Raw genomic sequence first — 56,161 nt, 5'->3', positions numbered from 1 at the left:
CGTTCGGCGTGTTCGGGGCCATCGGCGGTGGCGGCGCGGCCGTCGGGCTGCTGCTCGGCGGGGTGCTCACCGAGTACCTCGACTGGCGCTGGTGCATGTTCGTGAACATCGTGTTCGCGGTGATCGCGTTCGTGGGCAGCTCGATCCTGCTGCGCAGCCAGAAGTCCGAAGGCCCGCGCCCGAAGCTCGACCTGCCGGGCACCGTCACCGCGTCGGCCGGTCTGTTCGCGCTGGTCTACGGCTTCGCGAACGCCGAGTCGGACTCGTGGTCGTCGGTCTCGGTGTGGGGCTTCCTGACGGCCGGTGTGGTGCTGCTGGGGGTGTTCGTCTGGCTGCAGCAGCGCGTCTCGCACCCGCTGCTGCCGCTGCGCGTGCTGCTGGACCGCAACCGCGGCGGCTCGTACCTGGCGATGTTCCTGCTGGCCATCGGGATGTTCGCGATCTTCCTGTTCCTGACGTTCTACGTGCAGCAGAACCTGAAGTTCACCCCGATCGAGAGCGGCGTCGGCTTCCTGCCGATGGTGGCGACGCTGATGCTGGCCGCCACGACGGCGACGAGCGTGCTGCTGCCGCGGTTCGGCCCGCGGCCGCTGGTCCCGACCGGCATGGCGATCGCCGCGGTCGGCCTGTTCTGGCTGAGCGGCATCGGCCTGGACAGCACGTACGCGTCCGGTGTCCTCGGCCCGCTGCTGGTGATGGGCTTCGGCATCGGGCTGGCGATGGCGCCGGCGATGAGCGTCGCGACGTTCGGCGTCGAGGCGCACGACGCGGGTGTCGCGTCGGCCGCGGTCAACACGATGCAGCAGGTCGGCGGCTCGATCGGCACGGCGCTGCTCAGCACGCTGGCCGGCAACGCGGCGACGTCGTACCTCGAGGGGAAGGTCCCGACGCCGCAGCTGGCGGCCGAGGCGTCGATCGAGAGCTACACCACGGCGTTCACCTGGGCGGCGGTGATCTTCGTGGCCGGCGCGATCCTCAGCGGCCTGCTGCTGCGCCCGGGCGCCCCGAAGGGTGAAGCCGCTCCCGGCGTTGTGCACATGTGATTGAACCTTCCCGGCCCTCCGCGCACTAGTAAGGGTGAGACTGTGCGAAGGAGGGCCGGGTGGGGGCGTCGTCGAGAGACCTTGATTTCAGCGAATACTTCGCCGCGCGCGTGCAGCGCTTCCGGCGGGTGGCGTTTGCGCTCTGCGGTGACTGGCACGCGGCCGAGGACCTGGTCCAGGCCATGTTCGTGCAGCTGTACCGGCGCTGGCGGCGGGTGCGCCCGGGCACCGTCGACGCCTACGCGCGCCGCATCCTGCTGAACCTCTTCCTCGCGGGCCGCCGGGTTTCGGTCCGCGAATACGTGACTTCTTCCCCGCCCGACCAGGAGTCGCCACCGGGCCGCGACACCCACGTGCGTCTCGACGTCGAGCGCGCGCTGGCCGACCTCACACCGCGCCAGCGCGCGATGGTCGTGTTGCGGTTCCTCGAAGACCTCCCGGTGGCGGAGGTCGCTTCGCTGCTCGGCGTCGCCGAGGGCACGGTCAAGTCCCAGACGGCCCGCGGGGTCGAAGCCCTGCGCGCGGTCCTGCCCGCGCCGACGGCGGAGGAGTGGTGATGGAAGACGTCCGAGCCGCCTTGACGGCGTACGTGACCGAAGACGAGCCCCCGCTGGGTCTCTCCGGAGACGCGGTGCTCGCGGCGGCCCGCCTTTCGCGTCGGCGGCACCTGCTCACCGGGGCGGTGGCTGCGGTGGTGGTCGTGCTGGCGCTGGGCTTGGCCGTGGTCGTGCTGCCGCACCGGGCCGAAGTCGCGAGCCGGCCGTGCCCGACGGCTTCGGACACTCGCGGCGCGCTGGTCGATCGGCTGAGCTGCCTGATCGGCAACGCGGTGCGGTCCATGCTCGACCCGGACGCGCAGATCACCCGCTTGACGATCCCGGGGGAGACCCCGCCGGAGGACCCGTTCCACCTGATCGCCGACCCGGCGGGCGATGCGCCGCGGGAGGCGTTGTTCCACCTGGGCATCCGGGTGACCGACTCGCTCGGCTCGGGCTCGGTGTACGTGCTGATCGTGCCCGGCGGTTATGGTGTCCCGCCTTGCGGTACCCCGGAGGAGATCACCTGCCGCACGGATCAGACGCCCCAGGGCGGACTGTGGCTCTCGACGTTGCACTCCGGCGACGCCGTGACCCACCGCGTGGTGCTGGCCGCACCGGACGCCATCGTGCAGTTCTCGTCGAACAACAGCGGGGTGCTGGAGCAGAAGGACGTCCGGTTGCCGCAGCAGCGTCCGGAACCGGTGTTGACCCTCGCCCAGGTGCGCCAGCTGGCACTGACGCCGGGGCTGGCTCTCTAACGCCCCAATGTGGCGTTGGTTGCGTCAGACGCACCCAATGTGGCGTTCGGTGCGTCAGACGCACCGAACGCCACATTGGGGCGCTTCAGGGGCGGCGGGAGCGGAGCGTCTCGATGACGTCGTCGTCCCAGCGATGCGTCCGGATCAGCCGGTACCGCTCCGCCGCGACCCACATGTACGCCTCGGCGTCGGTCCGATCGCCGACCATCCCTGCCTGCTGCAACATCCCCACCACCGGCACGAACTCCTCGTCGAACCACCGCTGCGCGACGCTCGCCCGGTCGCAGAACTTGCCCTCGTCCTGCATCAGCCGGAAGCCCCACGCCTCCACGTGCTCGCCCAGCTTCGCGTAGTCCCACGGGTCCGACACGATCACCGACGCCCGTGCGTGGCCCGTCAGCGGGACGCGCTCGAGGAACAACCGGCGGTAGTCCTTGACGATCAGGTCGCCGCGGTGGCGGATGCCGCTCGGGTCCAGTTTGGTCCGGACGACCGTCACGAATGCCTCTATTGTGGACAGTCCTTGCGCGAGCGCCACCGACACGCGGTGGTGGCCGTCGATGATGATGTGCAGCTCGCCGACGCGGTAGACCTCGATCGGCGGGATCTCCTCACCGCGGCGGGACGCCAGCGCCAGCCGTTCCCAGCGTTCGCGGACGCGGGCCGACGTCGGGCGGAAGCGGCGGTCGAAGTCGCGGCTGCGGTCGACCGTGCCGACGATCGAGTCCAGTTTGATCACCCGCAGGCCGAGCCGGCTCTCGCCGAGGTAGCCGAGCGCCTCCACCACCTCGTGGAACGGCAGCATGATGTTGACGTCGTCGGGCTCGCGGCGCAGCCACGTCGAAAGCCGCGAGAGCACCTGGCCCCGGCGCGCGCGGAGGAAGTCGTTCTCCGCGTCGGCGCGGGGGAAGCCCGTCTCTTTCATGAGAACTCCATGATCCGGTGGCCCACCACGTTGCGGATCCGCGTTTCACCGACGACCCGGTCCGGCACCGGCTCGCCGTGGGGGTGGATGTGCCCGTGCAGCAACCACTTCGGCCGCAGCACGTCGATCGTCCGGTGCAGGCAGGCGAACCCGCGGTGCGGCGGGTCCGGGCGGTCGCCGAGGTCCAGCGGCGGCGAGTGCGTCAGCAGGATGTCGACGTCACGGCCGTCGCGCCGGCGCCGCCACTTCGCGCGCCGCACCAGCCCGCGGGCCCGCCGCGCCTGCTGGCGCTGCGTCCACTGGTTCGGCCCGTCGTTGTAGCGGATCGAGCCGCCGAGCCCGGCGAACCGGATCCCGGCGACGTCGACGACCCGGCCGTCGGCGTTGACCCCGCCGGCCGGGCCCGGCCAGACCGTGGGGAAACCGTCCTTCATGGACAGCCCGCCGTAGCGCGTGTAGCCGCTCAGGTCCGGGTCGTGGTTGCCCGGCACGAACACGCACGGCGCGTCGAGCGCGCTGGCCAGGAACGCGAGGTAGTCGTAGGGGAGGTCGCCGGCGCCGATGACGAGGTCGACGGCGCAGGTGCGGACCGCGTCGGTCCACAACCGCTCGTCCACCTCGTCGGCGACCACCAGCGCTTTCGGCATGGTCCCAGGGTACGACCCCGGGGCCCTACTTCATCCCGTGCGCGAACCCCGGGTCGGCGACGATGACAAAAGTGATGACGACGATCCACAGCAAGCTGAGCGCGAGCGCCCAGGCCTTCAGGTTGGACAGCATGCGAGGCATCACGCATTCTCCGAATCCGGTGGAAGAAAAAGGGGACCTAGAGCCAGCCGTTCTTCCGGAATATTCGGTACAGCAACAGGCAGATGCCGAGGATGACGGTGATCACCAGCGGGTACCCGAACTTCCAGTGCAGTTCGGGCAGGTAGTCGAAGTTCATCCCGTAGATGCCCGCGATCATCGTCGGGACGGTGATGATCGCCGCCCACGACGTGATCTTGCGCATGTCGGTGTTCTGCTGCAGCGAGATCTTCGCGACCGTCGCGTCGACCAGGGTGGACAGCAGCTCGTCGAACGCCGCCACCCGCTCGGACACGGTCGTGAGGTGGTCGGCGACGTCGCGGAAGTAGGAGCGGACCTCGTCCGGCACCAGCCGCGTGTAGCCCTCGGCCAGCCGCTGGACCGGCGTCGCGAGCGGCATCACCGCCCGGCGCAGCTCGAGGACCTCCCGCTTCATCAGGTAGATCTGCTCGGCGCTGACCTGCGACCGGGGCGCGAAGACCTGCGCCTCCATCACGTCGATGTCGTTCTCGATCCGGCCCGTGACGTCGAGGTAGTGGTCGACGACGTGGTCGGCGATCGCGTGCACGACCGCGGCCGGGCCCAGCTGCAGACGCTCGGGGTCGTCGTCGAGCTCACGGCGCAGGCGCGCCAGCCCCGAGTGGTTCCCGTGCCGGACCGTGATGACGAAGTCGCGGCCGAGGAACACCATCAGCTCGCCGGTCTCGACGATCTCGTTCGCCGTCGTCGGCGACTCGTGCTCGACGTACCGGACCGTCTTGACCACCAGGAACAGCGTGTCGTCGTAACGCTCCAGCTTGGGCCGCTGGTGCGCTTCGAGCGCGTCCTCGACCGCCAGCTCGTGCAGCCCGAACGTCTCCGCGATGCCCTGGATCTGCTGGGAGTCCGGCTCGTGCAGCCCGATCCAGACGAACCCCTCGTGCCGCTTCCGGACCTCTTTGATCGCTTCGATGTGCGTCCAGCGGCCGGACAGCCGCTTGCCGCCGACGTACACCGCGCAGTCGACGACGTACGCGGACAGCGGCACCGCCACCGGGCGCACGGGGACGCCCTTGGTCCGGTTGTTGCCGCGGCCGCGAAGGCCGCCGAGCGAGGGAATGGCAGGCATGGGTTCTCCTGGGCGTCGTGCGTGGTCGTGCGAGACGACTGACCAGGGGCGGAAGGATCCGCCCGGCGACACCAGCGTTCCCGGGGAGAAGGCCTACCAGGAGATGAGCCGGCCGGCGGGTGTGGTGGGAACGCTGGGAGTACTAGGGAGCGGACTATCGCCACTACTCATCGGGGTTCCTCACCTCCTTCGGGCCGGGTCCAGAGTGGTGGGGCTCGCGTTGACGCGCGAACACCAATGGTTGAGGGTACTCCTCACTACGGATGCGTGTCGTACCAGCCTCACGCGGTGTTACGCGGACAGGAGAAGACGAGTGCAGTTCGGTCGGTACTACGAGGAGTTCGAGGTCGGTGCGGTCTACAAGCACTGGCCGGGCAAAACGGTCACCGAATACGACGACCACCTCTTCTGCCTGATCACCATGAACCACCACCCGCTGCACCTGGATTCGCACTACGCCGAAGAGACGACCGACTTCGGCAAGAACGTCGTGGTGGGGAACTACATCTACTCGCTGCTGCTGGGCATGTCCGTGCCCGACGTCTCCGGCAAGGCCATCGCCAACCTCGAGGTCGAGTCGCTCAAGCACGTCAAGCCGACCTTCCACGGCGACACCATCTACGGCGAGACCGAGGTGCTGGACAAGACGCCGTCGAAGTCGAAGGACGACCGCGGTGTCGTGTACGTCGAGACGCGCGGTTACAAGCAGGACGGCCTGATCGTGTGCACCTTCCGGCGGAAGGTGATGGTGCCCAAGCGCTCCTACGGGGAAACTCGGGGCGGGGAGCAGCCGGGCCGGCCGGTGCCGCACGAATGAGGCTCTGATGGACTTGGACCGGATCAAGGACGTACTGCGCACGTTCGCGGAAGTCGAGGCGCGCGGGGTTTCGCCGCTCTACGAGCACCTGGCGCTGCAGGCGGCCGACGATGACGACGTCGCCGGGCTGCTGGCTTCGGCCCGCGACGGCGAGGTGCGCGCGACACTGCTGATGGCGACCGCCCACCGGCTCGTCCAGGCCGACCCGATCCACCCGCTCTCGCGGTACTACCCGTCGCTGGGCGGCTTCGACGGCGTCGACTCCGAGACGTGGCCGCTCTTCCGGTCGTTCCTGCTGGAGCGGGCGGACAAGGCGCGCGCGCTGATCGCGTCGCGGTACACCCAGACGAATGAAGTCCGCCGGGCCGCGCTGCTGTACCCGGGCGTGGCGCGGGCGGCCAAGGAGCTGGGCGGCAAGGTCGCGCTGCTGGAGGTCGGCTGCAGTGCCGGCCTGCTGCTCGGCCTCGACCGGTTCAACTACCGCTACCAGTGCGACGGCGGCGAGCAGCTGGCGGCGGGCCCGGCCAAGGCCGCGGTCGGGCTGCATTGCGCGCTGGACCTCGCCCCGGGCGCGGTGGCGCCGAAGCTGCCGAAGAAGCTCGCCGTGACAGCGCGAGCCGGCCTCGACCGGGCGCCGGTGGACCTGTCGGACGAAGACGAGCTGGCCTGGCTGGAGGCGTGCGTCTGGGCCGACCAGCCGGACCGCATCCGCCTCCTCCGCACCGCGGCGGCCGAGCAGGCGAAGCACCGTCCTTCGCTGATCGCCGGTGACGGGGTGGACGACCTGGCTTCGGCGGCATCGTCGTTGGACGGGCCGTTGGTGGTGCTGACGAGCCATGTCCTGGCGTATTTCACTCCGTCGCGCCGGGAGGATTTTGTTTCGGCGCTGGCGTCGCTGGCGGCTTCCCGGCCGGTGTGGTGGGTGTCGGAGGAGTTCTACGGGGCCGGGTTGGAGCTCGTGCTGCCCGGGCGGTCGGATCTCGCTTCTCCTGATGGGCTCGCGACGCTGGGCGTGGTCCGGTGGGAGGACGGGAAGGCGGAGGCCCACGCGCTGGCTCGGACTGCGCCGCACGGGCAGCGCATGACCTGGCTGCCGCTGTAGGAGCTTGTCCACAGGGCGGCTGTGATGTGGGCAAGTCCGCCTCGCCGGCGGCTTTCAGGCGGTCTTGTCGGCCGGTCCCGATACGCTGGAAGCGGGACCGGCCCCCCAAGGGAAGGGCGGGGCGTGCCGGCCGCGCGCTGTGCCGCCGGGTGCTCCCGAGCCACAGCTCAAGCCTTCGGCAGCGCACCCCACTCACGCAGCGTCACGTACAGGAGATCCACCAGCTCCCCGCCCGCCTCCAGGGCCGAAAGGTCCGCCGCATCGGACCAACGGGCCTCCGACGCGTCGTCACCCGCCGTGAGGATTCCGCCGGTGACCGCGCAGGCGTAGTCGTGGATTTCGTACGGTTCGCGCGTCACGGTCCCGATCACTGTGCCCGGAATCACGTCGAGACCCGTTTCCTCCCGAAGCTCCCGGATCACGGCCGTTTCGTCTGATTCGCCCGGTTCGACACGCCCGCCGGGCAGGGACCACAACCCCGATCCGGGGTCATTGCGGCGCCGGATGAGCAGCAAACGGCCGTGGTCGTCGAACACGATCCCGCCGACACAGCGGATCGTGGTCTCCCCAGGTGCTTCCATGTCCCCAACGGTAGTCGTGACCGACTTGAAAACCGATGTCCTGTACACGGAGAGTAGCCGTACGGTACACTTCCGACCGCGTGCTGACCCAAGCGCGGGACTTCCCTCCCGTGCGCCTGTCCAGTGCGGTACAACGTAAAAAGTCAGGATTGCTCTTGTCCGGTGTCACCGTAAGAGACGGGATTTGATCGCGGTGAACGTGAAGAAGATTGCGGGCCTCGCCGGTATCGCGTTGGTGCTGTTCTTCGTCATTGCGCAGCCGGGTCAGGCCGCAGGCCTGGTCGGCAACATCATCGACTTCCTCCGCAGCTCGGCCGAATCGGTGATCACCTTCGTCAGTAACGTCTTCAGCTGACCGATCGGGGCTAACCTGGACCCATGTTCGCGCCACGCGACCCCGACGAGTACCTCCTCGACACCGAGCGGCGGGTCATCCGGATCCGCCGCCACTGGGCGGTGCTGCTCTGGGACACCTTCGAGGCGGCCGCACTCCTGGCCATCTGCGTCCTGGTGTCCTACCTGCTGCCACCGGCGCTGTACATCGGCCAGAACATCCTCTGGTACGTGGCGCTGATCGTCGTGCTGCGGTTCGCCTACGTGGTGATGGAGTGGTGGGTCGAACGGCTGGTGGTCACCGACAAGCGGTTCGTCATGACCACCGGGGTCTTCACGACCAAGGTGCTGATGATGCCGATCAGCAAGGTCACCGACCTCAGCTACGTGCGCACCGCCACCGGCCGCATGATGGGTTACGGCACGATGGTCGTCGAGTCGGCCGGTCAGATCCAGGCGCTGAACAAGATCGACTTCCTGCCGCGGCCGGAAGAGTTCTACGACACGATCTCCGAGCTGGTCTTCGGCGACAAGCAGAAGCAGGCCGAGCGCTTCTCGATGATCAAGGCCCAGCGGGCCGCCCGGGGCAAGAAGCCGGTCGGCTGAGGCGTCCCGGCTCTCGTGTGATGTAGCGCATCGTCGACAATGGTCACGATGCGCATCGACCTGCACGCCCATTCCACCGCTTCCGACGGCACCGACTCGCCGGCCGGGCTCGTCGCCGCGGCCGCGAGCGCCGGGCTCGACGTCGTCGCGATCACCGATCATGACACCACCGCGGGCTGGGCCCCGGCCACCGCGGCCATTCCCCCCGGCCTGACGCTGGTCCCCGGCGCCGAGCTCTCGACCGTCTCGATCAACCCCGAGACCGGCCGGCAGATCAGCGTCCACCTGCTGGCCTACCTCTTCGACCCCACGGCCGAGGCCGTTGTCACCGAGCAGACCCGGCTGCGGGTCGAGCGCCGGACGCGGCTGCGCCGGATGGCCGAGCGGATGGCCGCCGACGGCCTCCCGATCGACGCCGACGAGATCTTCGGCCTGCTGCCCGAGGACTCGCCGCCCGGGCGCCCGCACCTCGCCCAGGCGCTGGTCCGGGCCGGGCTGGTCAAGAGCGTCGACGAGGCCTTCGCCGACTACCTGAGCCCCCGCCGCGGCTACTACGTCGCCCGTCGCGACACGCCGGTCGAGGAGGCCATCGACATGATCGTCGCGGCCGGCGGCGTCACGGTCATCGCGCACCCCTTCGCCTTCAGCCGCGGCGCCACGATCAGCGAGGACACCCTCGCCGAGCTGGCCGCGCACGGTCTCACCGGTGTCGAGGCCGACCACCCGAACCACGACGCGCCGACGCGCGCCCGCACGCGTGCGCTGGCCGGCGAGCTCGGCCTGCTGGTCACCGGCTCGAGCGACTACCACGGCACGAACAAGACCATCGCGCTCGGGGAATGCACCACCGATCCCGGGCAGCTGGAGGAGCTCGTGGCGCGCGCGACCGGGTTCCAGGTCGTGAAGGGCTGAAATGGCGATCGCCGACTTCTTCGACGCCAAGCTCTTCATGAGCGCGACGATCACCTTGATCGTCATCATGGACCCGCCCGGCACCGTGCCGGTGTTCCTGAGCCTGGTCGGCCGCAAGCCGGTGGCGACGCGGGCGCGTGCCGCCCGGCAGGCCGTCCTGGTGTCCCTGCTGGTCATCAGCCTGTTCGCGGTGGCCGGCCAGGCGATCCTGTCCTACCTCGGCATCGGCATCCCCGCGTTGCAGGGCGCCGGCGGGCTGCTCCTCCTGCTGATCGCGCTGCAGCTGCTCACCGGCAACGGCCACGAGGCCGAAGCGGCCACGGAGGACGTCAACGTCGCGCTCGTCCCGCTCGGCACCCCGCTGCTGGCCGGGCCCGGTGCGATCGCCGCGACCATCGTGTTCGTCCGGCAGGCCGACGGCCACCTCGGCGCGTACATCGCGCTGGCGCTGGCGATCGTCATGACGCACTTCGTGATCTACATCTGCATGCGCTACTCCGGGGTAGTCATCCGGCTGATCAAGGAAAGCGGCATCACGCTGCTGGCCAAGGTGGCCGGCCTGCTGCTCGCGGCCATCGCCGTCGAGCTCGTCGCGAACTCCGTGCGCGGCTTCATCGCCGGTGGCAGCTGACCCCCGCCTTTCGGGTTGTCCTGCCGGACAGGAACCGCCGGCTTCGTTGACATCGTTGGCACGCCTCCCGCAGCCTGAATCCCAGCCCAGCGCTTGAAACGATTCAAACGCCTTGCGGAGGCCTCGATGAAGTGGCTCAGAGCAGTCCTGCCGGTCACGGTCCTGGTGGCGAGCGGCGTGGTCGCGGCCCCCGTGGCGACCGCCCTGCCCGGCCCTGGCTGGCAGAAGTACGTCGTTGCGCCGTCGAGCCGGGACGTCCGGCCGGTGCGGGTGCTGTCCACCAGTGGTGACGTCACCAACCCGGCCGGCCTGCTCGGCCGTGGTGTCGCGACGCTCAAGCGGCAGGCGCCGCCGCCGAAGCCGGCCTGGCCCGGCGGGACGACGGCGGCCGCGTCGTCGTTCCACGCGCCCAACAACGGCGGGAACGGCCAGCCGCGGACGTACGAGCCAGGCAACGCCGTCGACGGCAACACCGACACGTTCTGGAACGACGACACGATCGGCGCCTACCCGGACGTCCTGACGATCACCGCGGCCGCGCCGGTCGCGCTGCCCGGCGTCACCGTGCTGTCCAGTGTGGACGGTGTGCCGCAGGACTTCACCGTCGAGGTGCTGGACGGTGGCGCGTGGCGGGTGGCGGCGACCGTCACCGGCAACACCGCGGTGCAGCGCACGGTGGCGTTCGACCGCGCGGTGACGACCACGCAGGTCCGGATCACCGTGACGAAGGACCAGGCCACGCCGTCGGGCGAGTTCAGCCGGGTCACCGAGGTCTGGCCGGGGCTGGTCGCCGATCCGCCGACGCCCGTCGCCGTGCTCGACTTCGGCAAGGTCGTCGCGGGGTACCCGAAGATCTCCTTCGCCGGCGCGTCGGCGAACCACCCCGGCATCCGGGTGTCGACCTCGGAAACCCAGCAGTACCTGGGTGAACGCTCCGACTTCTCGCGCTCGGACTTCTCCGGCGGGCCGGGCAGCGACCAGATCGCCGTGCCGGCGACGCCGACCGTCTGGCGGGACACGAAGGGCTGCCAGAGCGGCACGCAGGTGTGCGCGGACGGCCTGCGCGGCTTCCGCTACCTGCGGATCAGCCTCGACGCGCTGGCCTCGGACGCGCCGCTCGCGCAGCCGTCCGGTGAGGTGCGGATCAACGGCGTCTCCCTCGACTTCACGCCGTTCCTCGGCACGCCGGACACCTACCGCGGCTGGTTCGAGTCGTCGGACGCGGACCTGAACCGCTACTGGTACAACGCGTCCTACACCAACGAGCTGGGCATGGACACCTTCCGCGAGTCCGATGTGGACCCTCGTGGCGCGTTCTCGCCGTCGCTGGACGGGAAGCTGGTGCTGCACGACGGCGCGAAGCGCGACCGCGACCCGTACGTCGGCGACGTCGCGGTGTCCGGGCTGACCCAGTACCTGACGCACCAGGACGGCACCGCGGCGAAGAACGTGCTCGCCGACCTGGCCGACCACCAGCGGGCCGACGGCTGGATCCCGCCCGCGTCGATCAACAACTACACGTTGCCGCTGTTCGACTATCCGCTCTGGTGGGTGACTTCGAGCTGGGACTACGTCCTCTACTCGGGCGACACCGCGTACGCGGCTTCGTACTACTCGCACCTCGTGAAGACACTCGACGCGTGGTATCCGTCGGTCACCGATTCGCGCGGGTTGCTCGCGAAGGGGCTTAACGGCACAAGCGGCTATGGCGACTACGCGTTCCTCCCGCGTACGGGCGAAGTGACGTACTACAACGCGTTGTACGTCCGGGCTCTTCAGGGCGCGGCAGGCTTGGCGCGGGCGACGGGGCACGCCGCTGACGCGGATCGGTGGCTTTCGCGCGCTTCCGGCGTCGCCGCGGCCGTGAACCAGTACCTGTGGGATCCGGCGGCGGGCGCGTACCTCGACTCGGGGACGGGCGCGGTGCGCCACGGCCAGGACGGCAACAGCCAGGCGATCCTGGCCGGTATCGCCTCGCCGGCGCAGTCGTCTTCGGCGTTGGCGCGGCTCGCGGCCGGGGCGTTGCCGTACGGGAATCCGTTCATGGACAACGACACTCTCGTCTCCGACGGCACGAAGCGCGTGTACGCGTTCACGTCGTTCCCGGAGCTGCAGGCGCGGTTCCGGACCGGGCAGGCGACGTCGGCGATCGACCAGATCAAGCGGATGTACGGCTGGATGGACACGCACGACCCGGGCCTCACGGCGTGGGAAGGCATCGGCGAGGGCGGCTCGCACTACGAGCAGGGTTACACGTCGGCCGCGCACGGCTGGTCGACCGGTGTGGTGCCGGCGTTGACGAACGAGCTGCTGGGCGTCTCGCCGACGTCGCCGGGCTTCGCGACGTGGCAGGTTTCGCCGCACCCGGGCCAGGTCACGTGGGCGCGCGGAGCAGTGCCGACGCCGAAGGGCGCGTTGTCGGCTTCGTGGTCTCAGGTGGGTTCGGTGTTCTCTCTGACGGTGACGGCGCCGCGCGGGACGTCCGGCTCGCTGGTGGTTCCGGCCGGGCGTTTGGTGCTGGTGGACGGCCACGCGGTGCGGAGCGGCTCTGTGTCCGTGGGCGGTGGGACGCACACGGTGCTGGTCGTGCGGTAGGGCATTGCGCGGGTCCGGCGCGGAAAGTGTCGGTGGTGGTGCGTAGCGTGGGGAATCGTGAAGGAGCAGATGGGCTTCGATTTCGGCGTGGCGCAACCGGTGCGGCTCACGAAGGTGTCACCGGCGCGGCTGGCGACCTTCGACGACTGCCCGCGCCGGTACCGGCTGCAGTACCTGCAGCGGCCGACGCCGCAGCGCACCGGGCCGTGGGCGCACAGCACGCTCGGGGCGGTGGTGCACAACGCGCTGCGGGCGCTGTTCGACCTGCCGGTGCTCAAGCGGGTGCCGCAGCGGGCGGTGGCGCTGGTGGCGGAGTACTGGAAGGACGCGGGTTTCGAGGACGCCGACCAGGCGGCGCGGTACCGCGCGCGGGCCAAGGGGTGGGTGGCCGAGTACGTCGAGGACAACGACGTCACGCACGACCCGGTCGGGCTGGAGCGGTGGGTGTCGGCGCCGGTCAGCCTGGCGCCGGGGGAGCGGCCGGCGATGATCGTCGAGGGCCGCGCCGACCGCATCGACGCGCGCGAGGGCGAGCTCGTGATCGTCGACTACAAGACGGGTCGCCGCCCACCGGACGAGTACGAGGCGAGGGCGTCGCAAGCGCTTGCGCTGTACGCGGTGGCGGCGGCGCGGACGTTGCGGATGCCGTGCACGACGGTCGAGCTCCACCACCTCCCGACCGGCACGATCGCGGCGGCGGAGCACACCCCGGAGAGCCTGCGCCGTCAGCTGCAACGCGCCGAGGAGACCGCCGGAGACCTCAGGCTGGCCACGGATACCCTGGACGCGGGCGGCGACGCGGACGAGCTGTTCCCGCCCCGCCCGGACCGCCGTTGCGCCTGGTGCGACTTCAGGCCGAGCTGCGCAGAGGGCCAGGCAACAGCCCCGGCGGCGCAGCCGTGGGACCTGCTCGCGCCCTGAACAGGAGGGTAAGTGGCCTCACCGGACACCGACGAACTGGCGACCGTGCCCGTGCCTTTGCCGGCGGCAGCGCCTGACGCGGAGACGGCGCCGCAGGAGCGGGTCGAGCCGAAACCTGCTTCGGCGGACGAAGCTTCGCCCGAGCCTGCCGCGGAGGCTGCTTCGCCGGCGAAGGAGCGCGGGCGCTGGTGGCGTGGGTTCACGGGCTCACTGGCAGCGGGTCTTGCGGTCCTGGCGGTGGGCGTGCTGGCAGTGGCGGGAATCGACCTGTATACGGGCGCACCCGGCCCGGGTGCGGCGATGCTGATCGGACACCCGGTGGCGGCGGTGCTGGCCCTGCTGGCGCAGCGTGTTGCCGACCGCCGCAACGGGATCGCGGCCGCGGGGGCGGGCATTGCCGTGGTGCTGTTCGTGGTTTCGGCGCTGACCCTTTTCTGGCTCACCTGACCCGAACCTGCCGGTTCCGCCCGGCCGGCCGGCGTGTGGGGCCGGAACTCGCGTGATTGAGGCCGGGAGCGGCGTGGTTCGGGCCGGAACTGGCGTGATTGGGGCCGGAACTGGCGTGATTGGGGCCGGAACTGGCGTGATTCGGGCCGGAACTCGCGTGATTGAGGCCGGGAGCGGCGTGGTTCGGGCCGGGACCGGCGTGATTGGGGCCGGAACTGGCGTGATTCGAGCCGGAACTCGCGTGATTGAGGCCGGAACTCGCGTGATTCGGGCCGGAACTCGTGGTCCGGCGGGCATCACTCGTGATCAGGCGGGCATCTCGCGTGATTGGCGGGGCATCACGAGGCTGAGCGGCTACTTCAAAGCCGTCAGTGTGGTGCCGCGCTCTTCCAGCAGCACCGGGCCGGCCGCACCCAAGCGGACCACGCCCGCATATCCCCGGCGGTCCACACCCACTGTCCGGATCGTTGAACCGTCGTTCTCGTTCAGCACCGCCAGGCCGCCCTTGATCGGGACCACCAGCTGCGAAGCGAAGATGATCCCCGGCCCCGAAGCGCTGCTCAGCGTCCAGCGCGGCGAAAGGTCGTCACGGGACAACGCCAGCATCTTCGACCCGCTGAACCAGTACACGTTCGCCGCAGTCTGGGTCGTCGCCTCGGTGCCGCCCGGGGGGTCGGCCGCCAGGTCGGTGGCCGGCACGTCCAAGGGATATGCCGCGCGCTGGGAACCGTCGCCGTTGAAGATCACCAGGAGCTTCTGGTCCGGCAGTACCACCGCCGTCAGCTCGCCGGACATTGCGATCACGCGGGCGCGCTTGCCCGCCAGCACGCTGCTGAACGAGACCTGGGGCTCGTCGTCCTTCTCCGGGGCTGCCTTGTAGACCGTCAGGCGGTCGGCCGGGTCGCCCGGGCAGCGCTCGATCACGCCGACCTTGCCCGACGCCGCCGCGACCGTGCCGTACGTGCAGCCCGTGCGGGGCTGCTTGCCCGCGTTGACCAGCGCCGGGACCTGGCCGTACTCCGCGCTCTTCACCAGGTCGTCGCGCCAGGTGTCGAGGAGCTTCTTGCCCGTCGCCGTCACGTGCGAGCCGTCGCTGACCAGCTGGGTGCCCAGCTCGGCGTTGCCGTTGCGCTGGGCGGTGATCCGGCCCGTGCCGGGGTCGAGCTGTGTGACTTCGCTGCAGTTCTCGGTCTTGTGGTAGACGGCGTTCAGCCGCCCCCACGTCTCGTTCACCGTGCACAGCGGCAGGTCACGCGTGTAGTGCCAGCGGATCTGTCCGGTCAGCGGGTCACGGGCGGCGACCTCGCCGCCGTCCGCGGTGGCCACCGAGTCGCCGGCCACCAACGGGACCGGCGTCGACGCGCTCGGGGCGCTCCACAGCTCGGCCAGCGAGCCGGGCACCTTGTCCGGCGCCGCGGGCAGCGGTGGGGGCGGGGCCGCTTCGGTCCGGTCGGTGGCCGCGCTGTCGCTCGTCGTGCCGATGACCAGCGCGACCGCGAGCACGACCACCGCGACGACCGCGGCGATCACCCGGTCCCGGCCGCGGTTCCAAGGCGAACGACGCGCCTTGACCCGCGGTGCGGGCGGGGTGGGTTCGACGTCCTCGAGGACGTCTTCAGAGCCGTATTCGGGGGCCTCGGAAGCGACCGCTGGTTCTTCTTCGGCCGCCTTCTCGACGTCGCTCACGTGCCGGGACCCCCACCGCTCAGGTTCAGTCTGCCGACGCAGGTGTATCAGACGTCGCGGCCGGGCGGCGACGGCGGCGGCGCCGAGCCGGACGCTCGGCGTTCTCGCCGGCCTCCTTCTCGACCGCCGGGCCGGTGGTCTCCGGGGCCGTTCCGCGGGTGCGGCGACGCGCGCGGGTGCGACCCTCCGAGGCCGGAGCCTCGCCCGAACCGGACTCCGACGCGGTGGCGTTGTCGGCTGCCTCGACGGCTTCGGCCGACCGCGAGCCGCCGCGGGTCCGCTTGCGCGGGGTGCGGTTGCGCTTGCGCGGCGCGTCTTCCGAGGCCGGCGACTCGGGGCCACCGGCGGCGGTGTTGCCACGGCCCTGGGCCTGGCCGCGGCCACGGCGCTTGCCGCCCAGGTCCTCTTCGACCTCGGCGCCCAGGCCCGCGCGGGTGCGCTTGGCCAGCGGCAGCCGCCCGGTGGTGCCCTCCGGGATGCCCAGGTCCTCGAACAGGTGCTTCGACGACGAGTACGTCTCGACCGGCTCCGGCTTGTCGAGGCCGAGGGTGTCCGAGATCAGCTTCCAGCGCGGCATCTCGTCCCAGTCGACGAGGGTGACCGCAACACCGGTGCGGCCCGCGCGGCCGGTGCGGCCGATGCGGTGGACGTAGGTCTTCTCGTCGTCCGGGCACTGGTAGTTGATGACGTGCGTGACGTCGTCGATGTCAATGCCGCGGGCGGCGACGTCGGTCGCGACCAGGACGTCGACCTTGCCGGAGCGGAACGCGCGCAGGGCCTGCTCACGCGCGCCCTGGCCCAGGTCGCCGTGCACGGCCGCCGCGGCGAAACCGCGCTCGACCAGGTCGTCGGCCACCTTCTGGGCGGTGCGCTTGGTGCGGCTGAAGATCATCGTGAGGCCGCGGTCGGCCGCCTGCAGGATCCGGGCGATGACCTCGGGCTTGTCCATCGAGTGCGCCCGGTAGACGAACTGGGTGGTGCGCTCGTGGATCGCGCTCGCGTCGTTTTCCTCGGCGCGGATGTGCGTCGGCTGGGTGAGGAACGTGCGGGCCAGCGTGATGATCGGCCCCGGCATGGTCGCCGAGAAGAGCATCGTCTGCCGCTTGTCCGGCACCATCCGCAGGATGCGCTCGATGTCGGGCAGGAAGCCCAGGTCGAGCATCTCGTCGGCCTCGTCGAGCACCAGCCCGCGGACCTTCCCGAGCACGAGGTGCTTCTGCTCGGCCAGGTCGAGGAGCCGGCCCGGGGTGCCGATCACGACGTCGATGCCCTTGCGGAGCGCCTCGATCTGCGGCTCGTACGGGCGGCCGCCGTAGATGGCCAGGGTGCGGATGCCGAGGTGCTTGCCGGCGCCCTTGAGGTCGTTGGCGACCTGGATGCACAGCTCGCGGGTCGGCACCACGACGAGCACCTGCGGAGTGCCGTCGCCCGGCACCTCGACGCGGTGCAGCAGCGGCACGCCGAAGCCCAGCGTCTTGCCCATGCCGGTGCGGGCCTGGCCGATGAGGTCGTCGCCGGCCATCGCCAGCGGCAGCGTGAGCTCCTGGATCGCGAAGGTCCGCTCGATGCCGACTTCGGCGAGCGCCTTGATGATCTCCGGCTTGACGCCGAACGACGCGAAGGTGGGGGCCTCCGGCTCGACCTCGACGCCCGCCTGCAGCGGGTGCGACGTGTCGAGCGCGGCGGGGCCGGTCTCGCTGTGTTCCAGCGCGACGGCGGGGGGCTGTTCGGTTGTGGGGATTTCTGCGGTCAGGGTGATCGCCTCTCTCGTGACCAGCGCGCACAACCCTGGGTCCCGTTTCGACACTCGACCGGGAGAAACCCTGGTCCCTGGCGCTGATCTGAAGCGCGGAACCGGTCCGTCCCGGGAATGCCGGAAGAGGCGTGCACGCACATTGCAGTACGTCGGCGGGCCTCGTGGCCTGCCTGTTTCCCGACGCCGGTATGACGTACGGAAGCTTCGGTGTCAAATGGCAGTGTACCTGGTCAGCAGTTTTTCAACAGTACCCGGCACGCCGGAGCCAGTGGGATCGGTCTCGTCCCGACACGCCCGGGTGCTTCGGCGATACCCTGGCCGCCGTGACCGAGCCGAAAGAGATCAGCGAAGGCGTAGTCGACCTTCTGGGTGTGATCGCCTATCTCGAACTGTCCGCCTTCGACCGGCTGGCCGAAGACGCGCGCAGCGCCCCCACGCTGGACGGACGGGCGGCGCTGGCGCAGATGGCCGCCGCGGAAATCGGTCACTACGGCCTGCTCGAGAAGCACCTCGCCGCGCACGACGTCGAGATCGCGGACGCGATGGCGCCGTTCGTGGCCCAGGTGGACGCCTGGCACTCTTCGACGCCGCCGAAGTCGTGGCTGGAGTCGCTGGTCAAGGCCTACGTCGGCGACGGGCTGGCCGCCGACCTCTACCGGGAGATCGCCAGCTGGCTCGACCCCGAGACCAAGGACCTCGTGCTCACCGTGCTCGCCGACACCGGCCACTCCGCGTTCGCCGAACGCGAAGTGGCCGCCGGCATCGAAGCCGACCCCAAGACCCGCGACAAGCTCGCCCTGTGGGGGCGCCGCCTGCTCGGCGAGGCACTGACCCAGGCCCAGTACGTCGTCGCCGAGCGCGACGGCCTGGCCGAGCTGATCATCGGCGGTTCGGGCGACCTCTCCGGAATTGCCGCGCTGTTCCGGCGGTTGCAACAGGGGCACACGAAGCGCATGCAGGCGCTCGGCCTGGGCTGATCCCGATGGAGTACCCGGAAGTGACAACGCGGTCGAGCGCGGACATGCGCCACCGGAACGAGCCCGTTCGGTTAGCCTTGCCGAGCACATCCCTTACGAATTTCCAGCGGAGGTCCCACGTGGAGGTCAAGATCGGCATCAAGGACACGCCGCGCGAGCTGGTGGTGTCCAGTGGCCAGTCTCCCGAAGAGGTGGAGAAGCTGGTCGCCGAGGCCCTGACGGCCGGTGACGGGCTCTTCCGCATCAGCGACGAGAAGGGACGCAAGTACATCGTCCCCTCCGACCGCATCGCCTACGTCGAGATCGCGCCGTCCGACGTGCGCAAGGTCGGCTTCGGCGTCGGCGACTGACCCACTTCGAGTCCGCAAAAGCCACCTCGGGACGTCCTGGGGTGGCTTTTGCGCGCTCCGGGCGTGCCCGATCCGGCGTCGCCCCGGTGAGCGAGTGCGTTCACCGGATCGGTGAGCTTTCCTTGGTGTGTCGCGATTCCGCCGCCTAGCTTCGGCTGGCGATCCGGCGCCACGGGGCCCGGACGGACACCTCCAGGAGATGGTCGATGACCACTGTCGAGCCGACGGCCGGCGTCGTGGCGGACCTCGTGCGCGGCACGCTCGCCGCCCACAAGTCGCTGTTCCTCGCCACTGCGGGCAGCGACGGACCGTGGGTCGGCGGGGTGTACTTCGCCGAGACCGGCGAGTTCACGCTGAACCTCGTGCTCGAGGACCGCGGCCGCACGCTGGCGGCCGTCCGGGAGAACCCGGTGGTGTCGGTGGTGGTGTCGACGGGCTCCCCGATGCAGCCGTTCCTGCAGGCGCAGGCGCTCGCGGAGGTCGTCCCGCCCGAGGACGACGAGCGGGTGCGCGCGCTGCTGGTCGAGAAGGTCCCGGAGGCCGCGCCATTCCTGTCGGCGCCGGTCACCGCGGTGCGCCTGACGGTGCGCACCTGGCGGGCGACGGACATCCCGAACGGCTGGCTGCCCGGTCGCGAGCTGCCGGGCCCGCGGCACCCCTGAACCCGGCCGGGTCGGCCACCGCGCGGGTTGGCCGCACCGGTTCCGAAAGCCCGTGAAGGCCTCTTTCCCGGCCATGAGCGCCGGTAAGGGGGCCTTCACGGCTTTGGTCAGGCGTTGAGTTCTTCCAATGTCGTCGGCACGTGGAACGGCGGGGTGCTCGTGCCCATGATGCGGTACCGGCCCCACGGGTCCGGGTCCGACAGCTCGCCCGTCGCCGTGTGCTCGCCGGCCTGGATCGAAACCGGCTTCTTCTTGCCGCCCGCCAGGCGGGTCAGCTCGTCGTTCACGGCCACGCGGCCGTACCAGCGGTAGTAGCCGTCGATCGGCTGGAAGTAGCCGCGCAGCTCGACCGTCGTGGTCAGCGAGACGCCGTCGACCACCAAGGTCGCTTCGCCGCTGTAGCCGTCTTCGTCGTGCTCGCTCATGACGTCTCCTCCAAAGGCTCGGCGCGGCCCAGCTGGACCACCTTGTTGGCTTCCAGGGGCTGGTTCGGGTCGATGACCACGCCGTTCTGGCGGGTCAGGCCGTCGATGGCCGCCCAGATGATCTGCGTCAGGTATTCGACAACCGCGTCGCGGCTCATCGAGTGGCGGTCGAGCCACCACTCGCCGGTGTTCTGGACCATGCCGACGATGCCGTGCGCCCACGGCTCGGCCGCGCCGGAGTCCATGTTGAACATCCGCATGTAGTCGCCGAGCAGCGCGGTGAGCGCCGACGCGATCAGCTCCTTGTCCTCGGCCACGACGTCGGACGAGACCGGCTTCTCCGGCCGGCCGTGCGCGAGCAGCCGGTACAGGTTCGGGTGCTCCTCGATGACCGTGAAGAACGCGTCGAGGGCCATCCGGATCCGCGGCACCGGCGCGAGCTCGGCGTTGATCGCCGGGATCAGCCGCTCGAAGAGGATCTCCGTGCCGCGCTGCCCGAGCGCGACGTAGAGGTCGGCCTTGTCGTCGAAGTGCCGGTACAGCACGGGTTTCGTGACGCCGGCCTCCGCGGCGACGTCCTCCATGCCGAGGTCGGGGCCGTGCGTGTCGAGCGCCCGGAGTGCGGCTTCGACGAACTCCTTGCGCCGCGCGATCCGGTGCTTGCGCCAGCGGTCGCGCCGGGCGTCGCCGGTCGCCTCCTCGTCGCGCGACGAGTGCTTGGACGGCTTGCCGGAGCGCTTGACACGTTCGATCACGAGAGGGATGCTACCAGAGGTAACTGTTACCTCAAGTTACATGTTTCGGAAGGGTGGGTCGGCAATGACGCGGACGCTGAAGGAACCGGATCGCGACAAGACCGCGGAGCGGCTGCTCAAGTCGTCGGCGAACAAGTTCTACGACCCCGACGTCGACATCGACTGGACCGCGCCGCTGGTCGAGGGCAAGCGGTTCATCCCGGACGAGCGCTCCTCGCTGTACGGCACCGAACTCTGGGACAAGCTGACGACCGAGCAGCGCATCGAGCTCGGCAAGCACGAGGTGGCCAGCGTCGCCACCACCGGGCTCTGGTTCGAAATCCTCCTGATGCAGATGCTGCTCAAGGAGGTCTACGAGCAGGACCCGACGTCCGCGCACGCGCAGTTCGCGCTCACCGAGATCGCCGACGAATGCCGGCACTCGACGATGTTCGCGCGGATGGCGTCGCGGATCGGCTGCCCCGCCTACGGCCCGGTGCCGTGGCTGCGGAAGCTCGCGAAGCTGATGCCGACGATCTCCTACGGCCCGGCGCGCTACGGCGCGATCCTGGTCGCCGAGGAGGTGCTCGACCGGCTGCAGCGCGAGCAGATGAACGACGACGGCATCCAGCCGCTGGTCCGGATGGTCAACCGGATCCACGTGCTCGAAGAGGCCCGGCACGTCACCTTCGCCCGCGAAGAGGTCACGCGCGGCATGGCGAAGCTGTCGAAGGCCGAGATCGGCTACCAGCAGTTCATCATCGCGCTCATCTCGTACTTCGTGACGCGGGCGTTCATCAACCCGAACGTCTACAAGGCGGTCGGCATCCGGCCGCGTGACGGCGTCGAAGCGGCGCTGAACAACCCGAACTGGCAGGGGACGATCGCCTGGGCGGGGGAGAAGATCATGCCGTTCCTCGAGGAGTCCGGCCTGGTCGGGCTGCCCGGTAAGTACTTCTGGCGCAAGTCCTTCCTGCTCCCGGCGGGCCGATGACCACCGCGTCGCGGCTCCGGAACCCGGCCAGGGTGCACCGGTTCGTCGCGAGTGACGGCGCCGCGCTGCACGTTGCGCAGTCGGGGCCGGCCGATTCGGCGGTGACGCTGGTGCTCGTCCACGGCTGGACGCAGGACCACCGGACGTGGGACTTCGTGCTGCCGCACCTCGACCCCGGCGTGCGAGTGCTGCGCTACGACCTGCGCGGCCACGGTGGTTCGGCGCACGCGCGCCCGGGTTCGGCGTCGATCGCCCGGCTCGCCGACGACCTCGCCGAGCTGATCGCCGACCGCGTCCCGGACGGCCCGCTCGTGCTGGCGGGGCACTCCATGGGCGGCATGACGCTCATGGTGCTCGCCGAACGGCACCCGCAGCTGGTCGCTTCGCGGCTCGCCGGCGCGGCGTTCGTCGCGACGTCGTCGGGGGACATGGACAAGCTCACGCTCGGGTTCCCGGGCCTGGTCGGCCGGGGCGTGACGCGCTTCGAGCCGCAGGTGGCCCGGCTGCTCGCCCGGCTGCGGTCCGACACGCTGCGGCTGCGGCCGGGAATGGTCCGCTCCGGCGCCCGGCGGCTCGTCTTCGGCCACCGGCCGGGGCGGGCGCAGGTGGACAGCGTCGTCGAGCAGTTGTTGTGCGCCCACCCGGCGAGCGCGGGCCTGTTCCTGGACGCCATTGCGTCCCACCGCGGCGTCGGCGGCCTGGGCGCGCTCTGCGACGTCCCGTCGGTGGTGCTGGCGGGAGAGCAGGACCGGCTTTGCCCGCTGGCGCACGCGAAGGTGATCGCGGACGAGCTGCCGCACGCCGAATTCGTCCGCTACCCCGGCGCGGGTCACATGCTCCCGCAGGAACGCCCCTTCGAGGTTGCTCGCCGCATCAGCGCGCTGGTCCGCACGGCCGTCACCGCCCGCTGACCCAGACCCAAGCGCCCCAAGGCGGCCTTGGTTGCGTCTGACGCACCGAAGGCCGCCTTGGGTGCGTCTGACGCACCGAAGGCCACATTGGGGCGTTACGAGTCCTTGAGGGGGAAGCCGCCGCCGATGCCGCGCCAGGCCAGGTTGGCCGTCAGGGCCACTGCTTCCTCGCGGCTCATCGACTGGTGGTGCTGCAGCCAGAACCGGGCGCTGACCTGGCTCATCCCGACCAGCCCGACGGCCAGCAGCCGCGCCTTGTCCTCGTCGAGACCGGCGTCCGCGGTGATCGTCTCCGTGATCGCGTCCACGCTCGCCGACGTCGCGCGGTCGACCGCTTCCTGGACCGCCGGCTCGCCGCGCAGGTCGGACTCGAAGACCATCCGGAACGCGCCCGCGTCGTTGCTGACGAAGTCGAAGAACGCGCCGACCGTGGCCGGGACGCGCTGCTTGTTCTCCGTCGTCGAGTTCAGGGCGTTCTGCACGCGCTTGACCAGCTCGTCGACGTGGCTTTCCAGCAGCGCGATGTACAGATCGAGCTTGCCGGGGAAGTGCTGGTAGAGCACCGGCTTGCTGACACCGGCCACTTCGGCGATCTCGTCCATCGCGGCGGCGTGGTAGCCGTTCTCGGCGAAGACCCGCTGCGCCGCGGCGAGGAGCTGGGCCCGGCGCTCGGTCCGGGGCAGCCGCACCCCACGTTGCTGCAGCCGTGTCATCTCCGTCATGCTCTTCCTCCCGTCTTCACACCCTTCGACGGGCGGGGTCGCCACCGCGTGAAGTCGTCCTGAAGATTACTCGCCGGTATGTATGCCTTGCCAAGTGTCGGGCATCCTGGATCCGTGAACACCCCCGTTTCCACGCGGGCGCCGCTGACGCACGTGCCGCTCTCGACCAGGGAACTGCCGTCCCTGGACCCGGTCCTGCCGCCCTGGCCGGCCACCTTCGAAGAAGTCGGCACCGCCCGCCTCAACGTCCGCCGCACCCCGGGCCCGGACGGCGTGCCGGCCGTGTACGTGCACGGGCTCGGCGGCTCGTCGACGAACTGGACCGACCTCGCCGCGCTGCTCGCGCCGGTCGCCGGCGGCACCGCGCTCGACCTGCCCGGCTTCGGTTGTTCGGAGCCCGAGGCGGGCTTCGACTTCAGCCTCCAGGCGCACGCCGAGGTCGTCGCGCGGCACATCGAGGCCGTCGGCGCGCCGGTGCACCTGCTCGGCAACTCGATGGGCGGGGCGATCGCGCTGCTCATCGCCGAACGGCGGCCGGAGCTGGTCAAGACGCTGACGCTCATCTCACCCGCGATGCCCGACCGGCGGCCCGACCCGCGGCGGCTGTCGGACCCGCGGATGGCGCTGGCCTACCTGCCGCTGGTCGGCGCGCGAGTGCGGGCGCAGCTGGCCGCGCTCGGCCCGCGCGAACGGGCCGCGCAGGTCATCAAGCTGTGCTTCGCGGACCCGTCGAGGTTCCCCGACAGCCGGCTGGACGAGCTGACCGAGGAGCACGGCGCCCGCGCCGGGTTCACCTGGGCCGCGCCCGCGATGGCCCGCAGCACGTTCGCCATCTTCCGGGCCTGGTCGACGCTCGGGAAGGCGTCCCTCTGGGCGGCCGCGCCGCGCGTCCGGGCGCCGACGCTGGTCGTCTGGGGCCGCGACGACCGGGTGATCTCCGTGCGGCGCGCCGTCCGGACCGCGCGGGCGCTACCGAAGGCCCGCCTTCTTGTGCTTCCGCGCACCGGCCACGTGGCTCAGATGGAACGCCCGATCGCCGTAGCGAAGGCCGTTTTGGGGATGTGGGAGCACGTCGAAGCCGGTACTTGGTAGTCCGATCGGGTGACAACTAATCGCTGCGTGACCCGCCAGTCGCCGAGGGCGGCGTCTCGGCGCTGTGGCACCCTGGTGCGGTGGACCGGGTGAAGCAGGATGCGCGAGGCGAAGATCGGCGGGCTCCCCACCGCGCGTCGGCCCGTCGCGCGCCGCACGGCGCCCCGGAACCCGAAGAGCCGCCGCGCACCGGGCAGTACCGCCCGTCGAAGACGCCGGCCCAGCGCGTCACCGAGGACCGCTACCGCCCGGGCGGCCGGCGGACCAGCGCGGAGCCGTTGAGCGCCTCCTGGAAACCGCACCACGAGGCGCGGGAGACCAAGAAGGCCGAGGACCCCCCGAAGTCCGGCCTCGCGAACCTCACCAAGACCTACGGCTGGCGCGTCTACGCCCTGCCGATCCTCGTGGTGCTGACCGTGCTCGTCGTGGTCAACACCGCGAACAGCCCGGCCGAGCCGATCGCCGAGCAGGGCGCCCCGGCCGGGGTCGAGTCCGCCGGCGGCGACACCTCCGGCGGCGCCATCGACGGTGACGGCGAGCAGGGCATCCCGGAGAACCCGGCCACGCCGGTCGACCTCAAGGTGCCGACCGCGGACCTGCCCAACGGCAGCCCGTTCACCCAGGCCGGAACGGGCCAGTGGCACACGGTTCCGGGCAACGGCCCCAAGGTGGGCTCCGGGAAGCTGTACACCTACACCGTCGACGTCGAGGACGGGATCGACCCGGCGAGCTACGCCGGGGACGACGCCTTCGCCGCGGCCGTGCAGGGCACGCTGTCCGATCCCAAGAGCTGGACGTGGGACGGCAAGATCGCGCTGCAGCGCGTCGACAAGAACTTCCCGAACCCGTCCTTCAAGGTGAGCCTCACCACGCCCGAGACCACGCACCGCGCGGACGCCTGCGGCTTCCAGATCACCTTCGAGGCGTCCTGCTACCGCAAGAGCATGGGCCGCGTGCTGATCAACCTGGCCCGCTGGGTGCGTGGCGCGAAGGCGTTCGGCGCGGACATGACCGCGTACCGCCAGTACGCCATCAACCACGAGGTCGGGCACGCCCTGGGCAACCAGCACGTCGGCTGCGGCGGCAACGGCCAGCCCGCGCCGGTGATGATGCAGCAGTCCTTCGGCGTCTCCGACGACTACGTCTCGATGCTCAACGACATCCCCGGCGGCGACAAGGGCAAGGTGGCCAAGGACGGCCGCGTCTGCGTCCCCAACGCCTGGCCGAATCCCACGCCGTAGCGGTCTTCCCAGCATCTGGGCATGGGGGAAGCTCTTTTTGCCTGCGCGTGTTGTGCATAGTGGGATGGACGCACCCGCGAGATGGAGGACCCGATGTCAGCACTGCCGCCGCTCGTCGAGCCGGCTGCCGAGCTCACCAAGGAAGAGGTGGCCCGGTACAGCCGTCACCTGATCATCCCGGACGTCGGGGTGACCGGGCAGAAGCGGCTGAAGAACGCGAAGGTCCTGGTCATCGGCGCCGGCGGCCTCGGCAGCCCCGCGCTGCTGTACCTGGCCGCGGCCGGGGTCGGCACGCTCGGCATCGTCGACTTCGACGTCGTGGACGAGTCGAACCTGCAGCGCCAGGTCATCCACGGCCAGTCCGATATCGACAAGCTCAAGGCCGCCTCCGCGCAGGAGTCGATCGCGGAGATCAACCCGCTGGTCAAGGTGCACCTGCACACCGACCGGCTGGACTCGTCGAACGCGCTCGAGATCTTCGAGCAGTACGACCTGATCGTCGACGGCACCGACAACTTCGCCACGCGCTACCTGGTGAACGACGCCGCGGTGCTGCTGGGCAAGCCGTACGTGTGGGGCTCGATCTTCCGGTTCGAGGGCCAGGTCAGCGTGTTCTGGGAAGACGCGCCGAACGGCAAGGGCCTCAACTACCGCGACCTCTACCCGGAGCCGCCGCCCCCGGGCATGGTGCCCTCCTGCGCCGAGGGTGGCGTGCTGGGCGTGCTGTGCGCGTCCATCGGCTCGATCATGGTGACCGAGACGATCAAGCTCATCACGGGCATCGGCGAGCCGCTGCTCGGCCGGCTGATCAGCTACGACGCGCTGGACATGAAGTACCGCGAGGTGAAGATCCGCAAGGACCCGGACACCCCGCAGATCACCGAGCTGATCGACTACGAGGCGTTCTGCGGCGTGGTTTCGGACGAGGCCGCGCAGGCCGCGTCGGGCAGCACCATCACCCCGGCCGAGCTGAAGGCCAAGTTCGACAACGGTGACAACTTCGCGCTGATCGACGTCCGCGAGCAGCACGAGTACGAGATCGTCAACATCAAGGGCGCGACGCTGATCCCGAAGGACCGGATCCTCTCAGGCGAGGCGCTGGCGGAGCTGCCGCAGGACAAGCCGATCGTGCTGCACTGCAAGTCCGGCGCCCGGTCCGCGGAGGCGCTCGCCGCGCTGCACGCGGCCGGCTTCAAGGACGCGACGCACCTCGGCGGCGGTGTGCTCGCCTGGGCCAAGCAGATCGACCCGAGCCTGCCGACCTACTGACAGTCGTTGTCCCATGAGGGGCACCCTGATGGCTCTTAAGGCCATGAGGGTGCCCTTCATGGCGTTTCGTCCGAGTCGTAAAACACTGCGTGACCAGCGCGTCTTCTCGATCGTGGACCACTCGGCCGGGTACCGTCACCAGTTGTGCGGACAACTCTCGAACGTCCTCCGGCGCACGTCTGCGCGGCCTTCGGCGGCCTCGACGACGGCAGTGAGCCGATGCCGGACTCGGCGGCGTGGCGCTGCGGCGACCTCGTGCTCAAGCCGGTCACCGACAAGGCGAAGACGCTGTGGACGGCCCGCGCGCTCGACTACGTGCACGAGCCGGGCCTGCGGGTCGCGAAGCCGGTCCGATCCAGCGACGGCCGCTGGATCGTCGGCGGCTGGACGGCGTCCCGCTTCGTCGCCGGCGTGCCCGAGCACCGGGGTGACGCATCGGTGCTGGCGGCGGTGAAGCTGCACCGCGCGACCATGGGCCTGCCGCGGCCGGACTTCATCGCCGGCCGCAAGGACGTCGACGCGGTCGCCGACCGCATCGCCTGGGAAGAGCTCGAAGTCCCGCTCGAGGAGACGAAGGGCGGCCGCTGGTTCGAGGTCCTCGCCGGCGCCCGGCGCCCGATCCGGCTGCCTTCGCAGGTGGCCCACGGCGAACTGCTCGCGGGACTCCTCTTCGACGGCGACTCCGCGCCGGGGGTGGTCGACTTCGTCCCTTACTACCGCCCGGGCGAGTACGGCGCGGCGATCGTCGCGGTGGACGCCCTGGCCTGGGGTGACGCGAGCCGCGACCTGCTCGAACGCTGGGCGCACCTGCCGGAGTGGCCGCAGCTGCTGCTGCGCGCGGTGTTGTTCCGGCTGGCGTCGAACGCGTTGAACCCCCGGTCCACTCAGGCCGCGCTGGACGGCTTGCGTGTCGCCGCGCGTGAGGTCAGCGGCGTCCTGTGAGCCGTGACGGCGGTCACGCACCTCACCACTCGGGGCCTGTGAGTTCCGCAGCAATGTCAACTGCCTGAAACATTCGGTCGAATCCGGTTAACACGGCCTCCTTAGCGTCAGGGCAATCCCCGAGACGCCGAGGAGGTGCCCGTGCCGCAGGTCGACACCCACTGCCCGTACTGCGCGCTGCAGTGCGGGATGAGCCTCGACGGCGCCCGCGTGACGCCGCGGGACTTCCCGGTGAACGCCGGGGGCCTGTGCCAGAAGGGCTGGACAGCCGGCGCGCTGCTCACCTCGCCGCGGCGGCTGACCACCCCGATGATCCGGGTGGACGGCGCGCTCGAGCCGGTGAGCTGGGACTTCGCCCTCGACTTCGTCGCGCGCAAGCTGCGTGAAGTGCAGGAGACCCACGGCCCCGACGGGGTCGCGGTCTTCGGCGGCGGTGGGCTGACCAACGAGAAGGCCTACCTGCTCGGCAAGTTCGCCCGGGTTGCGCTCGGCACCTCGCAGATCGACTACAACGGCCGGTTCTGCATGTCCTCGGCCGCCGCCGCGGGGATCAAGGCCTTCGGCGCGGACCGCGGGATGCCGTTCCCCGTCACGGATCTCAAGAACGCCGACGTCGTGCTCCTCGCCGGCGCGAACCCGGCCGAGACCATGCCGCCGTTCACCCAGCACCTGCGCGGGGCCGACCTGATCGTCGTCGACCCGCGGCGCACCCCGACCGCCGAGCTGGCGAGCCTGCACCTGGCGCCGTCACCCGGCACCGATCTTGCGCTGGCGCTGGGCATCCTGCACGCCGTCGTTGCGGACGGCCACCTCGACCAGTCCTATGTGGACGACCGGACGAGCGGCTTCGCCGAGATGTGGCGGATCGCCGCGTCGTGGTGGCCGGAACGCGCCGAGCGCGTCTGCGGGGTTTCGGCCGCGGACATGCGCCTCGCCGCCGCGAAGCTCGCCGCCGCCCGCAACGCCTACATCCTCACCGCCCGCGGCACCGAGCAGCACGCCACCGGCACCGCGACCGTCGGCGCCTGGATCAACCTCGCGCTCTCGCTCGGCTTGCCGGGCCGGAAGGGCTCCGGTTTCGGCTGCCTCACCGGCCAGGGCAACGGCCAGGGCGGGCGTGAGCACGGCCAGAAGGCCGACCAGCTGCCCGGCTACCGCAAGCTCGACGACCCGGCCGCGCGTGAGTACGTCGCCGGTGTGTGGGGCGTCGACCCGGACAGCCTGCCCGGTCCCGGCCGGTCCGCCAGTGAACTGCTCGAAGCCCTCGGCCAGGACGGCGGCCCGAAGGCGCTGATGGTGTTCGGCAGCAACGTGGTCGTCTCGGCGCCGCGCTCGCAGCGTGTCCAAGATCGACTGTCGTCCTTGGACTTCCTGGTGGTCGCGGACTTCGTGCTGTCGGAGACCGCGGCGCTGGCCGACGTTGTCCTGCCGGTCACTCAGTGGGCCGAAGAGGACGGCACGCTCACCAACCTCGAAGGCCGGGTCCTGCTGCGGCGCAAGGCCATGGACCCGCCGCCGGGCGTCCGGTCCGACCTGGACGTCCTCAGTGGACTCGCCGAGCGGCTCGGTCAGCCCTCGGGAAGGTTCCCGGTCGACGCCGAGACGGCGTTCGAGGAGCTGCGGATCGCGTCCAAGGGCGGGATCGCCGACTACTCCGGTGTCAGTTACGACCGGCTGCGCGCCGGAGAGGCCCTGCACTGGCCGGTGCCGGAGAATGACCACCCCGGCACCCCGCGGATGTTCCTCGACACCTTCGCCCACCCGGACGGCCGCGCGCGGTTCGTACCGGTCGAGCACACCGGCCCGGCCGAGCTGCCGGACGAAGAGTTCCCGTTGCAGGCCACCACCGGCCGCGTGTTGCAGCACTACCAGTCAGGCGCGCAGACGCGGCTGATCGACGAGCTGAACGACGTCGTCCCGGAGGTGTTCGTCGAGGTTCACCCGGACACCGCCAAGCGGGCCGGGCTCGAGGAAGGCGACGCCGCGAGGATCCGGTCGCGGCGCGGCGAGACCGTCGCGAAGGTGCGGTTCGTCCAGTCGCTGAAGCCCGACCTGGTCTTCCTGCCGTTCCACTTCCCCGGCGCGCAGCGCGCGAACCTGTTCACCAACCCGGCACTCGACCCGGTCAGCCGGATGCCGGAGTTCAAGGTGTGTGCCGTTTCCCTGTCTACTGTGGATGGTGCCGCATGAGCCCCCGTGAAGTCGTGATCGTCGGGTACGGCATGGCCGGCGCCCGGCTGGCCGACGAGATCCGCCGCCGCGACCCGATCGCCGAGCGGGTCCGGCTGACCGTGCTCGGTGCGGAGAAGCACGCCGCCTACAACCGGGTGCTGCTGTCGGCCGTCGTCGCCGGCGGGATGAGTGCCGAGAGTGTCCGGCTCCACGACGACGAATGGGCGTCGCGGCACAACATCGACCTGCGGCTCGGGGTCGACGTCGCCCGCATCGACCGTGAGAAGCGCTGCGTCGAGCTCGGCGACGGAGCATGCGTGGACTACGACGCACTCGTGCTGGCCACCGGCGCCAACCCGTGGATCCCGCCCGTCGAAGGTCTTGAAGCCGGGCCGGGTGTGGTCGCGTTCCGCAGCCTCGACGACTGCGCCAAGATCCTCGACGCCGCCCGCTTCGGCGCGCCGGTCGCGGTGCTCGGCGGTGGCCTGCTCGGCCTCGAAGCCGCCCGCGGCCTCGCCGGGCGCGGCAACCAGGTGACCGTGGTGCACCCGGTCGGGCACGTCATGGAACGCCAGCTCGACGCGGCCGCCGGGCACGTGCTGGCCCGGCAGCTCACCGACATGGGTGTCACCTTCCGGTTCGGCGCCACCGCCGCCCGCTACCTGCCCGGTGACGGCCTCAAGCTCGACGACGGCACGCTCGTCCCGGCCGACCTGGTCGTGGTCGCTGCCGGCGTTCGCGCCGAGACGCGGCTGGCCGCCGAGGCCGGCCTCGACGTCGACGGCGCCATCGTGGTGGACGACGTGCTGCGCACCAGCGACGGCCGCATCCACGCGCTCGGCGACTGCGCCCGCCACCCCGGCGCCCCGGCCGGGCTCATCCAGCCCGCATGGGAACAGGCGTCGGTCCTCGCCGACGTCCTGACCGGCACGAACGCCGCCGCCCGCTACCGCGGCACGACGGCGGTCACCCGGCTCAAGGCCCGCGGCATCGACCTCGCCGCGCTGGGGGAGACGCAGCTCGACGCGTCCGACGCCGGCGCCGAGGTGCTGACCTTCAACGACCCCACCGGCGGCCGGTACGGCAAGCTCGTCGTCCGCGAAAACCGCGTCACCGGGGCGATCCTGCTCGGCCTGCCCGACGCGGCCGCGACCATCACGCAGTTCCACGACCGCGGCACCCTGCTGCCCGACGACCGGCTCGCGGTGCTGCTGGGCCGCGCGCTCCCCACCGGCAGCACCCCGGCGGCCAGCCCGGCCGACCTGCCGGCCACCGCGGTGATCTGCCGCTGCAACAACGTCACCAAGGCCCGGCTGATCGAAGCCTGGAAGGCCGGGGCCACCGACACTCCCGCACTGGCGCGGGCCACACGAGCCACGACGGGCTGCGGCGGGTGTGCCGACACCGTCGGCGGCATCGCCGGCTGGCTCGCGGCGCAATGACGAACCCGACCCGCACGAAGGAGAACTCCGTGGCGCATCAAGGAAAGCACTGGATCGAACACTGGGAACCGGAGAACGAAGAGTTCTGGGAGTCCACCGGCAAGCAGGTCGCCCGCCGCAACCTGTGGTTCTCGGTCTTCGCCGAGCACATCGGCTTCTCGATCTGGACACTGTGGTCGGTCATCGTCCTGTTCATGGGCAAGGACTACGGCTTCTCCGCCGCTGACAAGTTCCTGCTCGTCTCGACGCCGACGCTGATCGGCGGCCTGATGCGGCTGCCCTACACCTTCGCCGTGGCGAAGTTCGGCGGTCGCAACTGGACGGTCGTCAGCGCCGTGCTGCTGCTGATCCCGACGATCCTGGCCGCGGTGGTGCTGCACCCGGGCACGTCACTCGGCACGTTCCTGCTGGTCGCGGCCCTCGGCGGGGTCGGCGGCGGCAACTTCGCGTCGTCGATGACGAACATCAACACCTTCTACCCGGAGAAGCACAAGGGCTGGGCGCTGGGGCTCAACGCCGGCGGTGGCAACCTCGGCGTCGCCGCGATCCAGCTGGTCGGGCTCCTGGTGATCGGCACGGCGGGCGCGACGGCTCCGCGGATCGTGCTCTACGTCTACGTCCCGCTGATCGTGGTCGCCGCGGTGTGCGCGTACTTCTACATGGACAACCTCGCCACCGTGAAGGGTGACACCAAGGCGATGCGGGAGGTCGTCAAGGACCCGCACACCTGGGTGATGTCGTTCCTCTACGTCGGCACGTTCGGTTCGTTCATCGGGTACAGCTTCGCCTTCGGCCTGGTGCTGCAGAACCAGTTCGGCCGGACGCCGCTGCAGGCGGCCGCGGTGACGTTCCTCGGCCCGCTGCTCGGCTCGCTCTCGCGGCCGGCGGGCGGCTGGCTGTCCGACCGCATCGGCGGCGGCAAGATCACCTTCTTCACGTTCATCGGGATGGCGTTGGCCACCGTCGTGCTGATCCTCGCGTCGACGTCGAAGTCCCTGACGCTCTTCACGATCGCCTTCATCGTGCTGTTCGTGCTCGCCGGCGTAGGCAACGGCTCGACGTACAAGATGATCCCGGCGATCTTCCGGGCCAAGGCGAAGGTCGCGATCTCGAACGGCGCCGAGGAAACGGCCGAGCTGCTCAAGGCCCGGCGGCTCTCGGGTGCGCTGATCGGCCTGGCCGGCGCGATCGGCGCCGAGGGCGGCCTGTTCATCAACCTCGCGTTCCGGCAGTCGTTCGCGGACGCCAAGAGCGGGGTGCCCGCCTTCGTCGGGTTCCTGGTCTTCTACGGGCTGTGCTTCGCCGTCACCTGGGCGGTCTACCTGCGCAAGCCCGCCGAACAGCCCACGAGTGAGCGCGGTCTGGCGCTCGCGGGAGCGGAGGTCTGAGATGCCCACCCTGGTCGTCGCCGGACACGGCATGGTCGCCCATCGGCTCGTGGAGGCGGTGCGCGCGGAAGACCCTTCGGGGAGCTGGCACATCGTCGTCCTGTCGGAGGAGCCGCGCCCGGCGTACGACCGGGTGGCGCTCACCTCCTATGTGGACACCTGGGACCCCGCGGCGCTCGCGCTGCCGGGCTCGGACTACGCGGGTGACTCCGTTGTGGACCTCCGGCTCGGTGAACTGGTCACCTCGGTCGACCGGGCCGCGAAGGTCGTGACCACCGCCTCGGGTGCTTCGGTCTCGTACGACGCGCTCGTGCTGGCCACCGGCTCACGGCCGTTCGTCCCGCCGGTGCCCGGCCACGACCTGCCCGGCTGCTTCGTCTACCGGACCATCGAGGACCTCGACGCGATCCGCGCGGCGGCCGTGCGTCCGGGACGCGGGCGGCGCGCGGCCGTGGTCATCGGTGGTGGCCTGCTCGGCCTGGAGGCCGCCAAGGCGTTGCGGGACATGGGACTCTCCCCGCACGTCGTCGAGATGGCGCCGCGGCTGATGCCGTTGCAGGTCGACGAAGGCGGTGGCTCACTGCTGCGGCGGCTCATCACTTCACTGGACGTGACCGTCCACACCGGAACGTCGACCGACGCCATCGAAGCCGACCGCGGCCGCCTGCTGGCCAAGCTGGGCAACGGCACCGAGCTGGACGTCGACCTCGTCGTCTTCTCGGCGGGTGTCCGGCCGCGGGACGACCTCGCCCGGCAGTCCGGTTTGGACGTCGGCCCGCGTGGTGGGGTGCTGGTCGACTCCTCCTGCCGCACCAGCGATCCGGCGGTGTACGCGATCGGCGAATGCGCGGCCGTCGACGGTCGGGTGTACGGCATCGTGGCCCCCGGGTACGCGATGGCCGAGATCGTCGCCGCGCAGCTGACCGGCGGTTCGGGCACGTTCCCGGAGCCGGACACGTCGACGAAGCTGAAGCTGATGGGCGTCGACGTCGCGTCGTTCGGGGACGCCCACGCGGCCACCGAGGGCGCGCTGGAAGTCGCCGTCAACGACGCGGTCGCGGGGACGTACAAGAAGCTCGTGGTCACCGACGACGGCAAGACGCTGCTCGGCGGGGTGCTGGTCGGCGACGCGACCGAGTACAACACCCTGCGTGCGCTGGTCGGCCGTCCGCTGCCGGCCGAGCCCGGCGCGATCCTCGCCCCGGCGGGCGGCGGCGCGGCGGTCGGCGTCGACGCGCTGCCCGACGCGGCGCAGATCTGTTCGTGCAACGCGGTGTCCAAGGGTGCGATCACGCGGGCGATCCACGACGAGGGCTGCGACTCCGTTCCCAAGATCAAGGCGTGCACCCGCGCGGGCACGGCGTGCGGCTCGTGCGTCCCGCTGCTCGGCAAGCTGCTCACCGCGTGCGGTGTCGAGCAGTCGAAGGCCCTCTGCGAGCACTTCCCGCAGTCGCGCGCGGAGCTGTTCGAGATCGTCCAGGCCACGCGGATCGCGACGTTCAGCGAGCTGATCGGGCGGTACGGCTCGGGCAGCGGCTGCGCGATCTGCAAGCCGGCGGTGGCGTCCATCCTCGCCACCCTCGGCAACGGGCACGTGCTCGGCGGCGAGCAGATGACGTTGCAGGACACCAACGACCGGTACCTGGCGAACCTGCAGCGCAACGGCACCTACTCGGTCGTCCCGCGGATCCCCGGCGGCGAGATCACGCCGGAGAAGCTGATCGTGATCGGCGAGGTGGCCAAGGAGTTCGGGCTGTACACGAAGATCACCGGCGGCCAGCGGATCGACCTGTTCGGGGCCACTGTGGACCAGCTGCCCCTGATCTGGCGCAAGCTCGTGGACGCCGGGTTCGAGTCCGGGCACGCCTACGGGAAGGCGCTGCGCACGGTGAAGTCGTGTGTCGGGTCGACGTGGTGCCGCTACGGCGTGCAGGACAGCGTCGGGCTGGCGATCGAGCTGGAGCTGCGTTACCGCGGGCTGCGGTCGCCGCACAAGCTCAAGTCCGCCGTTTCGGGGTGTGCGCGGGAGTGTGCGGAGGCGCGGAGCAAGGACTTCGGCATCATCGCCACCGAAAACGGCTGGAACCTCTACGTCGGCGGCAACGGCGGCACGACCCCGCGGCACGCCGAGCTGCTGGTGTCCGATGTGGACACCGCGACGCTGATCCGCACCATCGACCGGTTCCTCATGTTCTACGTCCGGACGGCCGACCGGCTGCAGCGCACCGCGCCGTGGATCGAGGAGCTCGAGGGCGGGCTCGACCACCTGCGCGCGGTGATCGTCGACGACTCGCTCGGCATCTGCGAGGACCTCGACGCGGCGATGGCCAAGCACGTCGACAACTACGCCGACGAGTGGAAGGGCGTGCTGGAGGACCCGGAGAAGCTGGCCCGGTTCACCTCGTTCGTCAACGCGCCGGGCACGCCCGACCCGGCGATCTCGTTCCGGTCGGAGCGGGAGCAGAAGGTGCCGGTCATGCTGGGTGTCCCGGAGGTGCGGCGATGACGACTTCGATCGAACGAACCTGGACGGCGGTCTGCCCGGCCGCTTCGGTCCCGGAGTACGCGGGTGTCGCCGCGCTGTTCGACGGCGGGGTGCAGGTGGCGATCTTCCACCTGCCGGGTGATCGGTGGTACGCACTGTCCAACTGGGACCCGTGCAGTGGCGCGGCGGTGCTCTCGCGCGGCATCGTCGGCGACGCGGGCGGGGTGCCGGTGGTCGCCTCGCCGGTCTACAAGGAACGGTTCGCGCTCGACAGTGGACAGTGCCTGGACGCCGAGGATGTGGCTGTCCCGGTGTACGACGTGCGCGTGCGGGAGGGCGTGGTCGAAGTGGAGTCACCGTGACCGATGTGCTCCCACTGGCCGGTTTTGTCATAGGCATCACCGCGGCGCGCCGAGCGGACGAGCTCGGCGCGCTGCTGGTGCGCAAGGGGGCGAGCGTCCGCTACGGCCCGGCGATCCGGATCGTGCCGCTGACGGACGACACCGAGCTGCACGTAGCGACGACGAGACTGCTCGAGTCGCCGGTGGACGCGGTCGTGGCGACCACCGGCATCGGCTTCCGCGGCTGGCTCGAGGCGGCCGAGGGCTGGGGGCTGGGTGACGCCTTGCTTTCCCGGCTTTCTTCCGCGTCCCTGCTGGCACGCGGGCCGAAGGTGACCGGGGCCATCCGCGCGGCCGGGCTTTCGGAGGACTACTCGCCGGCGTCGGAGAGCAACGCGGAGCTGTTGCAGCACCTGCTCGCGTCGGGGGTCGCGGGGATGCGGATCGCGGTGCAGCTGCACGGCGAGCCGTTGCCGTACTTCGTGGACACCCTGCGCGCGGCCGGGGCGGAGGTCATCGAGATCTCGGTGTACCGCTGGGTCGGCCCGGTCGACCCGGGACCGGTGGACCGGCTGCTGGACGCGGTGCTCGAGGGGTCGATCCACGCGCTGCCGTTCACGAGCGCGCCTGCGGTCGCGTCGCTCATTGCGCTGGCTCGCCGAACGGGTCGGCTGCCGGGGTTGATTTCGGCGCTTTCGGGCCCGGTGGTGGCGGCGTGTGTCGGCCCGATCACGGCGGGTCCGCTGGCGGCCTTGGGTGTGCCGACGGTCCAGCCGATCCGCGCGCGGATCGGCGCGCTGGCCCGCACGGTGGCCGAGACCCTCGTCGCGCGGTCACCCCGGTTGCAGGCGGGCGGCCGCAGCCTCGAACTCCGCGGCCAAGCGGCGATCGTCGACGGCGAGTGGTGCGAGGTGGCACCGGCGCCGATGGCGTTGCTGCGGGCGTTGGCAGCGTCACCGGGGCGGGTGGTTTCGCGGCGGGAGTTGATCGCGGCGCTCCCGGGCGGTGGTGAGGAGCACGCGGTGGAGACGGCGATCGGCCGGCTGCGGACGTCGCTGGGTGGGGGGCGGGTGGTGCAGACGGTGGTGAAGCGGGGGTATCGGCTGGCGGTGGATGCCTGACCGGTCAGCCGGCCCAGGTGACCGTGTGCTTCTCGAAACCCCGTGCCGCCGCGACCCGCGCTGCCTCGGCTTCGGTCTCCTCCCGGACCGCCGGGGGAAGCGGGTCGAACGCCGTCACCGTGAACGCCAGCTTTGCGCCGCTGCCCTTCGTGCGCCACGTTCCCGCGATGTCGCCCTCGGCGAGCAGCACTCCCGGGTTGCCCAGCATCTTCCAGACCTCCTTGCGGCGTGCCGCGTCCGGGACCAGCAGGGTCTTGTCCCGCGCCTGGATGAACGGGTCGAGCGGCGGCAGCAGCCGCACCACGTCCGGCTCCGGCGGGTTCTCCAACGCCGGAACACAAGACGCCGGCAGGTACCGCTTCTTCCCCTCGACGTCCACCTCAGCCAGGTCGGCCGGCCACGTGCGGTCGACCACCGCGCGGGCCGTCCCGACGAACTCCGCCGCCTCACCCGGCGAGGCCGGGCCGTTGAGGCGCAAGTACGACGAGACCACGGCGGTCGCCGCGGTGGCGTCCGGGGTGCGGCGCATCCGGCCTCGGCCTTCCAGCGGTGCCAACGTCGCCGGGGAAGCGCCGGCGACCAGGCGGACGCCCGCGTGCGGCGTCGCGATCCGCATCAGCTGCTCGTGGATGTGCGTCGCATTGCAGCCGCGGCACCAGCGCGAGAACTCCGGGGGCAGCCGCTTCGTCACCGCCGTCGAGACCGCGCCCTTCGTCATCGGCTCCTTGACCGCGTCGCGGAGGGCGGCCGCCGCCGTGAAGACCACTTCGGCCGCGGCCAGCCCCGTCGCCGCCAGTTCCTTGCGCTGCCACAGCATCCGGGCCAGCGCGTCCGCGTCGTCGAGGGGGATCAGCGCCTTGACGGCCTCGGACAGGTCCGAGCGGAGGTGGTAGTGCGGCGCACCGCGCAGCGTCCAGGCCAGGACGAGCCGCGAATCGTCCACGAGGGACACCGGGCCGTCGAGCCGGGCCACGGCGGCCAGCAGCGCGGTGTCGCGCATGCTGTCCTGCAGCCCGGCCCGGACGACGGCGAGGTCGGCCGCGTCCCCCGACGTGCGGTGCAGGCCGTGCTCGGCGATGCGGTAGGCGAGTACCTGGCGACGGTCCACTTGCGACTCCTAGAACGCGTACTCGAACGTGTAACCCACCTTGTCCACGCCGGCTGCGCCGCCGGCGGTCCCGCCGCCGGTCAGGCCGGCCAGCCCGCCGGTGCCCGAACCGGGGACGACCTTGAACGTCGAGGTGAAGCCCTTGTCGTCGAACGTGTACTCGTGGCGCACGATGAACGTCCCTTCGCGACCGTCGACCTTGCCTTCGAAGCGCTCGAAGCTCGGCGATGTCGTCTGCCCGCTGTTGTAGCCTTCGCCCGCGTAGTACAGCAGAAGGTCGCAGATCGACTCACCCTCGATGACGCCTTCGTAGGCGAACGTGACGTGCGCGTAGGCCACCCGCGGACCACCTTCGACGCCGCTGACGATCTTTTCTTCCCAGTTCTTCGTCATGAACTCGTTCATGGGAGTCACCCTGTCAGTGATACCTGTCAGCTTGTGTCAGGTATTTCTGCCAGACTGACATCCATGCGCGCCAGCCGCCTCCTGTCCGTCCTCCTGCTGCTGCAGAACCGCGGCCGGATGACGGCGGACGAGCTGGCCGAGGAGCTCGAGGTCTCGGTCCGCACGGTGTACCGGGACATCGACGCGCTCTCGGCGTCCGGCGTCCCGGTGTACGCCGACCGCGGCCGGACCGGCGGTTACCGGCTGGTCGACGGTTACCGCACCCGGCTCACCGGGATGACCGAGGAAGAGGCGCAGTCGCTGTCGCTGGCCGGGCTGCCGGTGGCCGCGGCCGAGCTGGGCCTCGGCACCGTCCTCGCCGCCGCCCAGCTCAAGCTCTACGCCGCGTTGCCGGCGGAGCTGCGGGACCGCGCCGGACGTGTCGCCGAGCGCTTCTACCTGGACGTTCCCGGCTGGCACCGGGGCATCGAGAGCCTGCCGGTGCTGTCCGCGATCGCCGATGCCGTGTGGTCGTCCCACCGGATCCGGATCCGCTACGAACGCTGGGGCCAGCGGGTCGTCGAACGGGACGTCGAGCCGCTCGGCCTGATCCTCAAGGCGGGCAACTGGTACCTCGCCGGCCGCTGCGAAGGCACCGACCGGACCTACCGGATTTCGCGCGTGCTGGAGCTGACAGACCTCGGCGAGGAGTTCGAGCGGCCGGCCGGGTTCGACCTCGCGACGTACTGGCAGGAGTGGTCCGAGCAGTTCGAACGCCGGATGTTCCCGCGCGTCGCCGTGGTGCGGCTGTCGCCGCGGGCGCAGGCTCTCGTACCGTTCTACGCGGGCTCCGTCGGCGCCCGCGCGCTGCGCGAGTGCCGGAACGAGCCCGACGCGGACGGCTGGCTCACCGTCGAGCTGCCGGTGGAGCCGGGTGAACCGGCCATCGGCGAGCTGCTGCGTTTCGGGCCGCACCTGGAGGTCGTCGAACCGGCGGACCTGCGGGCGGAGCTGGCCGAAGCGATCGAGCGGATGGGTGCGATCTATGGGTGAGCTGAGCGGCATCACGATCGGCGTCACGGCCGAACGGCGGGCCGAGGACTTCATCGAGGCCCTGGAACGCCACGGCGCGGACGTCCGGCACGCGCCGACGATCACCATCGTGCCGCTCGACGCCGACCCCGAGCTGCGCGCGGGCACCGAAGCCGTGCTGGCCGGCCGGGTGGACTTCACCGTGGTGACGACCGGCGCCGGCTTCCGCGGCTGGCTGGCGGCGGCCCGGGACTGGGGCCTGCACGACCGGCTGGTGACGGCACTGGGCGAGTCCCGGATCTACGCGCGCGGCCCGAAGGCCGTCGGCGCGGTCCGCGGCGCCGGGCTGCGCGAGTCCTATTCGGCCGCTTCGGAGAGCAACGCGGAGCTGTTCGGGGCCCTGGCCGGCGCCGGGATCAACGGCGCGCGGGTGGCGGTCCAGCTGCACGGCACGCCGCTGCCGGAGCACACGGACCCGCTGGTGCGCGCCGGGGCCGAGCTGCTGGCGGTGCAGCCGTACCGCTGGTACTCACCGCCGGACGTCACGACGGTGCACCACCTGATCGACGCGGCCGTGGCCGGCGAGCTGGGCGCACTCGCGTTCACCAGCGCCCCCGCGGCGGCCAACTTCCTCACCCTGGCCCGGGACTACGGCCGGCACGACGAGCTGCTGACAGCGTTGCGCGGCCCGCTGGTGTGCGCCTGCGTCGGCCCGGTGACGGCGGCGCCCCTCGAAGAAGCCGGGGTACCCACGCTGCAACCGGACCGACAGCGCCTGGGCGCGCTGGTGAAGCTGCTGGTCACCACCCTCAGTGGCACGGGTGGGGTGGCTGCTCCGAAGCCGTAGCCGTGCCGAGGTTGTCCGAGCGTCCGGCCGCGAGCCGCGGCCACTGGGTGAGGGGGCGGCCCGGCCCGGGTGTCCACGTGGGCGCGCCGGTGTCGGTCCGGACGTTGGTGCGCTCTTGCGGCCAGCCTTCCGGTGAGTCCTCCCAGGACTCCTGGCGCCCGTGGATCGTGAGGTCCATCAACGCATAACTGTTGTCCATCGCTTCGACGCCACGGCGGTTCGTCCAGTAGGTCTCGAAGACGCGGTCACCCTCGCGCAGGTAGCAGACCAGGTGGAACAGCCCCTTCTGTCGCCCGACCAGGAGCGTGTCCAGGGACGGCTGCGCCGAGTACCAGGGCATGCGCCAGTCCATGAAGTCGCGGTAGCGCAGGCTCTCGGCATACGACGTCTGCGCATCGGCGGGGGCGGTGGAGACGTTGCGGCCCTGGGAAAAGACGGCGAACGTGATGTCGCGGGAGTGCAGGTTGGCCAGCTCCGCGACCTGGTTGGTGTAGAACGTGCAGCCCTCGCACTGCTCCGGCGCGGGACGGCCCGGGTTCCACATGAAGTAGTAGGCGATGAGCTGACGGCGGCCCTCGAACGTGTCGAGCAGGGTGACCGGCCCGTCCGGCCCGAGCAGCTCGAGGCCGGCGTCCACCTCGACCATCGGCAGGCGGCGCCGGGCCGCGGCGATCGTGTCGCCTTCGCGGGTGTGTGCCTTTTCCTTGGTGCGCAAGCGATCCAGCTCGGCTTGGAACGTCTCGCGGTCGACGACGGTCATCACGGCTCCTTCAGCTTGGTGGTGATCAGGACGACGCTCGCGAGCGTCACGGCCACGGCGGCGCCCAGCGCGAGGTGGAGGCCGGTGAGCTCGACGGCCTGCGTCGCGGCGACGGCGCTCAGGACCGGAATCCCTACGGTGATCCCGACCTGCTGGGTCATCGACGTCAGGCCGGTGGCCAGGCCCTGCTCTTCGTCCGGCAGCCCGGACGTCGCGGTGACCGTGTACGCCACGATCGCGGCCACGTGCCCGAAGAACCCGACGAACAGGGCCGGGACCAGGATCAGCAGCGCGGTCCGGTCGGGGCCGAGGAACACCAGCGGCAGGGTCGCCAGTGCCTGGACGGTGAGTCCGGCGGCCAGCAGCACACGGCTGCCGAAGCGGCCGATGGCCCGGCCGGCGAGCACACCCGCGGCCACGGAAGCCAGGCCCGGTACCCCGAAGACCAGGCCGGTGGCCAGCGGCGACAGGCCCAGGATCCGCTGCAGGTAGAGCGTGGTCACGAAGATCACCGCGGGCTCCATCGCGAACAGCGCCAGCCCGGCGAAGTTGCCCCACTTCACCGTGCGGCGGGCCAGGATCCACGGCGGCACCAGCGGTGCGGGCGAGCGTCGCTGGATCAGCCAGAACGCGGTCAGCAGCACCACCGCGGCGATCGCCGCCAGGAGACTCGACACGATGACGGCGTAGACGAGTGCGAGCAGGCCGCCGCTGACCGTCAGCGCGCCGGGCAGGTCCGGGCGTGCGCGGCCGGCCACGGTTGATTCAGGGATGAGGACGGGCGTCGCGATGAGGATGGCCACGGCCACCGGGACGTTGATGAAGAACGCCGCACGCCAGCTCAGCAGGCCGACGAGGGTGCCGCCGGCCAGCGCGCCGACGGTGAAGCCGCCGGAGAGCAGCGCGCCGTTCAGGCCGAGGACGCGGTCCCGGGCGGCGCCTTCGGTGAAGGACGTCGTGAGCAGTGACAGTGCCGAGGGCAGGGTCATCGCGGTGGCGAAGCCTTGCAGCGCGCGGGCCGTCAGCAGCAGCTCCGGGGTCGTGGCGAGGCCGCCCAGCAGCGACGCCGCGGCGAGCAGCGCCATGCCGGACCGGAACATCCGCCGGCGCCCGGCGAGGTCCGCGAGCCGGCCGCACACCAGGGTGAAGCCGGCCGCCGGCAGGACGAACGCCGTGCTGACCCACGGCAACGCGGTCAGGTCGAGCCCGACACCCGCGCCGACCTGCGGCAACGCGACGTTCAGGATCGAGAAGTCGATCGACAGCAGGAAACCGGCGCCGAGCAGGACGACCAGGACGGCACGCTGTCTCGGCGTGAAACGGGCAGGGGGTAGCGCAACAACGGACACGGTTTTCTCCCTACGGGGGATCAGTCCTCTTCGGCGGCCTCCGCGAGGCGCTTGATCTTGGCCAGGCGGCGGTCCCAGTCGGCGGCGAGCGAGGCCATCCAGCGAGCCGTCGCGTCCAGGGCCGCGGAGCGCACCGCGTAGCGGACCTCGCGGCCCACCTTCACGCTGTCGACCAGCCCGGCCGCGTCGAGGACGGTGAGGTGTTTGACGATCGCCTGCCGCGAGACGGGGAGGCCGCCGGCGAGCGTGGTCGCGGTGGCTTGGCCGTGGGTGGCGAGCAGGTCCAGCAGCTGTCGGCGGGTCGGATCGGCCAGGGCGGCCAGGACACCGTCGACGACGTCGGGGGACATCACTCGGCGCGCGTCGCGAGTGCGGTGAAGCACTGCTCCCAGCCGGCGGTGTGGTCCTTGATCACGTTGTGGCGGTTCTCGTCGGGCGTCGGCAGTGTGGTGAACCCGCTCTCCACGACGCGCAGCCGGGTGCCGTCACCCTCGGGCGTCAGGGTGAACTCGACGAGCGTCGAGTTGTCCTCGCGCAGCTCTTCGCCGGGGAACGCGCTCACCCACCGGTACGCCAGGTAGTTCGGCGGGTCGACCTTCTCGACGCGCAGCGGGAACTCGCCGTGCTCCGAGTGCGTGACCACCAGGGTCTGGCCTTCTTCGGCCAGCGTGCCCCGGACGGTCTCGTCGTCGGTCGCCCAGAACCCGGGCTCGGCCACCAGCGGCCAGACCTTGGCCGGCTTCGCGGCGATCAGGATCTCGCGTTCGATCGTGTCGCTGAGCATGGTGCCCTCCTTCGTCTCATGTGCAACACCAGAGTTGCACATGACGGAGTGCTGTGCAACCTCAAGGTTGCACGTGAAGCGTCAGTCCTGGTCGGCGGGGGTTTCGCCGGCTTCGGCCGCGCGGACCGCCGCCCGGCTCGCCGCCTCCTCGCTGACGCCGAGCCGCCAGTAGCCCGTGAAGCAGATCCGCTGCTTGTCGACTTCCCGCTCTCGCACGAGGTGGCGCCGCACCTGCTTCACAACGCCCGCTTCGCCCGACACCCAGGCGTACGGCGCTCCGCCGGGGAAGGTCGCCGTCCGCATCGCGTCCAGCAGTGGTTGTCCCAGCGGGCGGGCGCCGCGAAGCAGCCAGTGGACTTCGACCACTCCGCGCGTCTCGAACGTCTGACGCTCTTCGCGCTCGGAGACCTCGATGTAGGCCGAAGCACGCGTGCCGGGCGGGAGCTGCTCGATGATCGCGCCGATCGCGGGCAACGCCGTCTCGTCGCCGACCAGGAGCTGCCAGTCGGTGCCGGCCGGGACGTCGTACAGGCCGTGCGGCCCGAGGAACGCCACCCGGTCGCCCGGCGTGACCCGGGACGCCCACGCCGAAGCCGGCCCGTGGTCACCGTGGAGGACGAAGTCGACGTCGATCTCCGCCGACGCAGGCCGGTGGGCTCGCACGGTGTACGTGCGCATCGGCGGGCGGGTGTCGTCCGGCATCGCGAGGTACGTGCGGTACCACGACATGACGTCGGAGCCGGTCTCCGGCAGCACCGGCGCTTCCTGGCCGGGCAACGGGAAGAAGACCTTGACGTACTGGTCGGGCGCACCGGCCTCGACCTCGCGGAAGCTCGCCGCTTCGAAGGTCACGCGCACCACGTGCGGGGTGACCGGCCGGACCACGGTCACCCGCGCCCGGTGGTAGGTCAGGGCGGGGCGCTCCACCTGCGTCGTCATTAGGGGAGGCTAACCTAAAAAAGGGCGGTCAGAACAGGCCCTCCTTGCCGTCGTCCGGCTGATCGTCCGGCTGCCACCGGTACTTCCGCAGGTTGACGCGCTGGCCGTCGGCGAGCACACCTTCCGCGCGCAGCCGCTCCAGCTGGTCGTGGATCAGGTGCGGCGCCGGTGTCCCGTTCGCGCGCAGGATCCGGTGCCACGGCAGGTCGTGCCCGTCCTCGGCGAGGATCGCGCCGACCATCCGCGGTGAGGGCGCCCCGGCGAGCGCCGCGATGTCGCCGTACGTCGCGACCGTGCCGGCCGGCACCGACTCGATGATTTCCCGCACGCGCTCGTGCAGAACGTCGTCCATGCCACCACTCTGCCGCACGGGTACGACACTTTCGGTGGCCGCCCGCCGCACGCTCCGGCACCTTCACCGAACGCGCCGCGGTTAAGGCGTGCCGGTGCCACGCCGGTTACTCCGGTCGTGGTTCCATCGCTGGGTGAACGCGAGGCGAACGGCGCAGTCGGACGCGCGGCTGGTGCGCCCGCCGATCGCCGGCACACCCACGTTCACCTGGGATTCCGGCGCCCGGCGGGTGCTCTCCGCGCCCGGCGGGTTCCTCCGCGTGCTCGGCGGCCCCGGCACCGGCAAGACGTCACTGCTGGCCTCGGCCGCCACCCGCCGCATCGCCGAGGGCGCCGACCCGGAGAGCGTGCTGGTGCTGACCACGTCGCGCAAGGCCGCCGACGCGCTGCGTGCCGACATCACCCGGCGGCTCACCGCCGACCCCGACCAGGCGCGGCCGCTGCCCCGGACGGTCCGCGAACCGCTGGTGCGCACCGTCCACTCGTACGCGTACTCGCTGCTGCGGCTGGAAGCGAACGCCGAAGAGCTCCCGGCGCCCCGGCTGCTCGCCGGCGCCGAACAGGACGTCGTCGTCCGCGAGCTGCTGGCCGGTGACCTCGACGAAGAAGCCGAGTACTGGCCGGAGCAGCTGCGCCCGGCCCTGATGGTGCCCGGGTTCGCCGAAGAGCTGCGCGACCTGCTGATGCGCGCGGCCGAACGCGGGCTCGGCCCGGAGGACCTCGCCGAACTGGGCCGCCGCCGCGGGCGTGAGGAGTGGGTCGCCGCCGGGCAGTTCTGGGCGCAGTACGAAGAAGTCACGCAGCTGCAGGGTGCCGGCGGCAACGCGCTGGGCGTGGCGAGCGCGCCCGCGCTGGACGCCGCCGAGCTCGTCACGTCGGCGCTGCTCGCCCTGGAGGACGACGACGAGCTGCGCGAACGTGAGCGCACCCGCGTACGGCACCTGTTCGTCGACGACGCCCACCACCTCGACCCGCTGCAGACCAGCCTGGTCCGGGTGATCGGGCACACCGCCGCCGAGTTCGTCGTGGCCGGCGACCCCGACCAGAACGTGTTCTCCTTCCGTGGCGCCGACGCGCACCTGTTCGCCGACGCCGACCCGGACGGCAGCCGGACCGTCACCCTCACCACGGCCCATCGGCTCGCGCCGGCCGTGCGGGTGGCGGTCGCGAAGATCGGTAGGACGCTGCCTGGCGCGTCCCAGCATCGCAAGATCGTCGCGCCGGAGGGTGCCACCGGCGGCAACGTCCGCGTCCGCGTGATGCCGACGCCGGCTGCCGAGGCGAGCTGGATCGCCGACCAGCTGCGCCGCGCGCACCTCGTCGACGGGGTGCCGTGGTCGGAGATCGCGGTGCTCGTCCGGTCGCCCGCGCGGACCTTCCTGGTGCTGCAACGCGCTTTGCGCGCGGCGGGCGTCCCGATCGGATCGGCGACCGAGGAGCTGCCGCTGGCGAAGCAGCCCGCGGTGCGGCCGCTGCTGGCTGTGCTGAAGCTGGCGCCGCAACCGGAACTGCTCGACGTCGACCTCGCCGAGATGCTGCTGTCGTCCGCGCTCGGCGGTGCGGACCCGCTGGCCCTGCGCCGGTTGCGCCGCGGCCTGCGCCGGCTCGAACTGGCCGGCGGCGGCCAGCGGTCGAGTGACGAGCTGCTCGTGGAAGCCTTGCGCGGCGGGGACATCCTCGTCGGCCTGGCCGACGCGGAGGCCGAGCCGGTGCGGCGGGTCGGCGGGCTGCTGCGCCTCACCCACCAGGCGGTGGCGCGCGGGGACGGCGTCGAGCAGGTGCTGTGGCAGCTGTGGCAGGAAAGCGGGTTCGAGCAGAAGCTGCTGAAGCAGGTCGAACGCGGCGGTTCGCTGGGCGCGCAGGCCGACCGTGACCTCGACGCCGTGGTCGCGCTGTTCGACGCGGCCGGCCGGTACGTCGACAGGCTGCCTCGCTCGAGTGTCGCGTCTTTCGCGGATTACCTGGGCGCGCAACGGATCGCGGGGGACACGCTCGCCCCGTCCGCCGTCCCGTCCGACGGTGTCTCGCTGCTCACCGCGCACGCGGCCGCCGGTCGCGAGTGGACAGTGGTCGCCGTCGCCGGGGTCCAGGAGGGCGCGTGGCCGGATCTTCGGCTGCGCGGGTCCGTGCTCGGCGTCGAGCGGCTCAAGGACCTGATGGCCGGGGTCGACGACGACGCCGTGTCGCAGACCGCGCCGATCCTCGCCGAAGAACGCCGCCTGTTCTACCTCGCGATGAGCCGCGCGAAGAAGACACTGCTGGTCACGGCGGTTTCAGGTGAGGACGAGCAACCGTCACGCTTCCTCGACGACCTGGAGGAGAACGGCGCCGACGACGGCGGCCTCGACTCGCGGATGAAACCGCCGGGCCGGTCGCTGGTGCTCGCCGAGCTGGTGGGGGAGCTGCGCGAGGTCGTCTGCGACGACAAGGCCGACCCGCAACGCCGGCGTCGGGCGGCGAAGGAGCTTGCGCGCCTGGCCGAGGCCAAGGTGCCCGGCGCGCACCCGAGCACGTGGTACGGCCTGCTCCCGGCGTCCACCGACGCGCCGGTGCACCCGCCCGGCGACCTGATCCGGATCTCACCGTCCACAGTGGAAATCCTGACGAAGTGCCCGCTGCGCTGGATGATCGAGCGGCACGGCGGCAGCGACCCGGCGCAGCTGGCCGCCGTCACCGGGACGCTGGTGCACGGGCTCGCCCAGGCCGTCGCGTCCGGCAGCACCGACGCCGAACTGCAGGCCGCGCTCGACGACGCCTGGGTGCGCGTCGACGCGGGCGCGCCGTGGTTCTCCCGGCGCGAGCGCCGCCGGGTCGAGGGGATGCTGCAGAACTTCGTCACGTGGCTGGAACGCAGCCGCGCGGAGCTGAAGGAAGCCGGGGTCGAGCAGGACATCGAGGTCGAGCTGCCGGCCGCGGGCTCCGACGAAGTGCGCGTGCTGTTGCGGGGGCGCGTCGACCGGGTCGAGCTGGACAGCGAGGGTCGCCCGGTCGTCGTCGACATCAAGACCGGCAAGATCCCGGTGTCCGGCAAGGATGCGGAGACGCACCCGCAGCTGGCGGCGTACCAGCTCGCGGTGCTGCTCGGCGCGATCAAGGGCAGCAACGAGCCCGGCGGCGCGCGGCTGGTGTACGTCGCGAAGGCGAACAACAAGACGGGGTCCACCGAGCGTTCGCAGCCGCCGATGGACGAAGCGGGCGGCAAGCAGTGGCTGGAGCTGGTGCAGGCCGCGGCCGCGTCGGCGACCGGCCCGGACTACCAGGCCCAGGAGAACCCGGACTGCGACCGCTGCCCGGCGCGCGGTTGCTGCCCGCTGCGGCCCGAAGGCAGGCAGGTGCCGGGCCCGTGAGTCCGCTGCTCATCGCGAATCCGGTCGAGCCCGCGGAACTCGCCGACGCGCTCGGCCTGCACCGGCCGACCCCCGAACAGGCCACCGTGATCGCCGCGCCGGTCGAACCGTCGCTGGTCGTCGCCGGGGCCGGCGCGGGCAAGACCGAGACCATGGCCGCGCGCGTGGTCTGGCTGGTGGCCAACGGGATCGTCAGCCCCGACCGCGTGCTCGGCCTGACCTTCACCCGCAAGGCCGCGCGCCAGCTGGGCGAACGCGTCCGCGCGCGGCTGCGGCGGCTCGCCGGGTCCGGGCTGCTCGACCGGCTCGACCCGACCGGCGGGCTGCGCGCCACCGTCGTCGCGGGTGAGCCGACCGTGCTGACCTACCACGCCTACGCCGGGCGGCTGCTGTCCGAACACGGGCTGCGGCTGCCGGTGCAGCCCGGCGTCCGGCTGCTGTCGGAGACGTCGTCGTGGCAGATCGCGCACCGCGTGGTGTCCACCTGGGACAACGAGCTGGACACCGACCGCGTGCCGCCGACGGTGACCGCGGACGTCCTCACGCTGGCCGGGGAGCTGGGGGAGCACCTGATCTCGGTCGAGCAGCTCGCCGAGTACACCACGTGGATGTGCCGCGTCATCGAGAACGCGCCGCGGGCCAAGGGGCAGCGGGCCGCGCTGCCGCAGAAGCTCACCGAAATCATGGCGGCGCAGCACTTCCGGCTCGCGCTGCTGCCGCTGGTGGAGGACTACCACCGGCGCAAGCGCAACGAGGGCGCGCTCGACTTCGCCGACCAGATGTCGCTGGCCGCCCAGCTCGCGAGCGGGTACCCGTCCGTCGTCCGCGGTGAGCGGGAGCGCTTCGGCGCGGTGCTGCTCGACGAGTACCAGGACACCGGGCACGCCCAGCGCGTGCTGCTGCGGGCGCTGTTCGGCGGGGTCGAGAACCCGCCGATGCCGGTCACCGCGGTCGGCGACCCGGCCCAGGCGATCTACGGCTGGCGCGGCGCCAGCGCGGCCAACCTGCCCCGGTTCACCACGGACTTCCCGCGCTTCGACGGCGAACGGCTGGTGCCCGCCCGGGATTTCGGGCTGCTGACCAGCTTCCGGAACCCGCCGGAGATCCTCGACCTCGCCAACGCCATCGCCGAGCCGCTGCGGGCGCGCGGCCTCGGTGTCGAACGCCTGCGGGCGCGCGAAGGCGCCGGAGCCGCGGACATCGCGTGCGCGCTGCTGCCGGACATCCGCGCCGAACGCGAGTGGGTCGCCGACGCGCTGGCCCGGCGCTGGCACAGCGTGCACGAGGAGACCGGCAAACCGCCGACCGCGGCGGTGCTGGTGCGGCGCCGCGCCGACATGGCCCCGATCGCCGCCGAGCTGCGGGCGCGCGGGCTGCCGGTCGAGGTGGTCGGGCTCGGCGGGCTGCTGGACGAACCCGAGGTCGCCGACCTCGTCTCGACGTTGAAGGTGCTCGCGGACCCGCTGTCGGGCAGCGCCGCGGCCCGCCTGCTGACCGGCGCCCGCTGGCGGCTCGCGGCCGCCGACGTCGCCGCGCTGTGGCGGCGGGCGGGGGAGCTGTCGAGCCCTGAGAAGGCCGAGGGCCCGGAGCTGGTCGTGGACCGCGTCGAGCAGGCCGGGCTGATCGACGCGATCGACGAGCCGGGCGCGCCGGAGCGGTATTCGGCGGAGGGTTACCAGCGGATCAAGCGCGTCAACCGGGAGCTTTCCGCGCTGCGGCGGCGGCTCGACCAGTCACTGCCGGAGCTGGTCGCCGACGTCGAACGCACGATGCTCCTGGACGTGGAGTCGCTGGCACGTCCGGGATCCGCCGGGCGCGCGCACCTGGACGCGTTTGCCGAAGTCGTCACCGACTACGCCGAGACGGCGCCGACGGCGACCCTGTTGTCCTTTGTGGACTACCTGAACACGGCCGCGCACGCCGAGGACGGGCTCACCCCGGGTGAGGTCGAGGTGGTGCCGGACCGCGTGCAGGTGCTCACCGTGCACTCGGCGAAGGGCCTCGAGTGGGAGGTTGTCGCCGTCCCGCACCTGGTGCAGGACGTCTTCCCGGGGCGACGGCGGTCGTCGTCGTGGCTGCGGACGGCGACGTCGCTGCCCGCGGCGTTGCGCGGGGACGCCGAGGACCTGCCGGAGCTGCGGATCGCCGAGGGGTACGACCGCAAGGAAGTCCAAGAAGGACTGGAGCTGCACGAGGCGGGGTTCGTCGAGCGGGAGCAGTCGGAGGAGCGGCGGCTGTGTTACGTCGCGCTGACCCGGTCCGAGCACGCGCTGATCGTCTCCGGGCACTGGTGGAACGAGAGCAGCAGCCGGTTCAAGGGGCCGTCGGAGTTCCTGACGGAGATCGCCGGCGTCCTGCGGGAAACGGGCGTCGGGCAGCTCGCCGAGTGGGCGCCGGAGCCGGCTGCCGAGGACGAGAACCCGCTGGTGTCGGACTCGCGGACGGCCCGGTGGCCGCTCGACCCGCTGGCCGACCGCCGCACCGGCGTGCAGACCGGGGTGGACCTGGTGTTCGAGGCGCTGGCCGCTGCTCCTGAGGACTCCGAAGAGTCCGAAGAGTCCGAAGTGGACGATCCGGACGGGTGGACGACCGACACCGACGTCCTGCTGGCGGAGTGGGCGCGCAAGGACGATCGCGTCCGGCGGGTCCCGCTGCCGTCGAAGCTTTCGGTGAGCCAGCTGGTCTCGCTCGCCGACGACGCCGACCGGCTCGCGACGGACCTCGGCCGCCCGCTCCCGGTGGAGCCCAACAGCTTCGCCCGCCGCGGCACGGAGTTCCACGGCTGGCTGGAGCGCCGCTTCGCCGGCGACCAGCTCATCGAGATCGACGACCTCCCGGGCGCGGCCGACTTCGGCGAGGCGCCCGACTCGGACTTCGAAGAGCTGCGGGAAGCGTTCGAGGCGAGCGAATGGGCCGCGCGCGTGCCGAGCGCGGTGGAGGTGACGTTCTCGGCGGACGTCGAGGGCATCACCCTGCGCGGCCGCATGGACGCCGTCTTCTGGCACGCCGACGGCTACTGGGAAGTGGTCGACTGGAAGACGGGCTCGGTCCCGCCGGAGTCCCGGCTGCCGGTGCTGGCGGTGCAGCTCGCGGCGTACCGGATGGCGTGGGCGGCACTGAAGAACGTCCCGGTGGAGCAGGTCCGCGCGGCGTTCCACTACGTACGCGCGAACCGCACGATACGCCCGGCCGACCTCCTGGACCCGGAAGGCCTCCGCCAGCTCCTGCGCAACATCCCCGAGGCGTGACCAGACCCGTAACTCGCGTGATCGGGGACGTAACCGGCGTGATCAGACCCGTAACTCGCGAGTTCCGGCCTCGAACACGCGAGTTACGTCTTCAATCACGCGAATTCCGGGCTCGATCACGCGGGTCAGGCGCGGTCGCGGACCTTCAGGGCCCACGCGATCAGCGGCCACTGCAGCGGAAGCCGGCCGAAGGCGATTGCGCGCTGCGGCAGCGGGGCGCGGCGGGCGTCGACCGCCATCTTGACGTTGCCCGGGAAGACGCCGACGAACAGCAGGGCCGCCGCCAGGCCGCCCAGGCGGCGGGTCCGCGGGGCCGCCACCGCGGCCGCGACCGTCAGCTCGGCGACACCCGAACTGTACGTCCACGCCCGGCGCGAGCCGGGGAGCGAACGGGGGATCAGCCGGTCGAAGGGCTTCGGCACGGCGAAGTGCAGGACGCCCATGAAGCCCAGCACCCCGGCCAGTAAGTGCGCGGGCCGTTGTGAGGTAGCCATGGACTCATCGTTCCACGCGGCGGCGGCTCACCCGGTTCGGCTATCCTCCGGGCGTGAGTGACGCTCGACACCTGCCGCTGGGACCGGGTGCATGAAGGCCCTGAGGCGGCTGCCGCTGGGCAGTCTCACCGATCGCCCGGACCACGAGCTCGTCGGCATCCTGCGGATGCCCGAGCTGACGGTCAGCCCGCTCCGCTCGATCGTGAAGCGGGTGGTCGGCGCAACACTGGCGTTGTTGCTGACGGTGATCATCGTCTACGTCGACCGGGACGGCTACCGCGACGCGAACGGTGACGGCCTGTCCCTGCTGGACAGCCTCTACTACGCGACCGTCTCGCTCTCGACCACCGGCTACGGCGACATCGCGCCGGCCACGTCGTCCGCCCGGCTGGTGAACGTGCTGGTGATCACCCCGCTGCGGGTGCTCTTCCTCATCGTCCTGGTCGGCACCACCCTGGAAGTGCTCACCGAGCGCTCCCGCCAGGCGTTCAAGATCCAGAAGTGGAGGACGAAGGTGCGCGACCACACGGTCGTCGTCGGGTTCGGCACCAAGGGCCGGTCCGCCGTCAACGCCCTGCTCGGCGACGAGAACGTCGAACCGGGCCAGATCGTCGTGGTGGACACCGACCAGCAGGCCCTCGACGCGGCGAGCGCGCTCGGTCTCGTGGCCGTGCACGGCTCGGCCACCCGGGCGGACGTCCTGCGCGTCGCCGCGGTGCAGCACGCGCGGGCGGTCGTGGTCGCCCCGAACCGCGACGACACGGCGGTGCTCGTCACGCTCACCGCCCGCGAGCTGGCGCCCAAGGCGCACATCGTGGCGTCGGTGCGGGAGGCGGAGAACGTCCACCTGCTCAAGCAGTCCGGCGCCAACCAGGTCGTCGTCTCCAGCGAAACGGCCGGGCGGCTGCTCGGCATGGCGACGTCGACGCCGCTGGTCGTGGACATCATGGAGGATTTGCTCACGCCCGAATCAGGCCTGGCGATCGCCGAGCGGGCGGTCGAGCCCTCGGAGGAGGGCGGGTCGCCGCGGCACCTGTCCGACCTCGTGCTCGGCGTGGTCCGCGACGGCGTCCTGTACCGCGTCGACGCCCCGCAGGCCGACGCCATCGAACCCGGCGACAAGCTGCTCTACGTCAAGAAGGTGACGCAGGCGGAGAAGATCGAACGGTAGGTCCGTTTCGCCGGTGGGCGGGACCGGGCCGCCTGGGTTTTGGCCGCGAGATCTGGAACCATGGCCGGGTGCCCCCGCGACCCCTCGCCCTGAAGTGGCCCACGGTGGCGATCCCCGCCGCGGCGGGTGTGCTCGTCGTGCTGCTCGCCTGGCTGGCCGGGCCCGGGCTGCTGGGTATCTCGAACGACGAGCTGGGCGCGCCGGTGCAGGCGGAGGTCACCAAGCCGGCACCGTGTGACCGGCCGGACGCGGTCGAGAACGTGAAGTTCACCGTCGCCGGCAAGAGCCTCGAGGGCACGCTCAACGGCTGCGGGCACGGCCAGGGCGAGCGCGTCGACGTCCACGTGCCGGAGGTGCTGCCCGACCAGGGCACGGTGCCGGTCCAGGTGGCCGACACCTCGGCGGGCGCTTCGGACGCTCGCCGCCCGCTGGGGCTCGCGCTGCTGGTGTTCGCGTGCTTCTCCGGCGGGATGTTCGTCTACCTCTGGCTGCGGCTCCCGGTGAAGCCCGCCAAGCCGGCGAAGGTCAGCTGACCTCGGACGACGGCGCCGCGAAGGTGTTGCAGTCGGCGATCCGGTTGCTCGTCGCGCCCGCTCGCCACCAGGACGCGTAGTGCGCGTTCGTCCCGTGGTCGTGGCTGCGGGACGTGTTGTCGCCGCGGGTCTCCTGGTCGTTCCAGGCCTTGTTGTACATGTCGCGGCCGATCGTGCCGCCCTGGTCGACGTGCGCGCCGAGGAACATCCCTGAGAAGCACTGGGCCTGCAGTTCCTTGCGCCGCGACATCTCGAGCCCGGCCGGGCTGTTCTGGCCGGCCTCGTAGATCTTCTGCCAGGCCGCGTCCATCAGCCCGGCGACCTCCTGCACGTGGTGGCCGTACTCGTGGGCGAACAGGGCCAGGTAGACGCCGGGGTTGTTGCCGTACTGGTCGGTCTGCAGCCCGCGGAACGGGACGTACAGGTTGTTCTCGCAGTAGTACGCCGCGGTCGCGATGCCGACCTGGATGGTGCCGCACTCGGTCTCGAAGCTCGCGCCGGTCGGGAAGTGCAGGGCCGGCGGGGTGAACGGCAGGCCGTAGGCGGTGAGGAACGGGCCCCACGCCGCGTCCAGGCACTTGCTGGCCGCCGTGAAGAACGCTTCGGCGCCCGTCTGGGTGCTCTGCCAGGCCGGCAGCGTGCAGACGCGGTTCTGCAGGCCCGCGTTCGGGTCCTGGAGGATCGGGTGGTCGGCCAGCTTGAGGATCTTCTGGGGCCCGGTCGCGCTCGGCGTCGACAGGTCGGTCGACGGGCCGGGTGACGCCGACGCCGGGGCGCCCGCGCCGCCGGGCGGTAGCTGCGAAGGGACGTCCTGGGACGACGGCGTGTCGCGGTAGTTCGCGTTCGCCAGCGGGGTCTCGTCGCGGTTGAGGGCCACGATCGCGACCAGCCCGAGCACCAGCACGGCCACCGCGCCGAGGCAGACCCCGATGATCGCCGCGGGCGAACGGCGCTTCGGTGCGGAGACGGTGTGCGGGCGGCCCAGCCACGGGAGATCCGGTTGCGCATCCGGCACCGGCGGCGGCTGAACGGTTCCGCGAGGCGGTACCTGGCCGGGGGGCGGTTGCGTCATCTAGGCAGTCCCGAAGGGTCTCGGTACGGACCGGGGGTACCCGATCCCGCCGTTCAGCATATCGGGGGAACGACCCCTCTCGCACCCGTCCGTGCGCGTGTGGTCACGGCGCACGGACGTCACCCCAGGTCTGGCCGGGTGTGACCGGCTCTGAAAGAGTGTGGGCAAGCAGGCACTGCAGGCGAGGGGCTTCGATGACAGACACCGGTGGCGCGCCCGGCGGAGAGGGCGCCGACACGCCGACACCGAGCCAGGGGATCCCCCAGGCTCCCGCCCCTGGATCGGGTGAACCGAAGCCGCCGGAGGATCACTCCGCGTCACAGGCGACGCCGCCGCGTGGGTGGCAGGCGCCGGACCCGCAGGCCGCTCCGCCACCCGGCTGGGAGGCGCCGGGCCGGCCCGCCCCGCCGACCGCGTCCTACGGCGCGCCCCAGTACGCGCCGCACCCGCCGCAGCCGCGCTGGAACCCGCACGGGCTCGGCAAGCCCGGCGTGATCGCGCTGCGGCCGCTCAACATCGGCGACATCCTCGACGGCGCGATCACCGCGATCCGCCGCCACCCGCTGCTGATCCTCGGCCTCGGCGCGGTGATGGCCGTGATCACCGCCGGGCTCACGTTCCTCGTGCAGAAGTACGCGCTCGCCGACCTCGAGAACCTCGCCTCGACAGCCGAGCTCGGCCCGGGCGCGACCGAGGAGGAGGCGCGTGACCTGGTCTTCGGCGCGTTCGGCGACCTGCTGCTCGTGCTGCTCCCGACCACGTTGATCTCGTCGCTGCTGATGACGGTCACCACCGGCCTGATGGCCGCGGTGATGGGCCGCGCCGCGCTCGGCCGTGAGGTCACCTTCGGCGTCGCGTGGCGCGAGGTGCAGCCGCGGCTGCTGCCGCTGTTCGGCGTGGCGTTCGTCTACGCGCTGGTCACCACGATCGGCCTGATGCTCTGCATCATCCCCGGCGTGCTGGCCTGGGTGTTCTGGGCGCTCGCGGCCCCCGCGCTGGTCCTCGAACGCGGCACCTTCCGGCAGGCGCTTTCGCGGTCGGTCAAGCTGGTCAGCGGCGCCTTCTGGCGGGTGCTGGGCATCCTGTTCCTGGCGCGGATCATCGAGTCGTTCTTCGAGAACATCATCTCGATCCCGTTCAGCCTGGGCAGCGGCGTGTTCGACCAGATCCTGAACCCGGGCAAGGCGTTCGTGCCGAGCACCGGAGACCTGCTGCTGCAGTCGGCCGGGCAGATCATCGCCGGCACCATCGGGATCCCGTTCGTCACGCTGGTCACCGTGATCGTTTACCTCGACCAGCGGATGCGCCGCGAGGGCATGGACATCGAGCTGGCCCGCGCGGCCGGGGTGCCGCAGCAGCCGCCGCAGGCATGGTGACGCTGCTGCTCACCGACGTCCCGGTCGACATCGACCGGGACTCAGCGCGGCGCGCGGCCGCCGAGGAGCTGTCCGACCCGAAGTACCGGGACGCGCAGCCGAACATCCTCCAGCAGGTCGCGCAATGGCTCGGCGAGCAGCTGGAGAAGCTGCTGAACGGCCTTTCGTCGGTGGTCCCGGGCGGGATCTTCGGGCTGCTGCTGGTCCTCGTGCTGCTGATCGTGCTCGTCGTGGTGATCCGGCTGCGCACCGGCAAGGTCGCCCGCGCGTCCCGCGCCGACCGGCTGGTCTTCGACGGGCAGCGCAAGAGCGCCGCCGACTACCGCCGCTCGGCCGCCGAAGCCGCATCCGCCGGCCGCTACGACGACGCCGTCCGCGACCGCTTCCGCGCCGTCGTGCGGGCGCTGGAGGAACGCGCGCTGCTCGACGCCCGCTCCGGCCGGACGGCGGACGAGGCCGCCATCGAGGCCGGGGTGCTGCTGCCGAACGTCGCGGACGAGCTGCGCCACGGCGCGCGGCTCTTCGACGACG

The 56,161-nt window shown here is 71.3% G+C and carries 54 protein-coding genes (2 of these 54 running past the window's edge); 35 read left to right on the top strand and 19 right to left on the bottom strand.

All coding sequences use genetic code 11. From position 1 onward, the window contains the following. The 3 genes in view from ACIA5G_RS36380 to ACIA5G_RS36370 are tightly spaced (at most 59 nt apart) and all read left to right on the top strand, a layout consistent with a single transcriptional unit that may run on beyond the window. Positions 1-1,043 carry the 3' portion of an MFS transporter gene (locus tag ACIA5G_RS36380; RefSeq protein ID WP_395931637.1) on the top strand. 457 nt of this gene lie to the left of the window's left edge, so 1,043 of the gene's 1,500 nt are visible here — the last part of the coding sequence; its start codon lies beyond the left edge, outside the window; its stop codon occupies positions 1,041-1,043. Between the two features lie 59 nt (positions 1,044-1,102). Then, positions 1,103-1,600, top strand: a complete 498-nt coding sequence (locus ACIA5G_RS36375) for a SigE family RNA polymerase sigma factor (RefSeq protein ID WP_395931635.1) — start codon at positions 1,103-1,105, stop codon at positions 1,598-1,600. Next, positions 1,600-2,340 (top strand): hypothetical protein, encoded by a 741-nt coding sequence (locus ACIA5G_RS36370; protein WP_395931633.1) that lies wholly within the window; start codon positions 1,600-1,602, stop codon positions 2,338-2,340. The genes ACIA5G_RS36375 and ACIA5G_RS36370 overlap by 1 nt, the downstream gene beginning before the upstream one ends. An 85-nt stretch (positions 2,341-2,425) precedes the next feature. Here the strand turns inward: ACIA5G_RS36370 and ACIA5G_RS36365 are convergent, their stop codons facing one another. From ACIA5G_RS36365 to corA, 3 genes are all read right to left on the bottom strand, one after another. Further along, positions 2,426-3,265, bottom strand: coding sequence for a chromosome partitioning protein ParB (locus ACIA5G_RS36365; RefSeq protein ID WP_395931631.1), 840 nt, complete (start codon positions 3,263-3,265; stop codon positions 2,426-2,428). Next, positions 3,262-3,912 (bottom strand): metallophosphoesterase, encoded by a 651-nt coding sequence (locus tag ACIA5G_RS36360; RefSeq protein ID WP_395931629.1) that lies wholly within the window; start codon positions 3,910-3,912, stop codon positions 3,262-3,264. Before ACIA5G_RS36360 ends, ACIA5G_RS36365 begins: the two co-directional genes overlap by 4 nt. Positions 3,913-4,091: 179 nt before the next feature. Further along, a complete protein-coding gene (gene corA / locus ACIA5G_RS36355; RefSeq protein ID WP_395931627.1) occupies positions 4,092-5,180 on the bottom strand; it encodes a magnesium/cobalt transporter CorA in 1,089 nt (362 codons plus the stop codon). Between the two features lie 313 nt (positions 5,181-5,493). Between corA and ACIA5G_RS36350 the strand changes: the two genes are divergently transcribed. Both ACIA5G_RS36350 and ACIA5G_RS36345 read left to right on the top strand, forming a co-directional pair. Beyond that, a complete protein-coding gene (locus tag ACIA5G_RS36350) occupies positions 5,494-5,997 on the top strand; it encodes a MaoC family dehydratase (protein ID WP_285999767.1) in 504 nt (167 codons plus the stop codon). A 7-nt stretch (positions 5,998-6,004) separates the two neighbouring features. Continuing rightward, a complete protein-coding gene (locus ACIA5G_RS36345; protein ID WP_395931625.1) occupies positions 6,005-7,099 on the top strand; it encodes a DUF2332 domain-containing protein in 1,095 nt (364 codons plus the stop codon). 167 nt (positions 7,100-7,266) lie between these two features. Here ACIA5G_RS36345 and ACIA5G_RS36340 read toward each other — a convergent pair whose 3' ends face one another. Then, positions 7,267-7,680 (bottom strand): NUDIX hydrolase, encoded by a 414-nt coding sequence (locus ACIA5G_RS36340; RefSeq protein ID WP_395932268.1) that lies wholly within the window; start codon positions 7,678-7,680, stop codon positions 7,267-7,269. 193 nt (positions 7,681-7,873) lie between these two features. Between ACIA5G_RS36340 and ACIA5G_RS36335 the strand changes: the two genes are divergently transcribed. The 7 genes from ACIA5G_RS36335 (at position 7,874) to ACIA5G_RS36305 (ending at position 14,125) form a co-directional block, all read left to right on the top strand. After that, positions 7,874-8,035 (top strand): hypothetical protein, encoded by a 162-nt coding sequence (locus ACIA5G_RS36335; RefSeq protein ID WP_285455759.1) that lies wholly within the window; start codon positions 7,874-7,876, stop codon positions 8,033-8,035. Between the two features lie 23 nt (positions 8,036-8,058). Further along, on the top strand, positions 8,059-8,619 hold the full coding sequence (locus tag ACIA5G_RS36330) for a PH domain-containing protein (protein ID WP_247014507.1): 561 nt from the start codon (positions 8,059-8,061) through the stop codon (positions 8,617-8,619). A 39-nt stretch (positions 8,620-8,658) separates the two neighbouring features. Next, entirely contained in the window at positions 8,659-9,531 is an 873-nt protein-coding gene (locus ACIA5G_RS36325; protein WP_395931622.1) for a PHP domain-containing protein, read from the top strand. A 1-nt stretch (position 9,532) separates the two neighbouring features. Then, positions 9,533-10,162: a MarC family protein gene (locus ACIA5G_RS36320; protein WP_395931620.1), complete on the top strand. Its 630-nt coding sequence runs from the start codon at positions 9,533-9,535 to the stop codon at positions 10,160-10,162. A 126-nt stretch (positions 10,163-10,288) separates the two neighbouring features. Continuing rightward, a complete protein-coding gene (locus tag ACIA5G_RS36315) occupies positions 10,289-12,757 on the top strand; it encodes an alpha-L-rhamnosidase C-terminal domain-containing protein (RefSeq protein WP_395931618.1) in 2,469 nt (822 codons plus the stop codon). A gap of 69 nt (positions 12,758-12,826) precedes the next feature. Continuing rightward, a complete protein-coding gene (locus ACIA5G_RS36310) occupies positions 12,827-13,678 on the top strand; it encodes a RecB family exonuclease (RefSeq protein WP_395932266.1) in 852 nt (283 codons plus the stop codon). Positions 13,679-13,690: 12 nt separating this feature from the next. Continuing rightward, the gene (locus ACIA5G_RS36305; RefSeq protein ID WP_395931616.1) at positions 13,691-14,125 is read left to right on the top strand and encodes a hypothetical protein; all 435 of its coding nucleotides are present in this window, start codon (positions 13,691-13,693) and stop codon (positions 14,123-14,125) included. Positions 14,126-14,479: 354 nt separating this feature from the next. On the opposite strand, the gene ACIA5G_RS36300 is transcribed toward ACIA5G_RS36305, so the two are convergent. Then, on the bottom strand, positions 14,480-15,811 hold the full coding sequence (locus tag ACIA5G_RS36300) for a hypothetical protein (protein ID WP_395931614.1): 1,332 nt from the start codon (positions 15,809-15,811) through the stop codon (positions 14,480-14,482). 25 nt (positions 15,812-15,836) lie between these two features. Continuing rightward, positions 15,837-17,471: a DEAD/DEAH box helicase gene (locus ACIA5G_RS36295; RefSeq protein ID WP_395932264.1), complete on the bottom strand. Its 1,635-nt coding sequence runs from the start codon at positions 17,469-17,471 to the stop codon at positions 15,837-15,839. A 419-nt stretch (positions 17,472-17,890) separates the two neighbouring features. Between ACIA5G_RS36295 and ACIA5G_RS36290 the strand changes: the two genes are divergently transcribed. The 3 genes from ACIA5G_RS36290 (at position 17,891) to ACIA5G_RS36280 (ending at position 19,556) form a co-directional block, all read left to right on the top strand. Beyond that, positions 17,891-18,544 carry a ferritin-like fold-containing protein gene (locus tag ACIA5G_RS36290; RefSeq protein ID WP_395931612.1) on the top strand — a complete coding sequence of 218 codons (654 nt, stop codon included), beginning with the start codon at positions 17,891-17,893 and terminating at the stop codon, positions 18,542-18,544. A 119-nt stretch (positions 18,545-18,663) separates the two neighbouring features. Beyond that, complete coding sequence (locus tag ACIA5G_RS36285) at positions 18,664-18,894, top strand: DUF3107 domain-containing protein (RefSeq protein WP_125307071.1); 231 nt, start codon at positions 18,664-18,666, stop codon at positions 18,892-18,894. Positions 18,895-19,100: 206 nt separating this feature from the next. Then, on the top strand, positions 19,101-19,556 hold the full coding sequence (locus ACIA5G_RS36280; protein WP_395931610.1) for a pyridoxamine 5'-phosphate oxidase family protein: 456 nt from the start codon (positions 19,101-19,103) through the stop codon (positions 19,554-19,556). Positions 19,557-19,663: 107 nt separating this feature from the next. On the opposite strand, the gene ACIA5G_RS36275 is transcribed toward ACIA5G_RS36280, so the two are convergent. Together ACIA5G_RS36275 and ACIA5G_RS36270 are read right to left on the bottom strand one after the other, a co-directional pair. Further along, positions 19,664-19,981 (bottom strand): DUF4873 domain-containing protein, encoded by a 318-nt coding sequence (locus ACIA5G_RS36275; protein ID WP_395931608.1) that lies wholly within the window; start codon positions 19,979-19,981, stop codon positions 19,664-19,666. Next, positions 19,978-20,745, bottom strand: coding sequence for a TetR/AcrR family transcriptional regulator (locus tag ACIA5G_RS36270; protein ID WP_395932262.1), 768 nt, complete (start codon positions 20,743-20,745; stop codon positions 19,978-19,980). The genes ACIA5G_RS36275 and ACIA5G_RS36270 overlap by 4 nt, the downstream gene beginning before the upstream one ends. Positions 20,746-20,800: 55 nt before the next feature. Here ACIA5G_RS36270 and ACIA5G_RS36265 point away from each other — a divergent pair, with 55 nt between their 5' ends. Next, on the top strand, positions 20,801-21,709 hold the full coding sequence (locus tag ACIA5G_RS36265; RefSeq protein WP_395931606.1) for a diiron oxygenase: 909 nt from the start codon (positions 20,801-20,803) through the stop codon (positions 21,707-21,709). Continuing rightward, entirely contained in the window at positions 21,706-22,620 is a 915-nt protein-coding gene (locus ACIA5G_RS36260) for an alpha/beta fold hydrolase (protein WP_395931604.1), read from the top strand. The genes ACIA5G_RS36265 and ACIA5G_RS36260 overlap by 4 nt, the downstream gene beginning before the upstream one ends. A gap of 95 nt (positions 22,621-22,715) precedes the next feature. On the opposite strand, the gene ACIA5G_RS36255 is transcribed toward ACIA5G_RS36260, so the two are convergent. After that, a complete protein-coding gene (locus ACIA5G_RS36255; protein WP_395931602.1) occupies positions 22,716-23,342 on the bottom strand; it encodes a TetR/AcrR family transcriptional regulator in 627 nt (208 codons plus the stop codon). 78 nt (positions 23,343-23,420) lie between these two features. Here ACIA5G_RS36255 and ACIA5G_RS36250 point away from each other — a divergent pair, with 78 nt between their 5' ends. The 10 genes from ACIA5G_RS36250 to ACIA5G_RS36205 all read left to right on the top strand — a co-directional run bounded on the left by ACIA5G_RS36250 (position 23,421) and on the right by ACIA5G_RS36205 (position 36,835). Continuing rightward, positions 23,421-24,434 (top strand): alpha/beta fold hydrolase, encoded by a 1,014-nt coding sequence (locus ACIA5G_RS36250; RefSeq protein WP_395931600.1) that lies wholly within the window; start codon positions 23,421-23,423, stop codon positions 24,432-24,434. An 80-nt stretch (positions 24,435-24,514) separates the two neighbouring features. Then, the gene (locus tag ACIA5G_RS36245) at positions 24,515-25,675 is read left to right on the top strand and encodes a DUF3152 domain-containing protein (protein WP_395931598.1); all 1,161 of its coding nucleotides are present in this window, start codon (positions 24,515-24,517) and stop codon (positions 25,673-25,675) included. Positions 25,676-25,768: 93 nt separating this feature from the next. After that, a complete protein-coding gene (gene moeZ / locus ACIA5G_RS36240; protein ID WP_395931596.1) occupies positions 25,769-26,944 on the top strand; it encodes an adenylyltransferase/sulfurtransferase MoeZ in 1,176 nt (391 codons plus the stop codon). A gap of 144 nt (positions 26,945-27,088) precedes the next feature. Further along, positions 27,089-27,886, top strand: coding sequence for a TIGR02569 family protein (locus tag ACIA5G_RS36235; RefSeq protein WP_395931594.1), 798 nt, complete (start codon positions 27,089-27,091; stop codon positions 27,884-27,886). A 141-nt stretch (positions 27,887-28,027) separates the two neighbouring features. Next, positions 28,028-30,076 carry a molybdopterin oxidoreductase family protein gene (locus ACIA5G_RS36230; RefSeq protein WP_395931592.1) on the top strand — a complete coding sequence of 683 codons (2,049 nt, stop codon included), beginning with the start codon at positions 28,028-28,030 and terminating at the stop codon, positions 30,074-30,076. Continuing rightward, positions 30,073-31,500 carry an FAD-dependent oxidoreductase gene (locus ACIA5G_RS36225; RefSeq protein WP_395931590.1) on the top strand — a complete coding sequence of 476 codons (1,428 nt, stop codon included), beginning with the start codon at positions 30,073-30,075 and terminating at the stop codon, positions 31,498-31,500. Before ACIA5G_RS36230 ends, ACIA5G_RS36225 begins: the two co-directional genes overlap by 4 nt. Continuing rightward, positions 31,497-32,888, top strand: a complete 1,392-nt coding sequence (locus ACIA5G_RS36220) for a nitrate/nitrite transporter (protein ID WP_395931588.1) — start codon at positions 31,497-31,499, stop codon at positions 32,886-32,888. The genes ACIA5G_RS36225 and ACIA5G_RS36220 overlap by 4 nt, the downstream gene beginning before the upstream one ends. A gap of 1 nt (position 32,889) precedes the next feature. After that, positions 32,890-35,394: a nitrite reductase large subunit NirB gene (nirB, locus tag ACIA5G_RS36215; RefSeq protein ID WP_395931586.1), complete on the top strand. Its 2,505-nt coding sequence runs from the start codon at positions 32,890-32,892 to the stop codon at positions 35,392-35,394. Continuing rightward, positions 35,391-35,735 (top strand): nitrite reductase small subunit NirD, encoded by a 345-nt coding sequence (nirD, locus tag ACIA5G_RS36210; protein ID WP_395931584.1) that lies wholly within the window; start codon positions 35,391-35,393, stop codon positions 35,733-35,735. The genes nirB and nirD overlap by 4 nt, the downstream gene beginning before the upstream one ends. Beyond that, positions 35,732-36,835, top strand: coding sequence for a uroporphyrinogen-III synthase (locus ACIA5G_RS36205; RefSeq protein WP_395931582.1), 1,104 nt, complete (start codon positions 35,732-35,734; stop codon positions 36,833-36,835). The genes nirD and ACIA5G_RS36205 overlap by 4 nt, the downstream gene beginning before the upstream one ends. A 4-nt stretch (positions 36,836-36,839) precedes the next feature. On the opposite strand, the gene ACIA5G_RS36200 is transcribed toward ACIA5G_RS36205, so the two are convergent. Both ACIA5G_RS36200 and ACIA5G_RS36195 read right to left on the bottom strand, forming a co-directional pair. Further along, on the bottom strand, positions 36,840-37,943 hold the full coding sequence (locus ACIA5G_RS36200) for a DNA glycosylase AlkZ-like family protein (protein WP_395931580.1): 1,104 nt from the start codon (positions 37,941-37,943) through the stop codon (positions 36,840-36,842). Positions 37,944-37,952: 9 nt separating this feature from the next. Next, positions 37,953-38,348 carry a DUF3224 domain-containing protein gene (locus ACIA5G_RS36195; RefSeq protein WP_395931578.1) on the bottom strand — a complete coding sequence of 132 codons (396 nt, stop codon included), beginning with the start codon at positions 38,346-38,348 and terminating at the stop codon, positions 37,953-37,955. Positions 38,349-38,411: 63 nt separating this feature from the next. On the opposite strand from ACIA5G_RS36195, the gene ACIA5G_RS36190 reads away from it, so the two are divergent. Together ACIA5G_RS36190 and ACIA5G_RS36185 are read left to right on the top strand one after the other, a co-directional pair. Continuing rightward, the gene (locus ACIA5G_RS36190) at positions 38,412-39,380 is read left to right on the top strand and encodes a helix-turn-helix transcriptional regulator (RefSeq protein WP_395931576.1); all 969 of its coding nucleotides are present in this window, start codon (positions 38,412-38,414) and stop codon (positions 39,378-39,380) included. After that, positions 39,373-40,206, top strand: a complete 834-nt coding sequence (locus tag ACIA5G_RS36185; protein ID WP_395931574.1) for a uroporphyrinogen-III synthase — start codon at positions 39,373-39,375, stop codon at positions 40,204-40,206. The genes ACIA5G_RS36190 and ACIA5G_RS36185 overlap by 8 nt, the downstream gene beginning before the upstream one ends. On the opposite strand, the gene ACIA5G_RS36180 is transcribed toward ACIA5G_RS36185, so the two are convergent. From ACIA5G_RS36180 to ACIA5G_RS36155, 6 genes are all read right to left on the bottom strand, one after another. Beyond that, positions 40,169-40,966: a DUF899 family protein gene (locus ACIA5G_RS36180; protein ID WP_395931572.1), complete on the bottom strand. Its 798-nt coding sequence runs from the start codon at positions 40,964-40,966 to the stop codon at positions 40,169-40,171. The genes ACIA5G_RS36185 and ACIA5G_RS36180 overlap by 38 nt on opposite strands. Next, positions 40,966-42,315 (bottom strand): MFS transporter, encoded by a 1,350-nt coding sequence (locus tag ACIA5G_RS36175; RefSeq protein WP_395931570.1) that lies wholly within the window; start codon positions 42,313-42,315, stop codon positions 40,966-40,968. Before ACIA5G_RS36175 ends, ACIA5G_RS36180 begins: the two co-directional genes overlap by 1 nt. Positions 42,316-42,335: 20 nt before the next feature. Further along, complete coding sequence (locus ACIA5G_RS36170; RefSeq protein ID WP_395931568.1) at positions 42,336-42,665, bottom strand: ArsR/SmtB family transcription factor; 330 nt, start codon at positions 42,663-42,665, stop codon at positions 42,336-42,338. Beyond that, positions 42,665-43,099, bottom strand: coding sequence for an SRPBCC domain-containing protein (locus tag ACIA5G_RS36165; RefSeq protein WP_395931566.1), 435 nt, complete (start codon positions 43,097-43,099; stop codon positions 42,665-42,667). The genes ACIA5G_RS36170 and ACIA5G_RS36165 overlap by 1 nt, the downstream gene beginning before the upstream one ends. A gap of 81 nt (positions 43,100-43,180) precedes the next feature. Further along, on the bottom strand, positions 43,181-44,038 hold the full coding sequence (locus ACIA5G_RS36160) for a siderophore-interacting protein (protein ID WP_395931564.1): 858 nt from the start codon (positions 44,036-44,038) through the stop codon (positions 43,181-43,183). Positions 44,039-44,066: 28 nt separating this feature from the next. Next, positions 44,067-44,390, bottom strand: coding sequence for an MGMT family protein (locus ACIA5G_RS36155; protein WP_395931562.1), 324 nt, complete (start codon positions 44,388-44,390; stop codon positions 44,067-44,069). A gap of 133 nt (positions 44,391-44,523) precedes the next feature. Between ACIA5G_RS36155 and ACIA5G_RS36150 the strand changes: the two genes are divergently transcribed. Further along, on the top strand, positions 44,524-47,736 hold the full coding sequence (locus ACIA5G_RS36150; protein ID WP_395931560.1) for an ATP-dependent helicase: 3,213 nt from the start codon (positions 44,524-44,526) through the stop codon (positions 47,734-47,736). After that, positions 47,733-50,984 carry an ATP-dependent helicase gene (locus ACIA5G_RS36145; RefSeq protein WP_395931558.1) on the top strand — a complete coding sequence of 1,084 codons (3,252 nt, stop codon included), beginning with the start codon at positions 47,733-47,735 and terminating at the stop codon, positions 50,982-50,984. Before ACIA5G_RS36150 ends, ACIA5G_RS36145 begins: the two co-directional genes overlap by 4 nt. Positions 50,985-51,109: 125 nt before the next feature. On the opposite strand, the gene ACIA5G_RS36140 is transcribed toward ACIA5G_RS36145, so the two are convergent. After that, a complete protein-coding gene (locus ACIA5G_RS36140) occupies positions 51,110-51,478 on the bottom strand; it encodes a hypothetical protein (protein ID WP_395931556.1) in 369 nt (122 codons plus the stop codon). A gap of 91 nt (positions 51,479-51,569) precedes the next feature. On the opposite strand from ACIA5G_RS36140, the gene ACIA5G_RS36135 reads away from it, so the two are divergent. Together ACIA5G_RS36135 and ACIA5G_RS36130 are read left to right on the top strand one after the other, a co-directional pair. Continuing rightward, the gene (locus ACIA5G_RS36135) at positions 51,570-52,649 is read left to right on the top strand and encodes a potassium channel family protein (protein WP_395931554.1); all 1,080 of its coding nucleotides are present in this window, start codon (positions 51,570-51,572) and stop codon (positions 52,647-52,649) included. Between the two features lie 104 nt (positions 52,650-52,753). After that, positions 52,754-53,182, top strand: a complete 429-nt coding sequence (locus tag ACIA5G_RS36130; RefSeq protein WP_395932260.1) for a hypothetical protein — start codon at positions 52,754-52,756, stop codon at positions 53,180-53,182. Here ACIA5G_RS36130 and ACIA5G_RS36125 read toward each other — a convergent pair. Continuing rightward, positions 53,175-54,197, bottom strand: a complete 1,023-nt coding sequence (locus ACIA5G_RS36125; RefSeq protein ID WP_395931552.1) for a neutral zinc metallopeptidase — start codon at positions 54,195-54,197, stop codon at positions 53,175-53,177. The two genes, ACIA5G_RS36130 and ACIA5G_RS36125, sit on opposite strands and share 8 nt — an antisense overlap. A gap of 251 nt (positions 54,198-54,448) precedes the next feature. Between ACIA5G_RS36125 and ACIA5G_RS36120 the strand changes: the two genes are divergently transcribed. Both ACIA5G_RS36120 and ACIA5G_RS36115 read left to right on the top strand, forming a co-directional pair. Beyond that, positions 54,449-55,630 carry a hypothetical protein gene (locus tag ACIA5G_RS36120; protein ID WP_395931550.1) on the top strand — a complete coding sequence of 394 codons (1,182 nt, stop codon included), beginning with the start codon at positions 54,449-54,451 and terminating at the stop codon, positions 55,628-55,630. Then, positions 55,624-56,161 carry the 5' portion of a DUF4129 domain-containing protein gene (locus tag ACIA5G_RS36115; RefSeq protein WP_395931548.1) on the top strand. Its footprint extends 104 nt past the window's final position, so only the first 538 of its 642 coding nucleotides appear in the window; it begins with the start codon at positions 55,624-55,626; the stop codon falls past the right edge of the window. Before ACIA5G_RS36120 ends, ACIA5G_RS36115 begins: the two co-directional genes overlap by 7 nt.

Origin of the sequence: Amycolatopsis sp. NPDC051758 (genome assembly GCF_044453095.1) — a bacterium.
Classification (GTDB): domain Bacteria; phylum Actinomycetota; class Actinomycetes; order Mycobacteriales; family Pseudonocardiaceae; genus Amycolatopsis.
Note: the sequence above shows the minus strand (reverse complement) of the source record. Positions and strands in the feature narration are given on the sequence as shown.

Coding starts and splice junctions, on each gene's coding strand:
- ACIA5G_RS36320 (WP_395931620.1), top strand. CDS start 9,533: ATGGCGATCGCCGACTTCTTCGACGCCAAGCTCTTCATGAGCGCGACG.
- ACIA5G_RS36135 (WP_395931554.1), top strand. CDS start 51,570: ATGAAGGCCCTGAGGCGGCTGCCGCTGGGCAGTCTCACCGATCGCCCG.
- ACIA5G_RS36370 (WP_395931633.1), top strand. CDS start 1,600: ATGGAAGACGTCCGAGCCGCCTTGACGGCGTACGTGACCGAAGACGAG.
- ACIA5G_RS36315 (WP_395931618.1), top strand. CDS start 10,289: ATGAAGTGGCTCAGAGCAGTCCTGCCGGTCACGGTCCTGGTGGCGAGC.
- ACIA5G_RS36195 (WP_395931578.1), bottom strand. CDS start 38,348: ATGAACGAGTTCATGACGAAGAACTGGGAAGAAAAGATCGTCAGCGGC.
- ACIA5G_RS36185 (WP_395931574.1), top strand. CDS start 39,373: ATGGGTGAGCTGAGCGGCATCACGATCGGCGTCACGGCCGAACGGCGG.
- ACIA5G_RS36160 (WP_395931564.1), bottom strand. CDS start 44,038: ATGACGACGCAGGTGGAGCGCCCCGCCCTGACCTACCACCGGGCGCGG.
- ACIA5G_RS36345 (WP_395931625.1), top strand. CDS start 6,005: ATGGACTTGGACCGGATCAAGGACGTACTGCGCACGTTCGCGGAAGTC.
- ACIA5G_RS36260 (WP_395931604.1), top strand. CDS start 21,706: ATGACCACCGCGTCGCGGCTCCGGAACCCGGCCAGGGTGCACCGGTTC.
- ACIA5G_RS36170 (WP_395931568.1), bottom strand. CDS start 42,665: ATGTCCCCCGACGTCGTCGACGGTGTCCTGGCCGCCCTGGCCGATCCG.
- ACIA5G_RS36275 (WP_395931608.1), bottom strand. CDS start 19,981: ATGAGCGAGCACGACGAAGACGGCTACAGCGGCGAAGCGACCTTGGTG.
- ACIA5G_RS36310 (WP_395932266.1), top strand. CDS start 12,827: ATGGGCTTCGATTTCGGCGTGGCGCAACCGGTGCGGCTCACGAAGGTG.
- ACIA5G_RS36265 (WP_395931606.1), top strand. CDS start 20,801: ATGACGCGGACGCTGAAGGAACCGGATCGCGACAAGACCGCGGAGCGG.
- ACIA5G_RS36280 (WP_395931610.1), top strand. CDS start 19,101: ATGACCACTGTCGAGCCGACGGCCGGCGTCGTGGCGGACCTCGTGCGC.
- ACIA5G_RS36165 (WP_395931566.1), bottom strand. CDS start 43,099: ATGCTCAGCGACACGATCGAACGCGAGATCCTGATCGCCGCGAAGCCG.
- ACIA5G_RS36220 (WP_395931588.1), top strand. CDS start 31,497: ATGACGAACCCGACCCGCACGAAGGAGAACTCCGTGGCGCATCAAGGA.
- ACIA5G_RS36360 (WP_395931629.1), bottom strand. CDS start 3,912: ATGCCGAAAGCGCTGGTGGTCGCCGACGAGGTGGACGAGCGGTTGTGG.
- ACIA5G_RS36325 (WP_395931622.1), top strand. CDS start 8,659: ATGGTCACGATGCGCATCGACCTGCACGCCCATTCCACCGCTTCCGAC.
- ACIA5G_RS36225 (WP_395931590.1), top strand. CDS start 30,073: ATGAGCCCCCGTGAAGTCGTGATCGTCGGGTACGGCATGGCCGGCGCC.
- ACIA5G_RS36365 (WP_395931631.1), bottom strand. CDS start 3,265: ATGAAAGAGACGGGCTTCCCCCGCGCCGACGCGGAGAACGACTTCCTC.
- nirD (WP_395931584.1), top strand. CDS start 35,391: ATGACGACTTCGATCGAACGAACCTGGACGGCGGTCTGCCCGGCCGCT.
- moeZ (WP_395931596.1), top strand. CDS start 25,769: ATGTCAGCACTGCCGCCGCTCGTCGAGCCGGCTGCCGAGCTCACCAAG.
- corA (WP_395931627.1), bottom strand. CDS start 5,180: ATGCCTGCCATTCCCTCGCTCGGCGGCCTTCGCGGCCGCGGCAACAAC.
- ACIA5G_RS36330 (WP_247014507.1), top strand. CDS start 8,059: ATGTTCGCGCCACGCGACCCCGACGAGTACCTCCTCGACACCGAGCGG.
- ACIA5G_RS36120 (WP_395931550.1), top strand. CDS start 54,449: ATGACAGACACCGGTGGCGCGCCCGGCGGAGAGGGCGCCGACACGCCG.
- ACIA5G_RS36155 (WP_395931562.1), bottom strand. CDS start 44,390: ATGGACGACGTTCTGCACGAGCGCGTGCGGGAAATCATCGAGTCGGTG.
- ACIA5G_RS36250 (WP_395931600.1), top strand. CDS start 23,421: ATGTATGCCTTGCCAAGTGTCGGGCATCCTGGATCCGTGAACACCCCC.
- ACIA5G_RS36340 (WP_395932268.1), bottom strand. CDS start 7,680: ATGGAAGCACCTGGGGAGACCACGATCCGCTGTGTCGGCGGGATCGTG.
- ACIA5G_RS36140 (WP_395931556.1), bottom strand. CDS start 51,478: ATGGCTACCTCACAACGGCCCGCGCACTTACTGGCCGGGGTGCTGGGC.
- nirB (WP_395931586.1), top strand. CDS start 32,890: ATGCCCACCCTGGTCGTCGCCGGACACGGCATGGTCGCCCATCGGCTC.
- ACIA5G_RS36190 (WP_395931576.1), top strand. CDS start 38,412: ATGCGCGCCAGCCGCCTCCTGTCCGTCCTCCTGCTGCTGCAGAACCGC.
- ACIA5G_RS36180 (WP_395931572.1), bottom strand. CDS start 40,966: ATGACCGTCGTCGACCGCGAGACGTTCCAAGCCGAGCTGGATCGCTTG.
- ACIA5G_RS36255 (WP_395931602.1), bottom strand. CDS start 23,342: ATGACGGAGATGACACGGCTGCAGCAACGTGGGGTGCGGCTGCCCCGG.